Genomic DNA, 57,671 nt, shown 5'->3' with positions numbered 1-57,671 from the left:
GCGCTCTCGGGCCTTGCGCAGACGATGGAACAGCTCATCTGGTTCCGGGCTTTTCAGGGCTTGGGGGCAGGGTCGATCATTACGGTTACCTATACGATTGTCGGAGATATTTACCCCTTTGAACAAAGGGGGAAGGTGCAGGGGTGGATGAGCGGCATCTGGGGCATCTCCGGGATATTGGGCCCCCTGACAGGGGGGCTTTTGGTAGATTATGTTTCCTGGCACTGGATCTTTTACATGAACATTCCCTTTGGCATCGTCTCGATCGTGTTGATCTGGCTGTATCTGCATGAGCATATCGAGAAGGTGAACAAGCATATTGATTACGCGGGCGCCTCGATTTTTACCATTAGTGTTTCCGCGCTCCTGTACGCGCTGTTGAGCGGGGGGCAGGAGCATCCCTGGGGTTCGCCGCTGATTATGGGGCTGCTAGTCTTTTCCGCTCTTGGCATCCTGTTGTTCCTCTACGTGGAAAAGAGGTCGCCCGAGCCGATGGTCCCTCTCGGCCTGTTTTCCATGCGTGCGATGAGCATCGTCAATATCGCCGGTTTTCTGTTGGCGGCGGTGCTGGTGGCGGTTTCCTTTTACCTGCCGCTGTGGATTCAGGGCGTGTACGGCCAAGGGGCGACCGGCTCCGGGCTGACGCTCATCCCGATGTCGGTCGGCTGGCCGATTGGCGCGGCGATCAGCGGCCGTCTCCTGGCACGCATCGGCATCCGGACGACCTCGCTTTTTGGCGTGGCGATTCTGATCGCGGCGACGACCTGGCTGGCGACGATCCAGCCGAGCAGTCCGCACCTCTTGTTATTCGGCATTACATTCTTGGTGGGACTTGGGTTTGGACTTTCATTTACGTCCTTTACCGGAGCCGTGCTGAGCGTTCCCTGGAATCTCCGCGGGGTTGCCGTCTCGACCAACTCGTTTATCCGCACATTGGGGCAGACGTTGGGAATCGCCCTCTTCGGTACGCTCCTGAACGCGTCGGTCAGACAGGCGCAAAGTGTGGAAAATATCGACGTCAACAAAATCCTGAATCCGCATGAAGCGGGACAGCTGCCGCCGGAGCTTTTGCAGACAGTCAGAGAGCTGCTGGCAGGCGGGCTGCATCAGGTCTTTGTCATCTTGGCGGTGCTGGCCGTGATCAGCTTGCTGGTGACGCTGGGATATCCGAAACAGCGGCAGGAGGAAGCCGCCTGACAGTGGGAAGCATCTCTCACATCTCTCGGCAAGACCGGGTGAAAGAGTAAGTGTTCCGGCCTGCGGGCATACTGTGAACACCTGATCGAAGGAGGTTTCACGCCCGTGGACGGATTGCTCGTCAAGCTCATCGCGGGTCCGCTGTTGGTCATCCTGGCTGATGCGCTGTTTCCCGAGGTCAACTACGCCTCTCTCTACCAATCTATCGGTGTGGGGCTTGTGATTGCGATTGCCGGACATCTGCTGGAGCTGCTTCTGCTCCGGCGAGGCACGCTCTGGATGAGCACAGCACTTGATCTGATCGCGGCTTTCCTGATCGTCTGGCTGAGCGGCATCCTGTTTGCGGATGCGCGAGTGACGCCGATCGGGGCCGGCTTTGCCGCGATACTGGTAGGGGTGGCGGAACATCTGCAGCACATCCGGCTGATCAAGAGCGGACGCACGGAAAAAGGATAGGAAGCACTGGCTCGACACAAAAAGAACATGCCCGTCCGGGACATGTTCTTTTTTGCGTGAACCTGCGTGCGCGGGCCGAATCTGCCGTCTTGATCGAGTTCAAACCGGTTTACGGAACGGGGACGTCCAGTGATTTGCTTTCAAAACGAGCTGGAAAAAAGCACTCTGCCTGTTCGGGAAGGAAGAAAGAGGGGGAACTGGACGCGAGATTTATTCTTTTGACAGGGAAAGCTGTTCTGGATATGCTAAATTACAAAATCTTCAGTATATGTGAACTGACAGCGAGAAGAGAGGGGTCGCAGTGAAAGCCATCTTGCTTGGACTGATTGCATCATTTTTTTTTCGCATTTACCTTCGTCCTGAACAGGGCGATGGAATTGGAGGGAGGAAGCTGGATCTGGAGCGCGTCGCTTCGTTTTCTTTTTATGGTTCCTTTCCTGCTGGCGATCGTGGGTCTGCGGCGGAACCTGCCGGAGCTGTGGCAGGAGATGCGGGCGCAGCCCCTGCAGTGGCTGCTTTGGAGCACCGTCGGCTTTGGCCTTTTTTACGGGCCGCTCAGCTTTGCCGCCGCATACGGACCGGGCTGGCTTATCGCCGGGACGTGGCAGGTCACGATTATCGCCGGCTCACTCCTGGTCCCTTTATTCGGGCAAAAAATCCCGCTCAAGGGCTTGGCCATGTCGATGATCATCCTGGCCGGAGTCGCCCTGATGCAACTGCATGAAGCAAAGCAACTGGGCACAACCGAAGTCGTCTACGGGATCCTGCCGGTCGTGATCGCGGCATTTGCCTATCCGCTGGGCAACCGAAAAATGATGGCGCTGACCAGCGGCAGGATCGACGCGTACCAGCGGGTGCTGGGAATGACGCTGGCCAGTTTGCCCTGCTGGCTTTTGCTCGCCTGTTTCGGCGCTGCCACTGCCAGGATGCCGAGCGCGAGCCAGATTACGCAATCCCTGCTGGTCGCCCTGACTTCGGGGATTATCGCTACCGTCGTCTTTTTCCAGGCTACCGATCTGGCCAAGGGCAATCCGGTGCAGCTGGCGGCGGTGGAAGCGACACAGGCAGGAGAAGTGGTCTTCGCCGTCCTGCTGGAGGTGGCGATTCTCTCGGCGGCGCTGCCGTCTCTGGTCTCCAGCGTAGGGATGATGATCGTGATGATCGGGATGGTCCTGCACAGCTACGTATCCCACGCCGACCAAAAGACGTCGCTGGCTCCGGCGACTAAAAGGGCCGCTTCATGAACGAGGCGGCCTCATTTTTTGGATCACGATGCTCTCCAGCCAGCGCCAGGGGAGCCACTGCTTCATCAGGAGGGAGAAGCGCACGCCCCGGCCGACCGGATAGCGGAGCGCCGGACGCGGGGATGTCGCAGCACGGATGATCGTCCTGACCACTTCATCCGGGGCGGGGGCGCTGGACGCGATTTGCTCGACCCTGGCTGTGAGCGCCCTTTGTTGTGCGGCATAGGGAGAAGAGGCAGGCGAAGCCGATTTCTGCAGTCCCTTTTCCCAGATGGCCGTCCGGTACGACCCCGGCTCGATCAAGACGACGTGGATGCCGTACGGAAGCATCTCCAACCGGAGGGATTCGCTGAAGCCTTCTACCGCGTGTTTGGAGGCGGCATAGGGAGCGAGACCGGGAAAGCCGAACCTCCCGCTGATGCTGCTGATGTTGATGATCGTCCCGGACTTTTGGGCGCGCATATGGGGCAGGACGGCCCGCGTGACTGCAATCAGGCCAAAGACGTTCACTTCAAATTGCTCCCGCCATTCATCCAGCTCTACTTCCTCTGCGAATCCGCCGCTGGCGAAGCCCGCGTTGTTGACCAGCAGGTCGATTTTTCCGTAGCGTCCGACGGCCTGGGAGACGGCCGCATTCACTTCATCAGGCTTCGTCACATCCATCTGGATGACTTCCAGCTTGTGAGCGACACCACTCTCGGCGGCATGCTTGTCCAGCCCGCCTCTGCGAGACAGATCCCGCATGGTGGCGATGACATGGTAGCCCACCTGGGCCAGGGCGACCGCTGTCAACAGGCCAAACCCGCTGGAGCAGCCGGTGATGAAGGCGGTTCGTTCTTTGATTCTACCGGGCATCTTTTTCATGCCGTGCACCTCGATTCGGCTCATGACAAGCGAAGGATTGGAATCTTGCGAAAATGTTCATAAATTTGTTAACAGAATTATAACAAAAGGCCTCCGATATCCAGATAAATTTATGTATACTGAAAGGGCTATCTCCTACAAGACAGCAGGTTTCTGCGGCCCTTACTCCTTTTATACATGTGCCTGCGTGCATATGCCAGTGTGCCAAGGTTGCTATTCCTTTACTCTATTGGTTATCATAGGGGATGGAAAGTAGCAACCAGGGCTATTTTTTGGCAGTCGGAGGAGTATGAAATACGCGCTGGTGTCGTCTCTCGGTGGCATGGCGTAATCAACATGAAAGAAAGAGGGGTTCATTGGTATGAAGAGTTGGCAACAATCTTGGCGTCAGCTTTTGCTGTTTGGGTTGCTGGCGTTGGCGCTGACCGGTTGTGGCAAAGAAGAGCTCTCGGCACTTCAGCCGCAAGGGCCAGTAGCCGCCATGCAATTCGACTTGATGAAGCTGACGACCATCATCATGACCGGGGTCTTTGTCGTCGTTATTCTGATCCTTACCTATGTCCTTATCCGTTACCGTAAGCGTCCTGGACAAACCGGCATTCCCAAACAAGTGGAAGGCAGCCATACGCTGGAAGTGATCTGGACCGTCATTCCGTTCCTGCTGCTGATTATCATGGCGGTACCGACTGTTACAGCCGGTTTCTCGCTGGGTAAGGTATACAACAGCGATGAAGCGCTTCAAGTGCGGGTTACGGCTCACCAGTTCTGGTGGGAATTCGAGTATCCGGATCTCGGCGTAGCCACTGCCCAAGACCTCGTGATGCCAGTCGGACAAAAGGTTCAATTCACCCTGACGTCTTCTGACGTTATGCACGCATTCTGGATTCCGGCACTCGGCGGCAAGATCGACACGAACCCGGGCCTGGATAACAAAATGTGGCTGCAAGCGGACAGAACCGGTACTTTCTACGGGAAGTGCGCGGAGCTCTGCGGTGCCTCTCACGCTTTGATGGACTTTAAAGTCGAAGTGATGGAACAAGACGAATTTGCGCGCTGGATTGAAAAAATGAAAGGCGTGCAAGCGGCTGAACCTGCTGCGCCTGCAAGTGCATTGGCTTTGGAAGGGCAACAAATTTTCAACAAGAGCTGCTTGGGCTGTCACGCTGTAGCTGGCAAAGGTGGAAAACTGGGGCCGAACCTGACCAACTTCGCGGATCGTCACCTCATCGCAGGTATCCTCGAGCACAATGAACAAAATCTCGCTGATTGGCTCAAAGATCCGGAGAAAGTGAAGCCGGGCAACCTGATGCCGAACCTGAATCTGGATGACCAGCAGGTAAAAGCTTTGGTCGAGTACATGTCTACTTTGAGTGTGCAGGATAAATAAGAGTTGCCTTCACTCAACTGTTGGTTTCTTTTCTAGTATGTAACCGTCATGAGGCAGTGACGCTTAAAAAGGAGGTAAAACCGTGTCTGCACATGCTTCTCATGCACCTAAGCGGTCAGGAATTCTTGATTGGCTCACTACCGTGGACCATAAAAAAATCGGGATTCTCTATTTGATTGCCGGTGGATTCTTCTTCTTGCTCGGCGGTATTGAAGCCCTTCTGATTCGCTTGCAATTGATGTACCCTGGACTTGATCTCGTCGGTGCAAAGACGTTCAACGAATTGATCACCATGCACGGAACTACAATGATCTTCCTGGCAGCGATGCCGATCATCTTTGCACTAATGAACGCCGTCGTGCCGCTGCAAATTGGGGCCCGCGACGTAGCGTTTCCGTTTGTAAACTCTCTTGGTTTCTGGCTCTTCTTCTTTGGTGGAGTGCTGATTAATACGAGCTGGTTCATGGGCGGTGCGCCTGATGCCGGTTGGACATCCTATGCTACTCTCGCCTTGAACCAATACAGCGCAGGCCACGGCGTCGACTTCTACGTCCTCGGTCTGCAAATCGCCGGTCTCGGTACGCTGATTGGCGGAATCAACTTCCTGGTTACGATCATCAACATGCGTGCGCCAGGAATGACCTTTATGCGCATGCCGCTGTTTACCTGGTCTGCGTTTGTAACATCCGGTCTGATCCTGTTCGCTTTCCCGGCGATCACGGTTGGTCTGGTGCTTCTGATGTTTGACCGTCTGTTCGGAGCGGCGTTCTTTAACCCGGATGCGGGCGGTAACGTCGTGATCTGGCAGCACTTGTTCTGGATCTTCGGTCACCCCGAAGTATACATTCTGATTCTGCCGGCGTTCGGTATCATTTCCGAGGTCGTCAGCACATTCTCTAAAAAGCGCCTGTTCGGTTACAGTTCCATGGTATTTGCGACTGCGCTGATCGGATTCCTCGGATTCATGGTGTGGGCGCACCACATGTTCACAACCGGTATGGGTCCTGTGGCCAATACGCTGTTTGGTTTGGCGACGATGCTGATTGCCGTTCCGACAGGAATTAAGATCTTTAACTGGCTGCTCACGATGTGGGGCGGACAGATCACGTTCCCTACCGCAAACCTGTTCGCAGTAGGATTCATCCCTACGTTCACCATCGGTGGGATGACTGGGGTTATGCTGTCCATTCCGGCGGCAGACTACCAGTACCATGACACGTACTTCGTCGTTGCTCACTTCCACTACGTCATCGTCGGTGGTATGGCATTCGGTCTCTTCGCCGGTCTCTACTACTGGTGGCCGAAAATGTTCGGCAAGATGCTGAACGAAACACTGGGCAAATGGAGCTTCTGGACCTTCTTTATCGGGTTCCACCTGACGTTCTTCCCGCAGCACTTCCTCGGACTGATGGGGATGCCGCGCCGCGTGTTTACGTTCTTGCCTGGCCAAGGCCTGGAGTGGGGTAACTTTATCAGTACGATCGGGGTATTCGGCATGACGATCGGTACACTCCTGTTCCTGATCAACACCTATGTCACCGCGAAAAGCGGCAAACGCGCTCCTGCGGATCCGTGGGATGGCCGCACGCTGGAGTGGTCGATTCCATCTCCGCCGCCTGAGTACAACTTTGCGCAAACTCCGCTCGTGCGCGGACTCGACGCCCTGTGGGTGGAGAAAATGGCAGGAAACAAAGGCATGCTGCCAGCCGAGCCGCTTGGTTCGATTCACATGCCGTCCGGCTCCATTCTCCCGTTCATCATGTCCGGCGGTCTGTTTATCGCAGGGTACGGTTTCATGTACCACAACTACGTTCTGGTCGGTATTGGCATGGCTATCTTCTTCGGTTGCATGATGGTTCGTTCGATTAAAGACGATCCTGGCTACCATATTGATCCGATCGAGCTCGATGAGAAGGGGGTTAAGGCGTAATGGCGACACATCACGTATCTACGGTTCTGCCTGACGAACCGGAAAAAGCCACCCTCGAAGGGAAAAATAAGATCTTAGGCTTCTGGCTCTTCCTCGGGGGAGAGACCGTCCTGTTCGGTTCGCTGTTTGCGACGTTCATCGCTCTCCGCGACCAGGCAAACGGCGGTCCTACTTCGCAGCAGTTGTTTGACATGCCGCTCGTCGCGGCAGCGACCCTGATCCTCTTGACCAGCTCGCTTACCAGCGTGTTTGCCATTCTCGCCCTGCACAAGCATGACCTGAAAAAAATGCAGGCGTGGATGACGGTAACCGTTCTTTTGGGTCTGGGCTTCCTGGCTTTGGAGATTTACGAGTTCGTTCACTACGTCAGCATGGGTCATAAAATGACGTCAGGTGCATTCGGTTCTGCTTTCTACACGCTAGTTGGTTTCCACGGAGCACACGTGTTGTTCGGGATCATCTGGATCCTGACCATCCAGCTTCAGACCGTGAAGAAAGGCTTGACGGTGGTAACCGCTCCGAAGTTCTATGTAGCCAGCTTGTACTGGCACTTTATCGACGTCGTATGGGTATTCATCTTTACCGTGGTATACCTCATGGGTATGATCGGTGGAAAGGTGGGATAAGACGATGGGAGCACATGTTCAAGATGAACCACGCAAGCCGAAGGTGAAGCAGGATGGCGCGAAGAAGCATGTGATTGCCTTTATCGCATCGCTTGTCTTGACTGCACTTGCTTTTGCGGCTGTCGGATTTGAAGTGGTGCCGACCGGCTTTACCGTACCGTTTATTGTAGGCCTTGCCTTTGTCCAGGCGATGTTTCAATTGTTCTTCTGGATGCATATGGATCAAAAGGGCCACGAGTTCGCACGGATCGCGATCTTTGTAGGAACCTCCTTCATTTTAATCGCGATCATCGTATTTGTTTTCTGGGTTTGGTGGTAAAAGTGCAAAGAGGCTAGACGTTTCCCGTCTGGTCTCTTTTTTTCCTTGATTGTCAACAGATTGTTCATTTTTAGAAGAAGAACTTCCCCTGCATTGACGGTATAATAGAGATTGTATAAAGGGCAACCTTTCTAGTAAGAGAAAGGAGGATAAAGGAACCCATGCATCATCATCATCAACATGGCAATCCCATCGAAGCGGGGATTGGTTCATTTTCAGATATGTGGAGTCCGGGCGTCATTTTGTTCACCATCTTGCTGCTCATTCTGTATTTTGCCCTGACTGGACCGATGCGTCACCGATTTGCTGATTCCAGCCCGGTTCCCGGAAAACAGAAAGCGCTTTTTGTTTTGGCCATGCTGGTTTTCTACGCGGGAGCGGGAAGTCCGATCAACTACACGGGTCACCATTATCTGTTCAGCATGCACATGCTGCAGATGTCCTTGTTGTTCTTTGTATTGCCGCCGCTTCTGATGGTCGGCATACCGGGATGGCTGTGGACCGTTATCTTCCGCAAAGAAAGAGTGAGAGCTGTCCTGCGTGTTCTGACCAAGCCTCTGGTGGCCGCGGTCGTCTTTAACTCGCTGCTCTCTTTTTACCATGTGCCGTTCATTCTTGATTTTGCTTCCCTGAACCATGACGCGATGAATGCTTTCCATGGGTTCTTGTTCTTGACGGCGTTTTGCATGTGGTGGCCGATTATTCACCCGCTGCCGGAGGAAAAAATTCAGCTGGCGGGTCTGAAGAAAATGGCGTACCTGTTTGCAAACGGGATCCTGATTACGCCTGCTTGTGCACTTATTATTTTTGCCGGTCATTCGGTCTACGAGCATTACTCCAATGCTCCGCAGCTTTTCGCCAATTACACGCCTTTCATGGACCAGCGCCTGGGCGGCATTTTGATGAAGCTGATTCAAGAAATGACGTACGGTTTTGTTTTGTACCACATCTTTACGAAATGGCGTCAAGAAGAGAAGATGAACGATCTGCCGATGGAGCGGCAATCGGAGAATCAGCTCGATGTCTTGACACCGGCTCCTGACCGAAGCTGAGTGCTTGCCTTGCAGAGAAAGAGAAAGCTGTGATTCGAGGTGTCGATATGCATATTTTACTGCCTACGATCAGTACGACCTTCATCGCCATCAGCGGCATACTCGTCGCCTTCGGCTGGTATTTCATCCGCAGCCGCCAGACGGAGAAACACATCAAGACGATGAAGTGGGCGGCGGTCTGCGCGACCATTTTTTTCATAACGTATGTATCCCGAACCGCATTGGTAGGCAATACGCTGTTTGGAGGTCCGGACAGCGTACGCATTTTCTATCAGATCTTTCTGCTGTTCCATATTGTTTTGGCTACGGTAGGCGGAGTGATGGGGCTTGTCACGCTGTACTACGGGTATAAAAGGAAGTACGACAAGCACAAAAAGATCGGTCCGTGGACGTCGGTTGTCTGGTTTGCTACTTCCATTACGGGCGTTACCGTATACACCCTGCTTTATCTGATCTATCCCGGCGGTGAGACGACCGGGGTGCTGGATGTGATTTTTGGCTGGTAGGCTGGGCACCCTTCCAAGACATTCGACTGTCGCAAGTTGACGTGCTTCGATTGTTTTCATACAATGGGGGTTAGTTTATCAGCTCGTGTGAAAAGGATTTTGTTATGAGACAGGAGGTACAAAACGTGGACCAGCAAGTGACGATGCAGGAATCGATCGAAAGCGATTCCTCTGTAAAGTCCATACCGGCACAAAGGGCCACTTGGAACGATTATGTACAGCTGACCAAACCGGGGATCACCATGTCCAACTTGATGACCACCTTTGCGGCTTTTTGGCTTGCCTCGTTTGGTCATCCCAATTGGCTGCTAGCCCTGTGGACGATGCTTGGGACGGCTTTGGTAATCATGTCCGGTGCGACATTGAATAACTTTTACGACCGCGATCTCGATAAGAAGATGAAACGCACCCAGGACCGTGCGATTGCAGCCGGTCGCATTTCTCCACGGAATGCGCTCTTGTTCGGGATTGTCCTCTTGCTCCTTGGCCTGTTTGTACTCGCCTATTTCGTCAATCCGCTCGCAGCCGTATGGGGACTGATCGGTCATATTTTTTACGTACTGATCTATACGCCGATGAAGCGGGTTACGACTTTGAATACAGTGGTAGGCGGCGTGTCCGGCGCAGTACCGCCGGTGATCGGCTGGGTAGCCGTGACGAACAATATGGATCCGGCAGCGTGGCTTCTGTTCTTGATCCTGTTCCTGTGGCAGCCGCCGCATTTCCTCGCGCTCGCCATGCTGAAGACCGAGGAATATCGCGCTGGCGGCATTCCGATGCTGCCTGTGGTGAAAGGCTTTGAAGAGACCAAGCGGCAAATGTTCATCTGGGGGGCTGTGCTGCTTCCTGCATCCATGCTGCTGTTCTTCTACGGAAAAACAGGGTATCTCTACATGGTGGTCATGTCGATCATGGGCCTGATCTATCTAGCGCTGCTGTTCCAGGGTTTCAAGGTGAAAGACGATCTGTCCTGGGCACGCAAACTGTTCGGGTACTCGATTCTCTATTTGACCGTTTTCTGTGCCGTCATCGTGGTCAGTGCGATGCTCTATTATTTTTGACACGCAACGATCACAAATGGAGTTGGAACATCCCTTGCATGGCAGGGGATGTTTTATTAATGTGAATAAGGGATAGGTGTTCTCTGTACGAAAAATATGGAGATTGTTCGGAAAAGAAAGCGTTTTTTCGAACCGTCTCTTTCGAAGTCAGGTGTAACAAAAATGGACAAATGGCTGAAACGGTTGGCGATCGCATCGACCTTCATTACCTTTTTGGTGATGATCGGCGGTTCTCTGGTAACCAAAACCGATTCCGGTCTGGGCTGCGGCAATGATTGGCCTCTCTGCAACGGTAGATGGGTACCGGAATATACGCTGGAATCAATGATCGAATACATGCACCGCTTCGTCACGGGGATCACGGGCATCGTCGTCGGGATTTTCTCGATCCTCGCCTGGAGGCGGTACCCGCGTAACCGGGAAGTGCGCGGGCTGGTCATGTTTAGCATGTTTTTTCTCATTTTGGAGTCTCTGCTCGGGGCGTCCGCGGTGATTTGGCCGCAATCCTCGGCGGTGATGGCGCTGCACTTTGGCTTCTCCCTGTTGGCTTTCAGCGGGGTGCTTCTGCTGAGCATCTTCGTCCTGCAGCGCGACAAGGTGGAGCGGCTGGTGCAAGGGACGGTGTCGCCGGGCTTTCGCAAAGGCATCTGGGGAGTGGCCGTCTATGCGTACATCGTCGTCTACTTGGGGGCGTATGTCCGCCACACCGGCTCCAATCTGGGCTGCAGCGACTGGCCGCTGTGCCAGGGCAAGCTGATTCCGCAGCTGTCCGGCCAAACCGGGATTCACTTTTTGCACAGGGTGGCGGCACTCTTGCTGTTTGTCGTCCTGACCATCGTCCTGGTGTACGTGATCCGTCATTTTAAAGAGAAGCGGCGAGATTTGTACGTGGCGGGGATTTGGGCCTTTATTCTGATAGCGGTACAGGTCCTGAGCGGTGGATGGGTCGTGCTGTCCAGACTGACGCTGTACTCGACGATTTTCCACTCCGCCGTGATTACCTGTCTGTTTGGAATCATCTGCTATATGTGCCTGCAGTCGCTGAAAGGGCCGGAGCGGAAAAAGTAGAGTGTTGTTTTGGCCGCTTTTATGTGTATCATCCGTTGGGTTATAGGAAGCCGTCTGCCTGGATTGTACAGGTAGGCGGCTTTGTCTGTCTCTCATGTAACGGGGCTGCAGAGAGAAGAAGCATGTTTCCCTGCTTAGCTCCGGGTTCCGCCCCGCGGGGAAGCATGCACTGTCCGCTCCGTGACGATTTGCGGGGGAGGCGCAAAAGAAGCAAAGCTAACGGGGACATCCCACGTTGCGCTCCTTTTCCCCGCAAATCGTCACGGAGCTGGGCAGGGCTTCACAGTCGCACCGCAGGGAAACATGCTTCTTCATGTAGCCGTTGGATAAAAGATGTGTGAGCGAAAGCTGCGTGGAAAAAGAAATAAACGACTTAGTAAGAACGCAAAAGGCCTAGAGAAGAACGCAAACGACTTGAGAAAGGCGCCTCTAAAATACAGCCCGAAAAAAGCAGCCTGTTCCGAAGAAGAAGCATGTTCCCATGCGCAGCGACTTTGCGGAGCTCGGCTGAGCGGAGCAGCGGCCCGCGGGAAATAGGGGCGAAACGTGGGATGACCCCGTGAGCACTGTTCCTTTTGAGCACCCCCGCGGGCTGCTGTGGAGCGGACAGTGAGTCATCCTGCACGGCGGAGAACGGAGCCTAGCAAGGGAACATGCTTCTTCTCACTACAGCCCCGTTGCTCGATATTTAGGAGTATCCATTTCTCGTCCCAGTGGCGATATTTAGTAGCACCCAAAGGCTCGGCCATAGCCGGGTTTTCTATGATACAATACAGGCAAACACATGATCGGGAGAAGGTGGTTTTTTGCGTATCTTACATACGGCCGATTGGCATTTTGGCAGACAACTGGAGGGACGTGACCGGCGCGAGGAGCAGGCCGCGTTTGTGGACGAGCTGTGCCGGATCGCAGAGGAGAAGCAGATCGATCTGGTGTTGATCGCGGGCGACGTCTACGACTCGGTCAATCCCCCGGCGTGGGCTGAAGAACTGTTTTACGATGCGCTGGAGCGGCTGTCCGCAGGAGGACGGCGGGGCGTGGTCGTCATTGCTGGCAATCACGACCAGCCGGAACGTGTCCGGGCGGCGGCGCCCCTCGCCACCAAGCAGGGAATTGTCCTGCTCGGTCTGCCGAAAGAAGCGCCGCTCCTCTCCGGCAAAGAGGCGTCAACCGAGAAGGTCCGCGTGATCGCGGGCGGTCCATCCTGGCTGGAGATGTCTGTTCCCGGCGTGGATCATCATGCGGTGATTCTCGCTTTGCCGTATCCTTCCGAAGCCCGCCTGAAGGAACTGCTGAGCGACACCTTTTCACAGGAACAGCTGCAGCTCGCCTTTTCCGAGCGGATCCAGGCGCTCCTCGCCGAACTGTCGGTCCATTTCCGTGACGATACCGTCAATCTGGTCACCAGCCACCTGTTTGTGATGGGCGGCAGAGAGAGCGATTCGGAGCGGCCGATCCAAATCGGCGGAGCGCTCACCGTATCCCCGTCGGCTTTCCCGGAAAAGGCTCACTATGTGGCGTTGGGCCATCTGCACCGCCTGCAAAAGCTGGGGGAGAAGCCATTGATCCGCTACAGCGGCTCACCGCTGGGGTACTCTTTTTCCGAAGCGGGACAGAGCAAGGCCGTCGTCATCGTCGAAGCGGTTCCCGGCGAGGCGGTCCAGGAAGAGATCGTCTACTTGAGAAGCGGCAGACCCTTGGCTCGCTGGAAGGCTACGGAAGGGATCGCCCAGGTGGAAAAATGGCTGGAAGAAGGCCGGGATGCCGGAGCCTGGATCGATTTGGAGCTGCATGTGTCGGATGTGATCGATCCGGCGGAATTCCAGAGGCTGCGAAAATTGAGCGATGATTTCATCAAAATACAGCGCGTCGTGGTGCGCGAAGAGGAAACCGACCAGGAGCGGGAGCAAAAGCGCCAGGGGTTGGGCGAGCTGTCACCCGATCAGTTGTTTCGCCGCTTTTACGAGCGAAGACGGGGGGCGCAGCCGGATGATCAGCTGGTCACCCTGTTTCAGCGGCTGCTCAGCGAGACGGGAGAAGAGGAGGGGAGAAAATGAAGCCGATTCGTTTGCGACTGGCAGGCTTGCACAGCTATCGGGAGATGCAGGAGATCGATTTCGAAAAACTGTGCGAAGCTGGCCTGTTTGGAATTTTTGGTCCCACGGGCAGCGGCAAGTCAACGATTCTCGATGCCATCACCCTCTCTCTGTACGGACAGGTGGTCAGATCGGGCGGAGGAAGTCACCCCAAGGAAGTGCTGAACCAGCTGGAGCAGCGGGTCACCGTATCGTTTACCTTCGAGCTGGGGGCGGATGAGAAGCGGCAGCGGTACACCGTTGAACGGGAATTTGGCCGCAATAAAAACGGCAACTGGAAACAGCCGGAAGCCCGTCTGATCCGGCATGCGGCCGATCCGGAGGAAGAGGATGCGGTACTGGAGTCAAAGGCGACGTCGGTGACGTCCGCAGTCGAGAGCCTGATCGGCCTCACCTTGCAGGATTTTACCCGCGCCGTGGTGCTTCCGCAGGGACAGTTTTCCCGCTTCCTGACCCTGAAGGGGAGCGACCGCAATGAAATGCTGCAGCGGATGTTCCATTTACATATCTACGGTGAAAAATTGAGCGAGCGGGTGCGCGCTTGCCTCGACGCGGTGCGGGAGCGAATCCATCAGCTGGAGCTGGAGAAGGCCGCACTGGGAGAAGCGGGTCCCGAAGCATTGGAAGCGGCCCGGCAGACGTGGGAAGAAGCGGCGGAAAAGGAAAGGAGCTTTGCCCAGCAGCGGGACAGCATGGAGAAGACCCTGAGGCAGCTGGAACAGCTCTATCGGTGGCAGGGGGAGCTGGAGGAGGTCCGCGTCCGGCTGAGCGAGCAGCTCGCCCGGCAGGAGGAAGCGGCCGGCTGGGAACGGCTCTACGGGCAGTTGGAGGCCAGTGTCCGGCTATGGCCGCAGGTGGAGCAATACGACCGCCTCGATACGGAATGGAGCGGGAAGGCGGCGGAATTGGAAGCATCGCGGCAAAAACAGGAGGAGGTCCGCTCGGCTCACCAACTGGCCGAGGAGGCATACCTTCACAGTCAGTCCGCCCTCCAGCGCGAAGAACCGCTGCTGATCGAGAGAAAGAGCAGATTGATTCAGGCAATCGAGTGGGAGGATGAGCTTCAAACTCTCCGGCAAGAGTGGAACAAGCTGGAGGAAGAGTGGCAGGGAATCGCTCAGGAACTCCCCCTCCTGGAGGTGCAGCTGTCGCGCGACAAAGAACTGCTCGCGCGCTGGGATCAGGAGCGGGCGGAGCTGGACAAAGCGCTGGCGGAAGTGCAGGTAAAGCCCGAGTGGCGGGAGCGGATCCACGCTCTGCGCGACAGCAAACAGCACTGGGAACGGATCGAGACGCAGCGCCGGGAGTTGGCCGGGGAGCGGGAAGCCGTCTTCACCGAGCAGACGAAGTCTGCGGCGGAACGGGAAGCCGCCCGATTGGCTCTCGATGAGAGCAGCGCGGCACTGGCGGAGGTCAGAGCGAAGCTGGCCGAGCTGGATGAGCACCCTCCCATGAGCGACAGCGAATGGCAGGAGCTGCTCGACACGTTGTCTCACATGAAGCAGTGGGGACGGCAGTGGCGCGAGCAGGAGCAGGCGCTGGCGGCATGGGAGGAGGGCTGGCGAGAGCTCGCCGCTCAACGGGAGCTGGCGGCAGCTCGCCTGCTGCATGCTGAGCGGGCGCTGAAGGAGGCGGAAGCGGCACTCGGGGAAAGACAGACTCTCCGGGAGAAGCTGCGAAGCGAGTGGGAGCACTATCAGGAGGCCAATATGGCCAGATTGCTGCGTGACCGCTTGACGGAGGGCGAGGCATGTCCCGTCTGCGGCTCTGCGCACCACCCTTGGCGCGATGAAGCGGATGGAGAGGCGGCCACTGTCTCTGCCGACAGTCAGATCGGCGAACGGTTGCGCCAGCAAATTCGCGAGACCGAGGAAGGGATTCGTCTTGCCGAACAGCAGGTCAGGGCCGCATCGGAAGCCTGGCATCAGGCCAAGGGGGACATCGCGGTGCTGGACCAGCGTGCCAGCGATTTGCAGGAGGAGCGGTCCAGGGTGGATCAGCGCATCCGGGAGATTCGCGCAGAGTGCAAGGCGCGCGGCGAGCTCTGGGCGGCAGCGGATATCGGCGAGCTGTTGCAGGTCTATCAGCGGGAGGAGCGGCGTTTCAAAGAGGAATCGGAGAAGCGGGAAGCCTTCCGGGCGAGCCGGGAGGCCTTGCAGAAAACGGTAGAGGAGTGGCGCGAGAAAGAGGCAGAGCATCGGCATCTGCTGGAGCGCCGCACACTGCTTTGTGAACAGCAGGCGCAAAGAGCCGCGGAACTGTCCCGCAAGATAGAGGAAATCAGTGCGCAGGCGGAGGAAGCCAAGCGGCGCTTGGATCAACTGCGGGGGGAGATCCCCTACGAAGAGATCGACACATTTTGGCAGGCGCTGGGACAACGCGACCGCAAGGCCAGTGAGCTGCAAAAAATCCGGTCGGACAAGGAGGTCCAGCATCAAAAGCTGCAGGGCGCCTATCAGGAGGCGGTCACCCGTCATACCGCGCTGCAGTCCCAAGAGACCATCCTGCGCGAGCGGCTGGACGAGCGCAAGCGATTGTGGCTGCAAAAGCACCAGCAATGGCAGGAGCGCACAGGCGGCCAACCGGCCAGGGAGCAGCTTGCGCTCGTGGAGCGCTCGCTGGAGCAGCTACGCGCCTCCCTCGGGGAAGCGGAAGCCCGGCGCAAACAGGCCGCGGAAGCACGGGAAGAGGTGCAGAATCAGGTCCTCAAGCTGACCGAGAACTATGCTCATCTGACCAGACAACGGGCTGAGGCATGGGAACATCTGAACCGGGCTCTGGCAGAAAGCGGTCTAGGCACAGTCGAGCAGGCTGGCGAACTCTACCGGCAGCGGGAGCAAAGGGAACTGCTCAAGGAGCGGCTCAACCAGTACCAGTCGGAACTGGCCCGCTTGCGCTATGACGAGGAGCGTTTGCTGACTGCGCTGGATGGACGTTCCGTCAGCGAGGAGGAGTGGCAGGCGGCCAAGCTGGCCTGGGAGGAGGCGGAGAGCGGCCACCAGACCGCCAAGGAACAGGTGGCGGTAAGCCGGCAGGCATGGCTGACGGTTGAACAAAACCACGAAAAATGGGTGGCGCTGCAGGCCCGGCTGGACGAGGAAACGGATGAGCAAAGCCGTCTGGAGGAATTGAAAAAACTGCTGGAGGGGAAGGCGTTTGTCCAGTTTATCGCCGAGGAAAAGCTCGTCTCGATCGCCAGAGACGCCTCCTATCACCTGATGCGGATGACCAAAAACCGCTATGCATTGGAGATCGGCGACGGCGGGGAGTTCGTCCTGCGCGACGAGGGAGCGGGAGGCATGAGACGGCCGATCAGCACCCTTTCCGGGGGAGAGACCTTCCTCACCTCCCTCTCGCTTGCGCTTGCGCTCTCCATGGAGATTCAGATGCGGGGCGGCCGCCTGGAGTTTTTCTTTTTGGACGAAGGCTTCGGCACGCTCGATCCGGAGCTGCTGGAAGTCGTCATGGACGCGCTGGAGAGGCTGCGCATGGATGACTTCACCATCGGGGTGATCAGCCATGTGCCGGATATACGTGTACGCATGCCGCGCAGACTGATCATCACGCCAGCGGAACCGATGGGGGAAGGAAGCAAGATCCGGATGGAGACGGAGTAGCCACGGATACATGGCATGATGATAGACACGGGTAGTTTACAGATTGGAGGAGGGTGCCCATGGCCGTACAATTCGTCCTGGGACGGGCCGGAACTGGAAAGACACAGACCATACTGAGGCAGATGGAAGCCCGATTGAAGGAATCGGCGCTGGGATCGCCGATGATCCTGCTCGTGCCGGAGCAGGCCAGCTTTCAGGCGGAGTACGCGCTCGCCACCATCCCCGGGCTCGGCGGCGTGATCGGGACACAGGTGCTCAGCTTTGGCAGGCTGGCGCATCGGCTGCTTCAGGAATGGGGCGATGTGACGCTGGTCCCTGTGGATGATCTCGGCAAACAGATGGTGCTCCGGCTGATACTGGAGCGCTATCGCGAGGATCTGCAGGTGTTTGGGCGGGCGGCGCAGCAGCCGGGCTTCACCTCGCAGCTGGGGCGGCTGATCAGCGAGTGCAAGTCTTACGGCGTCAGCTTTGCCCATACGGAAAATCTCGACTGGGGCAGCGGGACGCTGAATCAAAAAATACATGATCTGCGGCTGGTCATGAACGCCTATGAGGCCCATCTGGCACAGGGCTACTGGGATGCGGATGATATCCTGAACCGCGTCGCGGTGATGATCAAGGATTCCGCCTACATCAGGCAGGCGGAGGTCTTCATCGACGGATTCAGCGGCTTTACCAACCAGGAGCTGCGCGTCATCGAGCAGGTCATGATGCATGCGAAGCAGGTGACGATCGCCCTCTGCATGGATTCGGCAGAGCGGGACGACTCGCCGGATGAGCTGGGGCTGTTTCACCCGACGCTGCGCACCTATCAGACGTTGCAGAGACTGGCCAGGGAGGCAGGCGTGCCTGTCGTAAGTCCGATCCTGCTGACGGAGACGAGACGATTTGCGGAAAGTCCCTGGCTGCGTCAGATAGAGCAGCGGTACTTTGCCTGGGACGACCCGGGGACGCCGCCGGCCCCTGCCCGGGCGGACGAGGTGCACCTCGTGTCGGCGGTCAATCGGCGGGCCGAGGTGGAAGCGGTGGCGCTGCAAATCCTCGAACTGGCCCGCAAGGAGGGCTATCGCTGGAGGGACATGGCGATTCTGCTGCGCGAGCCGGGCACGTATGCGGATGAGATCGCGACGGTATTTGCCGATTACAATATCCCCTTCTTTCTGGACCAGAAGCGCTCGGTGACGCATCATCCCCTGATGGAGCTGATCCGGTCGGCTCTGGAGGTGGTTGTGGGACGCTGGCGATACGATGCAGTGTTTCGCTGCCTGAAGACCGACTTGATCGCACCCGCCGGAGAGGAGGCAGACGATGCGGTGCGCGGCATGCGCCAGGATGTCGATCTCCTGGAAAATTACGTGCTCGCACACGGCGTATACGGCTCGTACTGGGCGAGCGAGGAGCCCTGGCGCTTTGGCGGAGAGACACGGGCCGCCGAGGATCAGGCCGTGGATCGCTTGCGCAGGGCGTACGCCGCTCCCCTGCTCCAATTGGAAGAGGAGCTGAAAGAGGCGCAAAAGGCCAATGTGCGCGAGATGACAACGGCCCTGTACCGCTTTTTGCTGCGCATCGGCGTGCCCGGCAAGCTGGAAGCCTGGCAGCGTCAGGCGGAAGGAGCGGGCGAGCTGGAAGAAGCCCAGATGCACGGACAGGTATGGAACGGCCTGATGAACCTGTTTGATCAGATCGTGGAAGTGATGGGCGAGGAGCAGATGGACCTCGCCACCTTCGCGGGTGTCTTGGACAGCGGTCTGGAGAGTATCGAGCTGGGATTGGTCCCCCCTGCGCTGGATCAGGTGCTGGTCGGATCGATGGAGCGCTCCCGCCAGCCCGATGTGCGCGCCCTGTTTCTCCTGGGCGTCAATGAAGGGGTGATCCCGCTGAAGCCGAAGGAAGACGGCGTGCTGGACGAGGCGGAGCGGGAAAGACTGGCGGAGCTGGGGATGGAACTGGCGCCGTCGGCCAAGCAGCGGCTGATGGCGGAGCCGTTTCTCCTGTATCAGGCGATGACCCGGCCGTCGGAGCGGCTCTACCTGAGCTGCGCCCTCGCCGATGAGGAGGGCAAGGCTCTCTTGCCTTCCTCCGTCTTCGTCCGAGTCCGGGAAGTGCTGCCGGAAGCCGTTCACCGGTTCTTTGCCAATGAACCGAGCGGCCGGGCCGAAGAGGATCTCTTTTTGCTGGGGACGCCTCGCCGGGTGTACCGCCATCTGCTCTCCCTGCTGCGGGGGATGAAAACGAGCGGGAATCTGCCGGTCTTCTGGTGGGAGGTCTACGACTGGTTTCTGAAGCACTCGGAAGAGGTGAGCCGGGAAAAATGGCTGCTCGGCGGGTTGCGCTACAGCAACCGGGTACAGCGGCTGGACGAGGGGACGAGCCGGACATTGTACGGCCGGGAGCTGAAGATGAGCGTCTCCCGGCTGGAGCGCTTCCAGACCTGTCCGTTTTCGCATTTCTCCTCCCACGGGCTGCGCCTGAAGGAGAGGCAGCAGTATAAGCTGGAGCGCTTTGACGTCGGCGAATTATTCCATGCCTCGCTGAAGCGGGCCGTGGAAAAGATGAACGAGGAACAGCTGGAGTGGGGGCGTCTGACCGAGGAAAACAGCATGCAGCTCGCGCAGGAAGTCGTGGACGAGCTGGTTCCCGCCACGCGCAGCAGCATTCTGACCCGGACGGCCCGCTACCGCTTTCTGTCCGGCAAGCTGAAACGAGCCGTCGGGCGGGCGATCTACGTCCTCGGAGAGCATGCCAAGCGAAGCCGTTTTGCCCCAGTGGGTCTGGAGGTGTCGTTTGGTCCGGGTGGAGACTTGCCCGGTCTCGGGCTGCGCCTGCCGAGCGGCGTCGAGGTGCAGCTCGTCGGAAGGATCGATCGGGTGGATCAGTCATTGGACGGGGACGTGCCGTATTTGCGCGTCATCGACTATAAATCCAGCCCCAAGCAGCTCGTGCTCTCCGACGTGTACAACGGATTGAATCTGCAGCTGTTGGTCTATCTGGATGTCGTCGTGACCCATGCAGAGGAGTGGCTCGGACAAAAGGCGGAAATGGCCGGGGTCTTTTACTACCAGGTGGCCGATCCGTTTGTGACGGCGAAGCGTCTGTTGACCAGCGAGGAAGCGGCCAAGGAGAGGGCAAAGCGGCTGCGGATGAAAGGCTTGATGCTGGCCGAACCGGAGCTGGCCAAAATGATGGACGCCCAGGTGGAGCAGGGTGCATCGGAGCTGGTGCCGTTTGAACTGAAAAAGGACGGCACGCTGTCGTCCCGTTCCTCTGTCGCGACGGTGGAACAATTCCAGGCTCTGCAACAGTTCGTGCGCCGCACGGTAGAGGAGCTGAGCACCCGGATGACGGACGGAGACATCGAGATTTCCCCGTATGTCAGCGGAACGCTGATCGCCTGTGAGCATTGTTCCTACAAACCGGTCTGTCACTACGATCCGGAGGGGGATGCCAATCAGCAGCGGCAGCTTCCCAAGTGGAGCAACAAGGAGATTTGGGACAGGCTGCAGCATGGGGCCGGAGAAGGAATGCACGAGGAAGGAGGGGGACTCGATGACGGAAGCGCAAAGCGCGATGGCGAAGCCTGATCATTGGACAGAGGAGCAGTGGCAGGCCATTACCGGGCGGGGGTGCAATCTGCTGGTAGCGGCGGCTGCGGGCTCGGGGAAAACATCGGTGCTGGTCGAGCGGATCATTCGGCGGATCATGGACGAGCAAGAGCCGGTGGGGGTCGATCAGTTGCTGGTCGTGACGTTTACCAATGCGGCGGCGGCGGAAATGCGCCACCGGATCAGCGATGCCCTGCGGAAGGCGCTGAAGGAAAAGCCGAACTCCGCTCATCTGCGGCGGCAGCTCGCTCTCCTGCAGCGCGCCTCGATTACGACCCTTCACTCGTTTTGCCTGGGGCTGCTGCGGCAGTATTACTACCAGGTGGAACTGGACCCGGATTTCCGCATCGCGGACCAGATGGAGGGCGAATTGCTCCGCCAGGACATCCTGGAGGAACTGATGGAGTCGTGGTATGAAGGCGACCCCGACTTTCAACGACTGGCCGACATCATGCTGGACGGACAGGACGATCAAATGCTGGCGGCCCTGTTGCTCCGCCTGTATGAGTTTTCCCGCAGCCATCCCGATCCGCAGGGGTGGCTTGCGGAAGCGGCCGCCATGTTCGAGGCGGCAGAGACGCAAAATATCGACGGCTTGAAATGGACCCGGAGCATTCTCGGCTCGCTCGCGCTGGAGCTGCAGGCGCTCGAGGGGAAAGTGAAGCGGGCTGTTCAGCTGGCTTCCTCGCCGGAAGGTCCGCAAGCCTATTTGCCTCTGTTGGAAGCGGAGCGGACGGGGATTGCACAGGCGGTCAACGCTTGCCGCCAAGGCTGGGAGGCGGTGGAGCAGGCGGTTCGCGGCATTTCCTTTGGCCGTCTGCCAGCCGTGAAGGAAGCCGATCCGTCTCTAAAGGAGCAGGTGCAGTCGCTGCGCAATGAGGTGAAAAAAGCTCTCGCAGAGATGATCGAGCAGCATTTTTCCACGCCGGTTGCGCAGTATCTCGCCGATCTTGGCAATCTGGCTCCTTCCATGAAGACGCTGGCCCGGCTGGTCGGTGAGTTCGACGCGGCCTTCAGCCGGGAAAAGCGGGCCCGCGCCATGGTCGATTTCGGCGATTTGGAGCATTTGGCGCTGCGGATTTTAACCGATGACGGGCTCATGCCGTCTCCTGTCGCCCGGCAGCTGCAGGATCAGTTTGCCGAGGTGCTGGTCGACGAATACCAGGACATCAATCTGGTGCAGGAGACGATCTTGCGCATGGTTTCCCGCGAGGCGGACGTGCACGGTGCGGCCAACCGCTTCATGGTCGGGGACGTCAAGCAGAGCATCTACCGCTTCCGCTTGGCAGAACCGAATCTCTTTTTGGACAAGTACATCAGCTACTCGCTCGGCGAAACGATCCCGGAAACGGCGCCGGGCAGACGAATCGATCTGGCGGCCAACTTCCGCAGCCGGCGGGAAGTGGTGGACGCGGTCAATTTCCTGTTCAGACAGATCATGTCCCCCGGCGTCGGGGAAATCGACTACGACCGTTCGGCGGAGCTGATCTGCCGCGCCTCCTACCCGGATATGGAAGAGGGCCGACGGGATGTGGAGATGCATCTGATCGACCGAAGCACACCGGAGGAGGCCGATGCGAAAGCGCCGGCGTACGGCGAGGGCAACGATGAGGGAGGCGCTCCCGCCGAGGCGGGGCCGGCGGGCGAGGCTGCGTCAGTGGAAGAAGCCAGTGCGGCCCAGATGGAGGCGCGCCTGATCGCAGGCCGCATCCGCCGGTGGATGGAGCCGGGCGCCGGCGAGCCGCCGCTGCTCGTCTTCGATAAAAAAGAAGGCGGCTTGCGTCCGCTCGCCTATCGGGACATCGTCATTCTGCTACGCGCCACCTCCACCTGGGGCCAGGTGATGATGGAAGAGCTGCGGGCAGCGGGCATTCCCGTCTACGCGGAACAGGGCGAAGGCTACTTCAGCGCGACCGAGGTAGAGATCATGCTCTCGCTTCTCAGGGTGATCGACAATCCGCATCAGGATATCCCGCTGGCAGCGGTGCTTCGCTCGCCGATTGTCGGCCTTACGGAGCCGGATCTGGCCCAGATTCGGATCGCTTATCCGTCCCTTCCCTTTTATCAGGCGGTCCATCAGTACGCGGCGGAAAAGGCGGGAGAGGCATCGTGGGAAAAGCGTCTGCGCGGGTTTTTCGGCAGGCTGGAGGAGTGGCGGACGAAGGCGAGAAGAGCATCTCTGGCCGAGCTGATCGCCACTCTCTACCGCGAGACGGGTTACCTCGACTACGTGGCCGCCCTGCCGGGGGGACAGCAGCGGCAGGCCAATCTGCGCATCCTGTACGACCGGGCGCGGCAGTACGAAGCGGGCTCTTACCGGGGACTGTTTCGGTTTCTCCGCTTTGTCGATCGGCTCCGCGAGGCGGGAAATGATTTGGGCGAAGCGCGCACCGTCGGAGAGAACGAAGATGTCGTGCGGATCATGACGATCCACAAGAGCAAGGGACTGGAATTTCCCGTGGTCTTTGTCGCCGGACTGGGCAAACAGTTCAATACGATGGACATGAAAAGTCATTTCCTGCTCCACAAGGATCTCGGTTTCGGTCCGATGGCGGTGGAGCCTCGCTTGCAAGTTCGTTATCCCAGCCTGGCCGCGATGGGCATCAGGCAGCAGCTCCGGCGGGAGATGCTGGCCGAAGAGATGCGGGTGCTGTACGTCGCGCTGACGCGGGCCCGGGAGAAGCTGGTATTGGTCGGGACGGCCAAGGACTTGAGCAAAAGCATCACTGCCTGGGGAAGCCAGGGCGCGGGAGAGAGACTTCTCGACGAGGATCTGATCCAGGCCAAAGGCTATCTCGATTGGGTCGGACGGGCGCTGCTCCGCCATCCGCTCGCCTCCCCTTTGCGGCTCTATCCGTTGGAGCGGGGAAGCGGCGAGCAGGTCACGGTGCAGACGGTCCCGGATGATTCCCGCTGGACGTTTTCGTTCTATCGCGCGGATGAGCTGAGACAAGAGGCCGAAGCACTGTCGGCTGAGCAGGAGGTCTGGGAGCGGCTGACCCGGCGCGAAGCCATTGCGGACAGACCGGCCGATCCGCAGCTGGCGGAAGAGATCGGCCGGCGGCTGGGCTGGCGGTATCCGCAGCCGGCATCCTCGCGGGTCATGACCAAATGGACGGTGAGCGAGCTGAAGCGGCGGGAACAGACCGCCGCCCGCGGCTATCCGCTGCGTTTGCCGACGATCGTGGAGAAGCCGCGCTTTTTAAGCGAGGACGGTCCGGCCACGCTCTCTGCAGCGGAACGGGGTACCGTGGTGCACCTGATCATGCAGAACATCGACCTGGCCAGGCCGTTAGACGAGCAGGATATCCGCGAGCAAATCGCTTCGCTGGTGGCCCGTCGTTTTCTCACCGAGGAGCAGGCGGAAGCGGTCGACAGCATGCAAATCATCCGTTTCTTCGCTTCTCCGCTGGGAGAGAGAATGAAGCGGGCGCGGGTCGTCCACCGGGAATTGCCCTTTACGCTGGCTCTGCCAGCCTCTGCCGTGGAACCGGCGATGGGCGAGGCCGATGCTGAGCAAATCATCGTTCAGGGCGTTATCGATTGTTTGCTGGAGGAGGATAACGGTCGGCTGACGCTGCTCGACTTTAAAACCGACAGAATCGGTTCAGAGCCGTCCGAATGGGTCATCGCCGAGATGATCAAGCGATACGGTGAGCAAATCCGCCTCTATCAGCAGGCAATCGAGAGAATCGTCGGCAAAACGGTGACAGAAAGCTATCTGTACCTCTTAGCCGGAGGTTTTGCGATTCCGATTGAGTCAGATCTGTAAAAGGCAGTGGAATAACCAGGAAATGGGGAAGGTATTCATGGGACGTATCGAAAAGCAAGTGCGAGTGGCTGTTGTGCAAGCAGCTCCGGTCATCATGAATCTGGATCAGACGCTGGAAAAAGTGCGCACATGGACCGCGGAGGCAGCTTCGCAGGGGGCGAGGCTGGTCCTCTTTCCGGAGGCCTATGTCTCCGCGTATCCGCGCGGACTGTCTTTTGGAACAAAGGTAGGGAGCCGCTCTCCAAAGGGGCGGGAGGATTGGTACCGGTACTATGAAAGCTCAATCGAAGTGCCCGGCAGGGAAACGGAGATCCTGGGCGAGATCGCCAAGGAATACGCTCTCTATCTGGTCATCGGCGTGATCGAAAAAGAGCGCTCCGGCACGCTGTACTGCACCGTGCTTCACTTTGGCCCGGACGGCGCTCTCCTCGGAAAACATCGGAAACTGAAACCGACCGCCGCCGAGCGGGTCATCTGGGGGGAGGGCGACGGCAGCACACTGCCGGTCTTTGATACGCCCTACGGAAAAATGGGCAGTCTGATCTGCTGGGAGAATTATATGCCGCTGGCCAGGCTGGCCTTGTATGACCAGGGAGTCGAACTGTACCTGGCTCCGACAGCCGATTCGCGCGACGGCTGGCAGGCGACGATTCGCCACATCGCGCTGGAAGGACGCTGCTTCGTCCTGTCCTGCAACCAGTACGTGACCAAAGCGATGTATCCGACAGACCTGGCTTGCTACGACGAACTGGAAAGCGAGCCGGAGGTCATGTGCCGGGGCGGCAGCGCCATCGTCGGCCCGCTGGGCGAGTATGTCGTGGAGCCGGTCTACGGACGCGAGGACATCCTGCTCGCCGATCTCGACCTGACGCAGATCGTGAAAAGCCGCCTTGATTTTGACGTCATGGGTCACTACGCCCGGCCAGACGTGTTTCAGGTCGAGGTAAACCGGAAAGAGAAGAGAAATATAAATTGGGAGGAAAAGTAGGGGCCAGTGGCCGCTGCTTTTCTTTTTTTATAATATCGGAAAGTATATAATTTTAGGGCGTGAGCCCCTTTATTTGTTTTGGTAAAATTAAGATATGGAGACGAACATTCTTAAACAAATTTTTATGGAACACTGGCAACCTTTTGTAAAAAAGTATGACAAGCGAATTCGACCTTCGGTTCTGAAGGAAGTCGAGAAGTTTTTGAACTGCGGTGACCCGAAGAAAGGGTTTAAGCTGCTAGTTTGTGAGGGTTGCCACAAAACGAAAAGAATTCCTTTCCGTTGCAAAGGACGATTTTGTACAACCTGCTCTTGCGGTGAAACCGAAGAATGGAGCCGAATCATGAGCGAAGAGGTGTTACAAGTAAATCATCGTCATGTCATTTTTACAATTGACGAAGGATTACGGGATATTTTTCGAAGGCATCGTGCGATGCTAAAAGAATTTATGGATGAAGCGGTTCGAGTAGTTCAAAAATGGTTTGAAGAGAAATTGAAAGTTACCCCAGGAATTATTGCTGGATTACATACATTTGGCTCGCGTTTAAACTTTAACCCCCATGTACACATGCTAGTTACCATGGGTGGAATGAAGAAAAATGGGGAATGGAAAACCTACGATTACATTCCTTTTGAGATGTTACGAAAGCAATGGCAAACCGTTGTACTTAAACTCATTCGCAGATCATTGAACGCAAAAGACTTAAAACAAGTTCAGCCATTACTTCAAAAAGCCTATTCCGCAAATGGAGAAGGCTTTTATGTGCATGCCCCAAAACAGAAAGGTAATGTGAAAGTTCAAATTGGTTACATCGGTCGATATTTTCGTCGACCAGCTATTGGTCTAAATCGTATTGAGCAGTACGATGGAAATACCGTAACCTTCCGATACCATGACAAAACAAATGGACAAGAAAAGCGCGAAACAGTAAGTGTTGAGGAATTTATCGGACGTCTTATTAGCCATATACCTGATGGGCAGTTTAAAATGATACGGCATTATGGGATCTACGCAAGAAGAAGTAAAAAAATTGCTAAACAAAAGATATCTATTTGGCAACAAGAGATGCAAAGAAAAATTGTTCAAATTAAACGGTACCTGACGCGTAGGAAGTGGAATCAACGGATAAAGGATCAAACGGGAAAAGACCCACTCGTCTGCTCTCGCTGTCAGTGTTACTATGAATACAAGGGAGAAGTCTGCCTAAAAGATGGAACCCTTGTTATTAAGCATGCTCTTTGTCGTCAATCACGAGCGTGTCTGGAAGGGATGATTGAAGATCTCACAGGTGTCAAAAAAGAAAAAGGCAAAGAAAAATCGCAAAGCACTCCTGGAAAGTTTCCGAAGGAAACAAGAGAGGAACGAGGTCGTCAAATATGTTTGTTTAATGTGTCATGAGACAGAGGAAATTCCATTAAGCGTAGTTCGCGATTTCGATGCGATGGATGATGGCGACCCGACTGTTCCACCTCAATTTGGATGTGAGTATTGCGGAAATCCTATGTACCCTGAGTATTATAAAGGCTTGCATGGATATGAATACAAACTTTCGGATATCCTCTAACGCCAAAAGGCCCGGAGCTTCTCTCCGGGTTTTCTTACTGTATCAGATAGTGTAAGCTCCCAGATCTTCTTCCTGATACAGCAAGAATAACCAACCGCTAAATCGCGCTCGCTCCCCTTGAATCGACCTCGATAGAGGTTTTCTTACGGCAGCCGCGAAGGGCGAAGCGAAGCCAGATGCTGCCAAGTGCCACACCGCCTCATATTTAAAGTGTACGGACGTCTGTCACAGATGAGCAAACGCCTCTCTTCTCAACGTTTGGCTGCGAATTTCTGCAGATACGCCTCCAGCTGATCGGCCGGATTCAGCACGGGCCCGCCGTGGCAGACTTCCAGCCGTTTTGGCTGGATGTCCCGCAAGAGGAGACTGCTTCGAACCGCTTCCTCCATGTCAGCGGTAAACATCGGCATCGGCCTGTGCAGGTTCCCTCTCTTCGAAGTAAACAGATCGCCGGCCAGCAAGACCTGATCCGCTTCATGATAGTAAACGACATGCCCCGGCGAATGACCGGGAGTAAAATAGGGCGTAAGGCTGGCCACCTTTGCCAGCTTTCCGTGTTCGTCTTGCAAAAGCGGCTTCGCGAGACCGGGTGCCACATTTTGCTCCAGCTTTTTCCGGCGGGGATAGAGAGTCTGTCCCTCCATATAGGGAATTTCCGCCTCGTGCGCGTAGACGGGTACGCCGGGGTAGCGCTCCAGAAGCGATGGGAGCGAACCCGTGTGATCGGAGTGTCCGTGTGTGAGCACGATTTGCCGAAGCGGGCCGGCCCCCAGGCTGTCAATCGTTTTGGCCGCCCCCTTTGCCATGAACGGCATGCCGGCATCGACCAGGGTAATCCCCTCCTCGTCGGCCACCAGCCAGATGCGCACGGGAATCAGCATCCACGATTGGATACTCCAGATGTGCTCCGAGATTTTTTCCACTTTCATTTGCTTCCATCTCCCTCTTGTGCTATTTGTTTGCAGCCGGCCAGCGAGACGCGCAAAGCCAACTCAAAGGTAGGACCGACTCTCTCGATCAGCTGTTCATAAGGCTCTTCTGTCTCCGCGTAGGTCCCGATGATGCCATGCAGGGTAAAGAAATAAACGCGTGCAAAGGCCCAGGCCTGCTCCTCCGTCAGGGGGGCGGGGAGGGCAGCGATGACGGCCTCTTTCAACAGGCCAAACATCTCATTGCGCAATTTTTGCAGCTCCATGGCGGGCTCCTTCTCGTCCACGCGGGAGGACTTTGTCATAAAAAAGAGAGCGTACATGCTTCGATTCTTCAGGCAAAAGCGCAGAAATGACCAGCTGGTGGAGAAAAGTTTTTCGTCGACCGGCAGGGATGGATCCTGCAGGCAGGCCTGCATCTCGGCAAACAGGTCTTGCAGAGGGGCCATGGAGAGCTGGTGAAGCAGCGCCTCCTTATCTTTAAAGTAGATGTAGATCGTCGTGTGGGAGCAGCCGGCGGCTTTGGCGATCTCCCGCATCGTGACCGCATCGTAGCCCCGCTCCCGAAAAAGCTGGCCGGCTGCCTGCAAAATGGAATGTTTCGTCTCTTCCGAGCGCTGCTCTTGTTTTCTTGCCATGGCAAGCACCCCTTTCTTTTGCTGAAACAATTTATAACCAATGGTTACTGACCATTGGTTATAAAGTAACCGATGGTTATCTATTTTGTCAAGGGATCATTTTTCGCATGTACCGCAGGATAGCGGCGTATCAGCTTTGGCGGGAAAGTGTCAGCCAGAGGCCGGGCGGGTCGCGCAGCGGTGCGGTAATCTGTTACGATAGAAATAAGTGACCTGGAAAAAGGAAGTTGGATCCATGAAACAATATGAAAATCCAAGCGATGTGCACGAGTTGATCGCTTCCAAGGAGCTTGTGCTCGTTTTTATCAAGACGAGTCAGTGCGGCGTGTGCGATGCCGTTTTGGACAAGACGAAGCAACTGCTGACGCACTACCCCGAAGTGAATGGCTGTCTCGTATCCATGGAGACCTCGCCGGCGATCGCCGCCGAATTTCTCGTCTTTGCCGCACCGACGCTGCTGCTGTTCGCGGATGGCCGGGAAGTCTACCGGCAGTCGCGCTTTATCCAATTCGCCCAGTGGGAGAAGCAGCTCCAAGGGTGGACGGAGTCGCTCCGGTAGAGGGCGAAAGCGGACTGTGCCGCCGGGAACGGAACAGAGCTGTGCCGTAAGGAGCGGAATAGAGCTGAGTCGCCGGGACCGGAACAGAACTGTTCCGTCGGGACCGGAACAGAGTGCGCCGCACCGGGAGCGCAATAGGGCGCGAACGAAACAAGCCGCGCCGCAATGAGAACGCAACAGGCGGTCGATTTTAACAGGAGGCGAAGCACCATGCTTTCACCAGGATTGGCTCTTCATACAGACAAGTATCAAATCAATATGATGTACGCCCATTGGTTGCATGGCACGCACAACCGAAAGGCGGTGTTTGAGGCGTTTTTTCGCAAGCTCCCCTTTGGCAATGGCTACGCGGTGTTTGCCGGGCTGGAGCGAATCGTCAAGTACGTGGAGGATCTCCGTTTTGAGGAAAGCGATCTCGCCTATTTGCGGGAACAGGAGGAAAACTACGATCCCGGCTTTCTGGAGGAGCTGAGACAGTTTCGCTTCTCTGGTTCGCTCTACTCCGTCCGCGAAGGGTCGCTGGTTTTTCCCGGCGAGCCGCTGGTTCGCGTGGAGAGCCGCATCTTTGAGGCGCAGCTGATCGAAACCGCCCTGCTCAATTTTTTGAACTACCAGACCCTCATCGCGACCAAGGCTTCCCGCATCCGGCAGGTGGCCAAAGGCGACGCCCTGATGGAATTCGGCATCCGCCGCGCGCAGGAGGCAGACGCAGCCCTCTGGGGGACGCGTGCCGTCTACCTGGCCGGGTTTGACTCCACGTCCAATATGCTGGCGGGAAAGCTGTTTGGCATCCCGACGGAGGGGACCCATGCCCATTCTTGGGTGCAGTCCCACGAAAGCGAAGAGGAAGCCTTTCGCCGCTATGCGACCGCGCTGCCCGATCAAGTGACCCTGCTCGTAGACACTTATGACACGCTGGGGAGCGGCGTGCCGCATGCGATTCAGATCGGGCTGGCGATGAAGCGGCAGGGAAAAAGCCTGAGAGCCGTCCGGCTGGACAGCGGCGACATCGCCTACCTGTCGATCAAGACGCGCGAAATGCTGGATCAGGCAGGACTGACCGAGGTGAAGATCGTGGCCTCCAATGATCTGGACGAGCATACGATTCTAAGCCTGAAGGTGCAGGGAGCCCGCGTCGATGCCTGGGGGGTGGGGACCCAGCTGATCACGGCGGCCGATCAGCCGACACTCGGCGGCGTGTACAAGCTGGTGGCGAGGGAAGGGGAGGACGGCGCGTATGTGCCGACGATCAAAATCTCCGCCAACCCGGAAAAGGTGACCATCCCCGGGGCCAAGGACATCTACCGCCTGATCGACAAACAGACGGGGAAAGCCATCGCCGACTACCTCTGCTATCCGGATGAGCGGGACATTCAGGAGCGGGCCGCCATCAAGCTGTTTCACCCCAATCATCCCTACATCAGCAAGCAGTTGGACAAGTACGAGGCCGAGCCGCTGCTGGTCCCGGTATTTGCCGAGGGAAAACGGGTCTATGACCTGCCCGATTTGGAGGAGATCCGGCGCTATCACCGCGAGCAGCTTTGCCTGTTTTGGCCGGAGTATCTTCGCATGCATAATCCGGAGCATTACCGGGTCCATCTCAGTGAGCAGGTCTGGAAGACCAGGGCCAGTCTGATGCAGCGGTATCTGGATAAAACATAGGCCAGGTTAGCAGAAAGCATTCATAACAAAAACACATGGGAACGGAGCCGTGCCGAGAAGAAGCATCTCCCCCTCTTCGGCTCCAGGCTCCGCCCCCTGAGAAGTGTGCACGGTCCGCTCCGGGGCGAGCGGCCATGGGGGATACAGGGGCGAGGCCCTTGGGATGACCTCGGAGCAGCGCTGCTTTTGCGCAACCCCGAGGGCTGCTGGGTAGCGGACTGTGCTTCCATTCTCGCGGGGCGGAAACCGGAGCTGAGCCAGGGAAACATGATTCTTCTCCCTACGGCCCGGATCATAGACATTTCTGTTTTTTTTATACAAGAATAGAGACAGAACATTTCGAAACCGGTAAAATAAATGCAGGAATGAAGAGTAGACTTGTCGAATTTGTCGGGTTATTCACTGCGACAACGTTGTAAAGGATGGAAGGGGGAGAAACCATGCCGATTAAACTGCCTGATGAATTGCCGGCAACGGAGATACTGGAGAAGGAAAATATTTTTGTCATGAAGGAGAGCCGGGCGTTTACCCAAGACATCCGCCCGCTTCGCATCGTGATCCTCAATTTGATGCCGGTCAAGCAGACGACCGAGACGCAGCTGCTCCGACTGATCGGGAATACCCCGCTGCAGGTAGAGGCTGTTCTGATGTACCCGTGCAGCCATACTTCCAAAAATACGCCGGAAGAGCATCTGATCACCTTTTACAAGACGTTCGAGGAGATCCGGCACGAGAAGTTTGACGGGATGATCATCACCGGCGCCCCTGTCGAGCAGATCGACTTCGAGGAGGTCAACTACTGGCCGGAGCTGCAGCAGATACTGGATTGGAAGTTGACCAATGTCACGTCGACTCTGCACATCTGCTGGGGGGCGCAAGCGGGGCTGTACCATCACTTTGGCGTGCCCAAGCATCCGCTTCCCGAGAAGCTGTTCGGCGTGTTCAAGCACACGCTGAACAAGCAGAATGTGAAGCTGTTCCGCGGTTTTGACAACGAGTTCGACATCCCGCACTCCCGCCATACGGAGAACCGGCGTGAGGACATCGAAAAGGTGCCGGAGCTGGAGATTCTCTCGGAATCGGAGGAAGCGGGCGTCTACATCGTGGCGACAAAGGATGGGCGGCAGATTTTCGTCACCGGCCACTCCGAATACGACCCCTGCACGCTCAAGGAAGAGTATGAGCGGGACCTCCGCAGAGGGCTGGAGATCCAGGTGCCGAAAAACTACTTCCCGGGAGATGACCCGAGCCAGCCGCCAGTGGTCAGATGGCGGGCGCATTCCAACCTGCTTTTCTCCAACTGGCTGAACTACTACGTCTACCAGGAAACGCCCTATGATTGGAACGCAATCAAATAGACAGAGAAAGAACGCCACCCGATGCGCCGGGTGGCTTTTTTTGGAAAGATCTCACCCCGTCCGGCATAAAAAGAACCGCTTTTGTGGTAAGCTGGAAGAGAATCGCAAGCAAGGAGGAGCCGAAATGAAAAACAAAGTAATTTTGATTGCTTCCGACCAATTTGGAAAAGGAGAGCCGGAACTGGGAGCGGCCGTGTTGGAGAATTTTCTCGTCCAACTGAAGCAGGCCGAGCAAAAGCCCGTGGCCATTTTCTGCATGAATCGGGGCGTCTACACGCTGACCGATCACTCGCTCTCTCATCTCCACTTAAAGGAGCTGGAGGAACAGGGGGTTCCTGTCTTTGGTTGCAAAACCTGTGTGGAGCATTACGGGCTGGTCGATGAACTGAAAGCGGGAAAAATTGCGGGATTGAATCACTTTATGGAGCTGGCCGGTCAGCACGAAGTATTCACCATCTCCTGATCGGAGAGCACTTATGGATATCAGACAGCTTCAATATTTTGCCGAAGTGGCAAAGCAACGCAGTTTTACCCGTGCAGCCGAGGTGCTGCACGTCTCTCAGCCGTCCATCAGCAAGATGATCAAAAGCCTGGAAACGGAACTGGGCGTGGTGCTCCTCGACCGCAGCGAGCGCAAAATCGAATTGACCGATGCCGGCCACCTGGTCTACGAACACGCCCAGCGCATCCTCCAGCTGGTCGGCGATCTAACCAGCTCCGTCGAGGAGTTGCTGCAGGTGGAGCGGGGCTTCATCCGTCTGGGCCTGCTCCCGACAGTGGGGGCCTTTTTGCTGCCGGCTGCCATCGCCCGCTTCAAACAGCGGTACCCGCAGATCGAGCTGGAGATGCGGGAGTACAGTGCCAAACCGCTGGAGGTACAGGTGGAGCAAGGCCATATCGATATCGGCTTGACCGTGCTCCCGGTGAATGAGGAGCGCTTCGAAGCGATCCCGCTTCGCGCCGAGGAGCTGGTCGCCATCGTCTATCCCGGACATGAGCTGTTCGGCCGGGAAAGCGTCAATCTCACGGACCTGAGAGACGAGTCGTTCGTCCTGTTTACAGAAGAGTACGCCATGCATGACGTCGTCCGCCAAGCCTGCCTGCAAGCGGGCTTTGAGCCGAAGGTCGCCTACATGAGTTCGCTGTGGGATTTTGTCGGCGAAATGGTGGCGGCGCGGATGGGCATCTCGCTAGTCCCCCGCTCGGTGGCGGAGCGTCTGCACCGGGGAAAATTGCATATCGTCCCGCTGTCCTGGCCGCCGATTGACTGGACCTACGCGCTGATCTGCCGCAAGGATCGCTACCTCTCCCATGCAGCCCGGGCATTCATCGGCTTTGTGCGGGATCACGTTGTTCCATAGCTTTTTTGCATAGAAATGATGACAGATATGTATTGTACGAATGAGAGGGAGACCGCTTAGAATGGTGCTAACAAAAAGCAGGCACCGGGGGTGGTCTCTTTGAAAAAATGGCTCAGGGCTTTGTCGCAAATCGTGATCCTCTTCGCATTTGCCTGGCTGGGAAAAGGGGCAGCCGCCCTCTTCCAGCTGCATATACCTGGCAGCCTGATCGGTTTGGGACTGTTGTTTACGGCCCTGCAATCCGGCTTGATCCGATTGAGCTGGGTGGAGAGCGGAGCGGCTCTCTTGCTCTCCGAAATGATCCTGTTCTTTATCCCTTCGATCGCGGGAATCGTGCAATACCCGTGGATGCTGGGCATTAAGGGACTGCTGGTACTTGCGGTCGTCATCAGCGGGACAGCGCTCGTCATGATCGCGACCGGTGTCCTGGCGGAGCGGATCTACCGCTGGAGCGGGGTGAGAGAGCCGCGTGATTCTGTGGAAAATCTCTAGTCTCGCGATTACCGTGGCCTTGTATGCGGCAGCCAAGCGCATCCATGCGAAAAAGCCGGGTCTGCTTCGTTCACCGGCGATACTGGCGCCGCTCGGCATCGTGCTGCTCACTCTGGTTTTTCAGATGCCTTTTGATGCATACAAGGCGTCCACCTCATCGCTGACGGGCATGCTGGATGTCGTCACCGTCGCCTTTGCGATTCCGCTCTACCGCAATTGGCCCATTCTGGCGGCCAACTGGCGATTGATCGTGGGGAGCCTGGCCCTCGGCTCGTTGACCGCCGTTCTCGCCGGTGTCGTCGGCACCGTTTTCCTCGGGTTGGGGGCGGAGGCGGCCATCAGTGTGATCCCGCGGTCCATCACGATGCCGGTGGCGGTCAATTTGTCGTCCGCGCTGGGCGGAACTCCCGAGCTGACGGCGGCGTTTGTCATGCTGACCAGCTTTGCGGGCGTTTTCCTGGGGCCTCGCATCATCAAAAGGATGCGGCTTCGCCATCCGCTGGCGATCGGATTGATGTACGGGATGGGCGCCCATGCGCTGGGAATGGTCAAAGCCTTTGAACAGGGCGATCTGGAGGGCGGCAGTGCGACGCTGGCCGTCATCGCCGGTGCGCTGATCACGGTCGTCTGGGCGTATCTGTTTTTTCCGGCTGTCCAATCGTGGCTGATGTAGACGCTCCCTCTCGTCCCCTGGCTGCGCCGATGCGATCGCAGTGCTATTCTCCCCGGGCAGGCATAAAGTGTAAGGATGCTTCGATGAAGGGGAGATGAACAGCATGATCAGGATCGCGGGAATGCCAGCCGACCCGGCGTCATTGGCCCGTGAATGGCAAGTCAACCACGTTCAGCAAGAAATTTTGCAAAGAATGGCCCGCGGACCGGAAGTGTTCGATTATCCGGCGGCCGATTTTTTGCGGTTTGAGCTGAGGCTGCGCGGTCAGATTGTCATCTCTGCGCAGCAGCTTTACCGCAGCGGCCTCGCTTTTGCCACCTTTGAAGAGACGCGATGCCATCTGACCTATTGGGAACGCACCGATTTTGGAGGATGTCAGCTGCGTCCGCAGGTGCCGCCTTCCGTCGCGATCGAAGATATTTTTCGCAATGGGCGCTCCTACGCGCTGGAATGCGCGACCGCGATGGTGATCATCCTCTATCACGCGGTCATGCAGACCATTCGCCGCTCTGATTTCGACCGGATGTTCCAGAATCTGCTGCTCTACGATTGGCGGTATGACCCTGATTTGCAGCTCACGACCGCGCCGACACAGACGTTTTTGCCGGGTGACATTTTATATTTCGACAATCCGGACCATCTGCCGGAGACGCCCGAATGGCAGGGGGAGAATGCGGTCTTTCTCGGAAATGGGCTGTATTACGGGCATGGCGTCGGAATCCATGATGCAGAAGGGATCATTCGCCACTTGAATGACAGGCGCAGGCCGGGTGCACTGAGGACCGCCCACCTGCTCAACCAGGCGACGAGGCCGGGCTTTGGCTACTTGGCCCAGTTCGAAGATCCGTCCGCCCATGCGCGTCTGATCGGCGGAGCGGGGCCGGCGTATGAGGAGTTGATCCGCGCCGAGATCGGGCTCATGGCGTGGGAAGGTTAATAGAAAAAAACAGGCCGGGAGAGAGGCGAGTCTCCCGGCCTGTTTTTGCTGGGCGAAGCGTTTTGCCTGTCGGCGATCTACATCCCTCTATCCCTGAGCCTCTCTCTGCCAGCGGTTGATGGCAAAGGGGGAGAGATTGTGCACAGACGCGCCGTGCAGCAGCAGCTGGCTGGCCGCTTCTCCGACCGCGCTGGCAAATTTAAAGCCATGTCCGGAGAAACCGGCGGCGATGACGATATGGCGGTATGCCGGATGCTGGTCGATGATGAAATCCTCATCCGGCGTAAAGGTGTACAAGCATACCCGTCCTTGGCGAAGCGGACCTGCGGCACGCGGCATGAAGCGCTCTAAAAATGAGCGGGTGTCCGCCTCATCCGCCGGGTCTGTGCCAAAGGTGCGGTCCAGCTCGTCCGGATGCACGGGCAGTCCGCCGTCGTGACGCCCGATTTTTACCCCGGCCCAGGCAATGCTGGGGAAACCGTAATAGGCGGCGTCAGGCAGTTGGAAAATGAAGGCGGGAAAACGCCCCTCCCGGTAAAGCTCCTCGTCGGCATCGTACCAGGAGACCGTCTTGCGCGTAGGCGTGAGCGGCAGGGACAGGCCGAGGGGAGAGAGCAGATCCGGGTTCCATGCGCCTGCACTGACCAACAGCTTGTCGCAGCTGTAGGCTCCCTGCCCGGTTACGACGACGGCTCCGTCCGGCCGCGCCTGAATCTCTTTCACCCGTTCGTATGTGAGCAGCTCCGCGCCGTGCCGGAGGGCTAGCCGGCGATAGGCGCGGATGCATTCCTCGCTGTACAGCACGCCTGAAGTCGGCTCGAAGCAGCCGATAAAATCATCCGGGACCTGGATCCCCGGCCAGCGTCTGCTCAACTCATCGGCAGCAAGCACCTCCATCGGCAGCGAGAAGCGCTCGGCACTCTGGCGAACCTGCTGGATGAAAGGGATAGGCGCCGGGCCAGCATTCAGCACGCCTGTCTGCACGAACAGGGTTTGGCCGCTCTCTTCCTCCAGCTCTCTCCACAATTCCTTGGCCCGGATCGTCAGCGGGACATACCGCTCGCCCTCGCCATAGGCGTGTCTGATAATGCGCGTGTCGCCGTGGTGGCTGCCCAGCTGATGGGGCGGATCGGAAGCGTCGATCAGCAAGGTGGCGATTCCTTGTTTGGCCAAATAGTAGCCGGCCGCCATGCCCATGGAGCCCGCGCCGACGATGATCGCATCGTAATGTTTCACAGTCATTTTCTCCCCTCTCCTCTCTTGGGTGGAAACAGCGATCCTCTTCTTCGGATTGTCTTTGCATATGAGTCTATGGCTATTATCGTACAGACACAGGGAGAGGTCGAGATGACTTTTTTGGCGGAAGGAGAGCGCAGCGTTTAACCGGAGAAAAAAGCGGGAACAGGTTAGGAGAAAGATAGAAAAGTGGGTGGTCATTATGAAAATTTCAATCGGAAAAAAATTGTTGGGTGCCTTTTCCGTCTTACTGATCATCATGGTGCTATCCGGAGCGATGGCAGTGTTAAAAATGTACCAGCTGAATGAGAAGGTCTCCGAATTTACCAGCAGCTGGCTCCCCGGACTGGAAGCCATCATGCAGATAAACACCGAATTGCAAACCATCTACGCCTACGATCAAAGCCTCTATTCGACCGTAGATAAAGCTGAAAAAGAGGGAATAATCAAACAGATCGATGAGCACTTTGCCATGATCGATCAAAAAATAGCAATCTACGAGACTACCATTCAAAGCGAGGAAGAACGGCAAATCTTCCTGAAGCTGAAACGGACGCTGGCCGAATACAAGACGTTTAACACCCTGGCTGTCGAATCTGGGAGAAGAGTGGATGTCTCCACCCCGGCGACACCGGAGATCCTGCTCCAGTTGGAAGAGCTGAAGAAACAGTCGGATGTGCTGTTTGCTGAACGCAAGGAGTACGTCGACCAACTGATCCGGCTCAACAGCGAGGGCAGCCAAGAAGCGACGAGGGTGAGCAACCAGATCTATCAGGAAGGCATCCGCGACAACTTGATCCTCCTGGCGATCTCGCTTGCCGGCGGCATCGCGCTGGCAGTCCTGCTGACCCGAAACATCCGGACGCCGCTGAACAAATTGGTGGAAAATGTGAAAGAGGTAGCCGCCGGAAATCTGCGCGTAGAGCCGCTGCGAATCAAAAACCGCGATGAGCTGGCTGTCCTGACCGACTCTTTCAATGAAATGACCGGCAATCTGCAGATGTTGATACGCCAGGTGAGCACGACATCCGAGCAGGTGGCTTCGTCCGCTGAGGAGCTGACGGCGAGTGCCGACCAGACGAGCAAGGCGACGGAGCAGATTGCGGTCATCGTGCAGGAAGTGGCAGCCGGAACCGATCGCCAGGTCAAAAGCGTGGGTGACGGGGCGACGGCTGTCCGCGAGATGACCTCCAGCATCCAGCACATCGCCGTCAATGCGCAAAGCGCCTCCCAGACCGCCGTGCAGGTAGCCGACATCGCAGGTGAAGGCAATCAGGCCATCCAGGCGGCCGTCCGCCAGATGAATGCGATTCACGAATCGATCCGTGAACTGGCCGGCTCGGTGGAAGGTCTGGGCGCGCACTCGCAGGCGATCGGCCAAATTATCGAAGTGATCACCGGCATCGCCGAGCAGACCAATCTGCTTGCGCTCAATGCGGCGATTGAAGCGGCGCGCGCAGGCGAGCACGGACGGGGCTTTGCCGTCGTGGCGGATGAAGTGCGCAAGCTGGCCGAACAGTCATCAAAGTCCGCTTCCCAGATCGCCCAGCTGATCAAGACGATCCAGGAAGAGACGACGCGGGCTGTCGCGTCGATGGAGGCCGGCAATCGCGAAGTGCAGTCCGGCATCCAGGTGGTTCATCAGGCAGGGGATACCTTTGACCGAATCCAGATGTCGATCCGGAATGTAACCGAACAGATTCAAGATGTCTCCGCCTCCGCTCAGCAAGTGTCGGCCCATACCGACCAGGTCCTGGATGTCATGAATCTGATCTCCGAGGTATCCGGCACAGCGGCCGAAGGGACGCAAAGTGTTTCGGCCGCCACAGAGGAACAGCTGGCCTCCATGGAGGAGATCGCTTCTTCGGCTACGGCTCTGTCCAAGATGGCGGAGGAACTGCAGGTGACCGTCGCCAGGTTCAAGGTGTAGCACCTTCTCGGCACGCATGTGAAAACGTATACGATAAGACTGTGGGGCTGCTTTGCTCCGCAGTCTTTTTGCATGGGCGGGCACTTTCCTCTTTTTTTCAGAAAAACTTGTCAGGAAGGGGGAGAGCGGCATATAATAAGTGTGAGTGATAATGAAAATCATTGACGATGATTGGGCGCACGAAGGAAGGATGAGTGAGGATGGGTTCCGATTGGAATGCAGCGGTTCTGGAGCAGAAATATCGCATCTTGTTTGCAGATCGGACAGAGGCTCCGCTTGTGTTCCCGGCTGAAAATCTGCTGCGCAAAGAGACGAGCATGATCTTTCTGCGTCAGGTCGGCGAAGATATCGGCTCTCCTACCAGCATCGTGACCGCGTCCCTCTTTTTCAAGCGGTTCCTGGCGCTCGTCTGCGGTGCCCTGCACGCCATGTCCTGGGACTCCGTGGGGATCGATATCGCTCTCCCCAATGTCGTCCTGACGGCGGACAAGAGCTGGACGCTGCCCCGGTTTGTTCTCAGGGATGCGGGTGTGAGCAGGCCCCAGGAAGGGGAGCGTGCCCTGTGGAGAGAGCAGTACGTCCGGCAGATTTTTCAGGAAACCGTCAGTCCGCTCATCGCCGCTCTTTCGGCCGCAACCAAAGTTCGTGAGCAGATTCTCTGGTCGCATACGGCCTATCTGCTGCATTTTTACTACACCCGATGGCAGGAGGCGGCCCCGACCCTTCATTTGAAACGGCAGATGGCCGACGATTTCTTCTTTTTGACCAAAGTGGCCGACTCTTCCTTATTGGGAGGGGGAAAAGGCAGGCCGTTTGATACCAGCTATGCAGAAGTCCCTCACCCGTCCGGAAGCGGAGAGACGATCCACATCCGGCGCCAATGCTGTTATCAGTATCAGGTAAAGGGAGGGCGGTGCTGCTATACATGCCCGCTTCTGAGCGATTCCGAGCGTGCGGAAAGCATACGCATGCACGGTAGCTAATATACATAGTGCTGTCCGGGGACGGCGCTATTTTTTTTCCAAAGGCCTCCGTTTTTCTGCGCATGTTTTTTTTCATCCGTGTTATGATGTGGGATATCTGAGTTTCGCCCGGGAGGAATCATCGTGGAACAACTTATCGTGGGCAGCTTACTATCGGCATTGGCTACGGGAGTGGGTGCGCTTCCGATTCTCTTCTTCAAGCAGGTCACGCACAGGTGGCGCGACATTCTGCTCGCCTTTACGGCCGGGATCATGGTGGCCGCCTGCACCTTCAGCCTGATTCCGCAAGCGATGAAAAGCGACAGCCTGCTCGCCGTCTGTCTCGGTGTGCTGACTGGCACGGTGATGTTGACGCTGCTGGAGAGTATCATCCCGCATATCGATCTGGAGCACAGCCGCGCCAATATCTCGATGGATACCCAGTCGATGCTGATCCTCTCCGCGATTACCCTGCACAATATACCGGAGGGGCTTTCCGTTGGCGTCAGCTATTCGTCCGAGCATAGCGGGCTGGGCGGCTTGATCGCCTTTGCCATCGGCTTGCAAAACGCGCCCGAGGGTTTTCTCGTCGCCCTCTTCCTGATTAACCAGCGGGTCAGCCGCTTCAAGGCCTTCTTGCTCGCGACGCTGACCGGCTCTGTGGAGATCGTCGCTTCGCTGACGGGCTACTACCTGACCTCTTTTGTCGAGGGTCTGGTTCCCTACGGCCTGTCTTTCGCCGCAGGGGCGATGCTGTTTATCGTGTACAAGGAGCTGATTCCGGAGAGCCACGGGGACGGCCACGAACGCTCCGCCACCTTTTCCTTTATCATCGGTTTGCTCGCCATGATCTGTCTGATTACCTGGTTCGGCTGAGGTTTTCGCAAAAGTGTCCCGATTTTCCTCAACTTTCCCTCACAACCAAACGCAGAATTACCGAAACCATATATAGAGATATTTTTTGAACATGGTGGTTAGGGAGTGTCACAATGGAAAAATCGACCTTGATCGGGATTGTTTTAGGAATTCTAGCCGTAGTAGTCGGGATGGTGCTGAAGCATGCCAGCCTGACAGCCTTGCTTAACCCCGCAGCCTTCATGATCATTATCGTTGGTACGGTGGCCGCTCTTTTCAACGCCTTTCCGATGGGCGAAATCAAACGGATCCCGGCACTTTTCAAGATTTTGTTTACGGAACAAAAACTGCCGTCCAAAAGAGAACTGATCGACCAGTTTATGAACTGGGCGTCGATTGCGCGCCGCGAAGGTCTTTTGGCGCTGGAGAATACATCCGATGAGATTGAAGACCCGTTCCTGAGAAATGGCATGAAGATGATTATCGACGGCGGCGAGCCGGAGTTTGTCCGGGACGTGCTGAACGAGGAAATCTACGCGATCGAAGAGCGTCACCAGGCGGGAGCGCTCATCTTCAGCCAGGCGGGCAGCTACGCTCCGACGCTCGGGGTGCTCGGCGCGGTAGTCGGCTTGATCGCAGCGCTGGGGAACCTGAGCGACATTGACGCGTTGGGACTCTCCATCGCGGCCGCATTCGTGGCGACCCTGCTCGGTATCTTCACCGGGTACGTCCTGTGGCATCCATTTGCCACCAAGCTGAAGCGGAAGTCCAAGCTGGAAATTGAAATCAAAAAAATCATGGTAGAAGGCTTGCTTTCGATCCAGGCGGGCGTATCGCCGGCAGCGATCGAGCAAAAGCTCCTCGTCTATATCCCTTCGCAGGAACGCGCCGCGGCGAAGGAGGAGAAGAAGGAGGAGGAGGCCGCTGTAAATGGCTAAACGCTCAAAACGTCATGGCAATCACGAAGAGCATATGGATGAATCCTGGCTGATCCCTTACGCGGACCTGCTCACGCTTTTGCTCGCGCTCTTTATTGTGCTGTTTGCCTCGAGCAAGATGGACGCCAAGAAGTTCGACCAGATGGTTCGTTCTTTTGACGTGGCGTTAAACGGAGGGATCGGGGTGTTTAACCAGCCGAGTCCGGTGCCGCTGGACCCCTCCCTGCCGCAGCAGACGCTCCATATGGGCAAAGAAGACGATGATCGGGAATTGACAGAAGAGGAAAAGAAGCTGGAAGAGGCGTTCCGCAAAGAGACGGAAGATCTGAAGAAGCTGCAGGGACGGCTGGAAGAGTATATTGAGGCCAATAATCTGCAGGACAAGCTGCAGACACAGCTGACCGACGAGGGATTGCTGATCACCATCCTGGACAATGCCTTGTTCGACTCCGGCAGGGCGGACCTGAAGCCGGAAGCGCGCAAGCTGGCTGCGGAGATGGCCGCGATGCTGGTGCCCCATCCGAAAAAGGTAACGGTCACCGGCCATACGGACAATGTTCCGATCAACCGGCCCGACTTCCCGTCCAACTGGGATCTGAGCGTAAAGCGCTCGGTCAACTTCCTGAAAGTCCTGCTGGAGAACTCCCAATTGGACCCGGCCAAATTCAGCGCAACCGGGGTAGGCGAGTACCATCCGGTCGCATCTAACGCGACGCCGGAAGGCCGAGCCAAAAACCGCCGGGTGGAAGTCGCGATTCTGCGCGATCTGACAACCCCGCCCAAGGGTGTTTCGGCGGAGACGAAGCCGTAAAAAAAGAGCCGGATTGGTTCGCGGCATACAATCAAAAAAAAACAAGACAGTGCGAGTCTTCGCACTGTCTTTTCTCATTTTGCGGGGGAGACGCTAGTGCAGCTTTTCCTTGATCTCCTCCAACAAGCCCCGGCATCCCGCCTCTACCAGCTCGTACACATAGGCAAAGCGCCCGGTATAGTAGGGATCTTCGACGTTGCGCTCGGGGAGCTGCGGGGCGAAATCCATCAAGCGGTAGACAGGAACGCCGCGCGGCGCCTGCTGTTGCAGAGCCTGCAGGTTTTCCTCATCCATGCAGACGATGTAATCGTAAGCGGAGAAGTCGTCCGGCGTGATTTGCCGGGCGCGCAGGGTGTCATGCGAGATCCCCTTTTCCGTCAGCACGCGGCGCGTCCCGCTGTGCGGCGGTTCTCCGGCATGCCAGCCGCCAATACCGGCCGAATCGACGGAAATCCTGCCGCTCAGTCCCTCCGCCTCCACCAAATGCCGAAAGACCGCCTCCGCCATCGGGGAGCGGCAGATGTTGCCCAGGCAAACGAAGAGGACATTGGTCATGCTGATTCCTCCTTCCTGATCAGAAACTTCTGTATGATAGAATAGCATAAAGAGAGAGAAAAAGAGAGGGACGGGAAGTTTTGTGAGGTCTTACGTATACCGCATCCGTTTCATCCTGTCGGTCATCGCGGTCACCGTGCTCCCGATCATCGTCACCGGCATCGTGCTGCTGAAAGCGGCCGAGCAGGCACTGTTGGAGGAAAAGGAAAAAAAGCTGGTCGCCATCACCAGACAGATGGACCTGGCCCTGTTGAAAGATTTTGACACCATTCTTCGCGAACAGGGACTGCAAAACGCTCCGCGTCTGCAGAAAATCGAAGGGCTGAACGGGAGCCTGGAGCAGTTGACCGATCAGATCGCCCAAGCGCATCCGGGAATCGGGGTGGGGTACTACTCCAAAGAGCTGGATGCGATTCTGACCTATGGACCCAGCCGGGAGATGGCCCAGCATGTGGGCACGCCGATCGCGCCCAACCATCCGGGCAGGCAGGTGATGAGCCAGGCGAAGTCCGATGTCGTGATCGGTCCGCAGGTGCGGGGAGACATCATGAATGCGATGTCTCCGATCGAGAGAAACGGCGAGGTCATCGGCTACGCCTGGGCCAATGAGCTGATGGAGAGCATCGACATCCAACTGGCCGGGATGCGGCAGGGCATCTACTCCATCGTCGGGATCGGCTGCGTGGTGGCCGCCGTAGCCAGCGGCCTGATGGTTCACCGGCTGGAGATCATCCTGATCGAAATCAAAGAGGGGCTGCGGCGCATCAGTCTGGACCTGTCTGCCCGGATGAAGCCGAGAGAGGGCGAGCCGGGCGAAATCGTCGAGGCGATCAACAAGATGGCCAGCGATTTGCAAGCCAGCCGGAGCCATACGGAGACGATCATTCACAGCATGGAGAGCGGCGTGATCGCGCTGGATCACAGCGGCTGCATCACCGCCTGGAACGAAGCAGCGAGCCGCATCACCGGCATCGGGCTGGAGCAGGCCATGGGCCGCGATTATCGGGAGTTGTTCAAAGGCGAAGCCGCTCTTTTGAAAGCGCTCTCGGACGCGCTGACGATGGGAAAAACGACGAAAGACGAGGAGTGGAGTCCGCATTCCCCCAAGGGGCCCAGGCTCTATGTCAAAATCGGCACGTTTATCTGGCGCAGTCCAATGAACGAGGTGCTGGGCGCCATTATCGTAATGGACGACCGCACGGAATGGAAGCGGATGGAGAACAGTTTGGCCCAGGCCAAGCGGCTGGCCGTCATCGGGGAGCTGGCTGCCAGCATCGCCCATGAGGTGCGCAATCCGCTCACTTCCATCAAGGCCTTTGCGCAAATTATCGAGGAGGATTTGCCTGCGGACCATGACAGCCGGGAGTATACTGGCATTATCGTGGGAGAGGTGGAGCGGCTGAACCGGTTTGCCGACGAACTGCTCCTCTTTTCCAGTCCGAACGAAGAGAAGCATGTTTCCGCCCAGATCGGCGAGGTGCTCGATCAGACCCTGCTGTTGGTCGAACGGACGGCTGTCCGCCAAGGAGTCCGGCTGGAAAAGGTGTACCGGGATCATCTCGCGTACGTGCTCGCCTCGCCGAAGCTGCTCAAGCAAGTCTTCCTCAACATCCTGATCAATGCCCTGCAGGCGATGCAGGAGGGAGGCAAGCTGCTCGTCGAAACGAGCGTGGAAGATTCATGTGTCTACATATCCATTACCAATGAAGGGTCCTCCATCGCGGAGGAGCATTTGCTGGCGGTGTTTGAGCCGTTTTTTACCACCAAGCAATCAGGAACCGGACTGGGACTGGCCATCTCGCAGCGCATCGTCCAAGCCTACGGCGGGTACATCACGGCCCGCAACGTAGAGATGGGGGTTCAGTTTACGGTCGTCTTGCCTGCACAGAAGGAGGAAGGAAGAGCATGAAACAGAGAGTGCTGCTGGTCGACGATGAGCTCAATGTCCGGAAAGCACTGACGACAGCGCTGCGCAAGGTAGGATATGAAACAAGGGAAGCGTCCGGCGGGAGCGAAGCGTTGGCGCTTCTGGCAGAATTTCAGCCCGAAGTGATGCTGCTTGACCTCCGTATGCCGGAGCTGGACGGCATGGAGACGCTGCGGCGGCTGCGGGAGATGAATTTGCGGGAAGAGGAGAGGCCCAGCGTCGTGATGATGACGGCCTATGGCTCAGCCAAAGACGTGATGGAGGCGATCAAGCTGGGCGCCTTTGATTACGTGCAAAAGCCGTTTGACCTGGCCCGGGTCAAAGAAGTGGTGGCCCAGGCTTTGAGGCAGCGCGAGAGCGACCGGGCCAATCGCATGCTCCGGGAGCAAGCGGCGGAAGAGACATGGGAGAGTCCGGGTCTCGTGGGACTGAGCCCAGCCATGCAGGAAGTGTACAAGATGGTCGGGCGGGTTAGCATGACCAAGGCCACAGTGCTGATCCAGGGAGAGAGCGGCACGGGCAAGGAGCTGATCGCCAAAGCGATTCACAACAACAGCCCCCGAGCGGCTTCTCCGATGATCACCGTAAACTGCGGGGCCATCCCGGAAAATTTGCTGGAGAGCGAGCTGTTCGGCTACGAGCGGGGGGCTTTCACCGGGGCAGCCGGACGAAAGCCGGGGCTGGTGGAGCTGGCGGACGGCGGGACGCTGTTCCTCGATGAAATCGGCGAGCTCCCGCCCAGCCTGCAGGTCAAGCTGCTCCGCGTCTTGCAGGAGCGCACCTTTGTCCGGGTGGGCGGCGTCGAATCGATCTCGGTGGATGTGCGCATCATCGCGGCGACCAACCGCGATTTGCAGGAGCGCATCCGCCAGGGGCTGTTTCGCGAGGATCTGTACTATCGGCTGAACGTCGTGCCGATCTACATGCCGCCGCTCAGAGAGAGAAGAGAAGATATTCCGCTCTTGGCTGCGCATTTTGTAGCCAAATTCGGACGGGAACTGGGCAAGGAGCCCTGTCATCTGTCTCCGGCGGCGATGGAGGTGTTGCGCTCGTACCACTGGCCGGGCAATGTCCGGCAATTGGAGAACACTATCGAGCGCGCGCTGGTGATCGCCGGCGGCTCGGCGATCCTGCCCGAGCATGTAGAGGCCTATCTCCAGGAGTCGGAGCAGACGGAGGCATCCGGCATCGGCCAGCTGCTGCAGTGGGAGGACCGGACGATGCGCGAGCTCGTTCAGGAGGTAGAGCGGGAAGCGATAGCCAGAGCGCTGCAGAAGGAGAAAGGGAACCGGCTGCAGACGGCCAAGCGGCTAGGCATCTCTCGTCGTGCGCTGCTCTACAAGCTGGAGATGTACGGACTGGCAGGCGACGATGCACAAAACGGTGTCGAAGTGCGCAAAAAGTAGTCACCGAGGCAGCAGCGGGCGTATGAAAGCGCATACAAGAGAGGGGTTCCTGAATCCGGCAATCATTGGCATGTCTTTTGCATTCTCTGAATAAACGGAAGTCATCTTATTTTCGTGAAAGGGGAATGCCTTGTGTTTCAAGCCTTAACCAACGCGTCTGTTCGGTTGGTGCAGCGTTATTTGCCTGACGCCTTTTTATTTGCCGTCATTCTTACCTTTATCGTGTTTGTGGCCGGTATGGTCGTGAACGGAAAAACCCCGCTGGAAATGGTCAATTTCTGGGGGAATGGATTCTGGGGACTGCTCAGCTTCACCATGCAGATGGTGCTGATCCTGGTCACCGGTCATACCCTGGCGGCGACGGAGGTCTGCAAAAAGGGACTGAGAGCTGTCGCTTCGATCGCCCACACGCCTGGACGGGCCATCGTCCTGACTACATTGGTCTCCTGTGTAGCCAACTGGATTAACTGGGGATTTGGACTGGTTATCAGCGCCCTGCTCGCCCGTGAAATTGCCAGACGGGTGGAAAAAGTGGACTATCGCCTGCTGGTTGCCAGCGCGTACGGCGGTTTTGTCGTCTGGCACGGCGGTCTGGCAGGATCGGTTCCGCTCACCATCGCTACCGAAAAACACAGCCTGCAGGACGTCATTGGGATCATTCCGACATCGGAAACCATGTTTTCGCCGATGAACCTGACGATCATCGTCGCCATCATGGTGATCTTGCCGCTGGTGAACCGCATGATGCTGCCGGCTGAGAAAGATCGAATCGTGTATCACGCTGCGGATTACGATCACGAGGAAACAGCGGCAGCAGCGGCTCCAACCGGAGACCCGGACAGTCCGGCTGTGAAAATGGAAAACAGCCGCGTCATCTCTTACCTGATCTCTGCCATCGGTTTTGTCTATCTGATTGCTTATTTTGTGGACAAAGGCTTCAAGCTGAATCTCGACATCGTGAGCCTGGCGTTTTTGTTCCTGGGCATTTTCCTGCATGGTACGCCGCGTAAGTTCCTCGACGCGATGGGAGATGCAATCAAGACGACGACCGGAATCGTGGTGCAGTTTCCGTTCTACGCCGGCATCATCGGCATGATGACGGCATCGGGTCTGGCTGCCAGCATCTCGCAGTGGTTCATCAGCATTTCTACGCCGACCACATTTCCGCTGTTTACGTTCTGGAGCGCGGGACTTCTGAATATCTTCATCCCGTCCGGCGGCGGACAGTGGGCTGTCCAAGGGCCGATCATGCTGCCGGTCGCAACAGAGCTGGGCGTCTCCCATGCCAAGGTGGCTATGGCGATTGCCTGGGGAGATGCGTGGACTAACCTGATTCAGCCGTTCTGGGCGCTGCCTGTGCTGGCACTGGCAGGTCTCGGCGCACGCGATATCATGGGCTACTGTCTGATGATGCTGCTTGTCACGGGAGCCATTATCAGCCTCGGATTCCTGGTGTTTTAATGTTTTAAGGAAAGCTTCTCAAACCTCTGCCGCTCGTTTTGCGGCGGAGGTTTTTTTGCTCACTCGGCAGCGAGAGCTTCGCAAAAATGGCAAGGCTCCAATTTTTTTATTGGATGAAAATGGATGGTCTGTTCATATAGATAGAAAGAAGATGTGCGCTACGGATCAGGACCAGCTCCAGCTTCGCGGAGAAGAGTGGGTCACCGCCCGGGACAACGTCCTGTTCGAACTGGGCCTCGCCATTGGCAAACTGGGACCGAACCGGGCATTTTTTGTCAAGCCGCGCGTTGGTGCAGATCGGGTACGCGCGGGATGTGGACGGCGATCACCGTTTTCGGCTGGATCACAATGACCTCTACCCGCCTAACCAGAGCTGGATGGTCGCCGCCTTTTTATCCAATCAAGCGGTGATAGGCTGCAAAGGGCAACAGGGCGTGTTTGGCGAATATGAATATATCATCGCCATTCCCATCGCCAAGACATATGTGGCCTCGTTTCATATCGTCACGCGGCTGCAGATTGCGGAGGGCGACTACGATCCGCTCCTGGAGCAGTTTACCGTGACGAACAAGGCGCTTCTCGATACCTGAAACGTTTTTCTGGAGAGGGGGGTGGAGATGTATGCTGGCCAACAACCATCCACGCAAAAGAGGTAAGACGGTACGGCTCACGCTCATGAATTCCCACTTGCTGGGCACGGAGCATTCGCCGCTGACCGCGAAGCGGCAAAATACAATTTGTAAAGACCGGCACCGATACGGCTGTGCAACTGGTCATGATGGGAGCGATTTACACGGCACTCTCGATCATCTGGTTCATCGTCTATGTATTTTTTATCAACTACTTGCGTGTCTGGCTCATGTCTCCAAAAGTGCAGGGTATGATGGACAAGGCAACGGGACTTGTGCTGATTGGCTTCGGCTTAAAATTGGCCATGGAAAAGCAAAGCTGAACAAAAAAGCCGACACCTCACCGGGTATCGGCTTTTTCACTTTTTGCCTCTATGTTACACTGCGCTCAATTGCGCTTCTGCCGGCTCGGCCGGTTGGCGGTTCAGCTTTTTGATCGTGATCCGCGTGACGCGGTGGTTATCCATCGCGGCGATGGTGAACAGATGGTCCTCGATCTCCACCGAAGCGCCTACGGCGATCTCCTCTTCCAGCTGACTGTACAGCCAGCCCCCCACCGTATCCACCTCGTCGGAAACCAGTTCAAACGGCAAGTGGTCATTCAGCTCGGTCAGCAGCATTTTCCCGGCCACCGACAAACCGTTCTCCAGCTTCTCCAGCTCAGGCCGCTCATGGGTGTCGAACTCATCCTGAATGTCTCCGACGATCTCTTCCAGGATGTCTTCCATCGTCAAGAGTCCCGCCGTACCGCCGTACTCGTCGATGACGATCGCGATTTGCGAGCGCTTTTTCTGCATCAGCCGCAGCACGTGGCTGATCTCCATCGATTCCGGCACAGTCAGGAGCGGACGGAGGATCTCCTCCAGCTTGGTGTTTTGCTTGTCCAGGGCCGACAGGTAAAAGTCGGTCGCGTGGACGAAGCCGATCAGATTGTCCTTGTCGCCTGTGGCCACGGGAAAACGAGTGTGGCGCTGCGAGCTGACAATCGCCAGATTTTCCTCAAAGCTGTTGGTTGTATATAAACAAATCATGTCGATGCGGGGGATCATAATCTCCCGGGCGACCGTTTCGGAAAAGTCAAAAACATGTTCCACGAGCGAAAGTTCAGTCTGGTCAATATGGCCGCTCTGGTGGCTCTGGTTGACGAGTAAGCGGATCTCTTCTTCCGTATGAGCCGCTTCATGCTCGGACACCGGCTCCAGGCCGAACCATTTGAGCATCCGGTTGGCGCTCCCGTTCAATACGTAGATCGCCGGATACAGCAATTTATAAAAGAACATCAATGGTGCCGCCACCCACAGGGATGTGGTTTCCGCTTTTTGAATGGCGAGCGATTTGGGCGCCAGCTCGCCCAGCACGATATGCAGGAAGGTGATGATCGTAAAGGCGATCCCGAAGGAAATCGTCGACAGCAGGTAATCAGGCAGGTGGAACGAACCCAGCAGCGGCTTCACGATCATCTCGGCGATGACCGGTTCCCCGACCCAACCGAGTCCAAGCGACGCCAGCGTAATCCCGACCTGGCAGGCAGACAGGTACGCGTCCAGTTTCTGCGTCACTTTCTGGGCGAAGGCGGCCCGTTTGTTCCCCTCATTGACCATCTGCGTCAGGCGTGTCTGCCGCACCTTTACGAGCGCGAATTCGGCTGCGACGAAAAAGCCATTCAATACAACGAGAAACAGCACAAAAAGCAGGTTAAGCACTATCGGAATACTGTCCAAGCAAAAAGTCATCCTCTCTCTGGATCAATTTGTATGATACTCCCATCATACCCTTTCTTTATTCGTTGCTCAAAGTCGATTTTGGTTCATTCCGACCTGCTGCGCCCCATTCCACCCGAAAAAACGGACATCTGGTATCCGGCTCACACGTTTTTGCCCGCTGGAGGGGCCACAGAGGGCAAAGCGCTTGAAAACCGAAAAAAAAAGCGCCCGGGAAACCGGACGCAGCACGGACATCTTGATGGGCTAGACAGTCTGGAGGAGGGTTTGCCCATACACGAAAAAGCCGGACAAGACCGGCCAGACCGAGATAGGCGGCCAGGACCTTCCACTTGGTTGAGGCCGCGGCGACGTAGTACGTGTTCATGCGGTGCAGATTCTCGTCGAGCTCCGCCAGGCGGTCGCGGGCTGTTTTCTCCGCTTCCGTCAGCAGACGGGACGGTGCCGGGCGGAAGGGATCGCCGTCGATGAAGACGACCGTCTCCCGCTCCCACTGGTGGAACAGCTCCCAAGTCCGTTCGGCGGTGAATTTATCCAGTCGCACGCGCTCCTTTTCGAGCCGCTTTTCGTCCTGCAAAAAGGGCAGCGCGTATCCCTCCGGAGCTTTGCGGGCTTTGGCGTGGAGCTGCTTTGCGTAGAGCTCCTCCCGCTTGCCCAAGGTACTCTCCAGTTGCGGCCAGCTGTGGACCTCCTGCAGGAAATCCGTCAGCTTCTCCCGTTCGTACTCCAGCACTTGCTTCTGATAGCCTTCGCGAGCGCGATTCCACCAGGTGATGAGACCGATAATGAAGATAAAGACCATAATCGGGCCGGGATTGGCAAAGAGCATGACGCCCAGTACAATCAGTCCGATCAACCAAATTTTGGTAGACAAAACAGAGACGATTCTCCCGCCGTCCAGCGGCGAGATCGGCAGCAGGTTGAACAGGTTGATCAAGGCTCCCAGATAGATGACCAGCGCCCAAAACGGATCGTGGGTCCACCAGTACAAGGGCAGGGCCGGGAGAAAGGAGAGCAAGCCCGCCAGCGGTCCGCCGTAGGCCAGATACGCCTCGGTGCGGGCATCTCGCGGATGGTCCTTCATCGCGATAAAAGCACCGGCAAACGGGATAAAGACGGCCGGTGAAGTGGCAATTCCTTTTTGTTTGGCGGCGATGACATGGCCCATCTCGTGGACAAAGATGAGGTAGACCAGGGCGATTGCGAATTTCCAGCCGTACAGCATGGCGTAAGCTCCCAGGCTGACGACCATGGACAGCAGGGTCGTGCCGAATTTGGAGAACTTCAGCAGGCTGACGAGCCATTTTGCATTAGTCAAGAGAAAAGCGCCGATGGCCAGCAAGGCTGACCTGGTTTTGTTCATGCTGTTTCCTCCTGTACGAAAATCAATTGCAGTCCTACTTTACTTACGGACGGCAGCGGGGAAAGTTTCCTCACTCTCCCAGGAGCCGCGGATTGGCAAAGGAAAAGCCGTATTCCCCGTACCGCTGATCAAAACGGAGTTCGCCTCCATCGAAGTACCAGAAGTCGCTCGGGCGGATGATGAAGCGCATCCCCTCTACTTCAAATACAGCGTCGCCCTCTTCCCGCTCATCCTTCTCAATCGCGTAGAAAAGTCCGCCTGTGCCCGGTCCGCCCGTCCGCACATACAGCCGGAGCGTGTCGCCGGGGCGAAAGTCCGCGTAGCGCTGGTAGGCCCGTGCGAAGGCCGGTTCGATTCGCAGTTGGATACTCATGACTGTCTCCTCTCGTACACTTCCTGATCTCTGTCTCTAGTGTACCACAAGATGTCCTTTCTCGAGGCCCGCTAGAGAAAGCGGCCGCTGCGTCTTTCGCGACTGCCCGCGTCTGCCCGCGTCTGCCCGCGTCTGCGGCCGCGAATCCCCGGAAAGCCCGTGGCCACGCTTTGGAACCGCGGCCGTGAATCTAATCTCTGGACAGCTCACAGCCGCACTCCTGCACCGCCCGACCACATGAAAAACGCCGCTTACGGGAAGCGGCGTCTGGAAATCGGTCTGCTTGGCATCTTCATTAGTCTCTGCCCTTGCTCACGTCGAGGGTCGGGTGCATAAACTGCCCTTTTGGCTGAATATCCTCCAGGAGCTCTTTGTTTTCGGTGCTGTTCCAGCCGATGTCATTGGTCGGGTGCACCCACTCATCCCCGGCCATCTCCGCTGGATCGGTGTCGGTATCCCATTGTTGCAGCGGGGAATTGGCGGAGCTGTAGTAACTGTCTCCAATGACTACGCCATGTTCGTTAATAAACGGCTTTTGAATCTCCCGGGACGAATTTTTATAGTCCGGAGCGCTGATCTGGTGAGGCAGCGTCCCGTCGATCGAGATATCTTTCAGCTCTTTTGACGTCTTCTCATCCATGAAGGCGACCTCCTTGTTGGAGTTACCGGTTTTCTTTTAGGCGCTCTTGTGGTTCACTATTGATGGAGCCGTCAGAACGAACAGCTTCTGACTGGGCTTTCGGCCCGCGAATCTCGGCCGTTTTCCCAAAATCTTTTGCTTTGTTTCGTACCATGGTCAGCCCTCCTCTTTTGTCACATGGACATAGTATGGCCCAATGAGGCCGATTCGATCATAGGTAACAGCGGAAAGGAGCAATCCCTCATGGCAAAAAAACAGCGGAGGCAAAAGCCGCAAGAGTCCCGGCAGGAGCAGGCGGGACTTGCGGAAAAGACAGGCCTCAACCTCAAGGAGATGCTCAGCGAGAATGCGCTGGGCAAACTGAAGCAGTTGGAGCAGACGATGAAAAAAGAGCAGGAACGCGCTCTGCAAGCCGCAGCCGAGCAGAAAAAGCGCGAACAGGAAGAGCGGGAACGAAACAAGAGCTTTGCCGAACTGCTCGAGGATTATGAGAAAAAGGGCGGAGGTAAATACAGCTGATGACAGAGGAGAAAAACCGGGAGAAAGGGCGGCCGGATACGTCGAAAAACGGCATGCTCAAGCGCCGGGAGCTGGACGTCAGGGACGAGGCGATCAAGGAGCGGGGAAAGGGGATCCTCTCCCGGCTGGGCAAGAAGAAAAATTGAGCAGGGATTTTTAGTGCCCTTTTCCCATATACCTAGAAGAAGGGGAAAGGGGGAATCACCGTGGGGACCATCCTGCTCTTTGTCAGCGTCATCTGTGTGGCGGTGGGTACCTGGCGGTTGCTTGGCATCTACAAGGAGGGGAGACCCGGGGGAAAACTGTTGTGGTGGGTGGTAGCCAGCTTCGGAATTACGCTCTTCTTTCTCCTGAAGCTCGTCACGGATACTCCCGCCTTGTCATGAACAGCCGTAAATCGCCCCCCGCTCATGGAGGCTGGATCGTTGCTCGGAGACAGGTTATGCTCGCAAGGGAAAAAGCAGCTGCTCAATCAAGCGATGTGATTGAACAGCTGCTTTTGCTTTTTGAGAAGACGCATTAGGTAGAACCGAAAGCAGGAAAAGTGGGCTTTCCTTGGCCGAACTCTTGCTTCTCTCCATCCGTAAGATGGTAGGAAGTACGCAAGAATTCTCAGGGAGGGAGCCATGAACCAGGCACTTCGATTCGACTACTCCCATGCGTGCGAATTCATTGCGCAGCACGACTGGGATCAGCTTGCTGCTGAAGTGTGCAGGGCACATACACAGCTTCACCTCGGGACGGGGCCGGGGAGTGAGTTTCGCGGATGGCTCGATTTGCCGATTCAGCTCTGTCAGCCCGAACGGGAGCGGATCAGGCAGGCAGCGGACAAGATCCGCGCTGATTCGGATGTGCTGATCGTGATCGGGATCGGAGGATCGTATCTGGGTGCGAAGGCTGCGCTGGAAATGCTCGGTCACCACTTCAACAACCGGCTCCCTGCCGGCAGGAGAAGCGGTCCCGAGATTTATTTTGTCGGAAACAACGTAAGCTCGGTGTACCTGGTTCATCTGCTGGAACTGCTGGAGGGGAAAAATGTCTCGCTGAACGTCGTCTCCAAGTCCGGGACGACCATGGAGCCGGCGATCGCATTTCGGCTGTTTCGGGACTGGATGGTGAAAAAGTACGGGCAAGAGCAGGCGCGCACGCGCATCTATGCGACAACGGACCGGAAAAAGGGGGCGCTCCGGCAGCTTGCCGACCGTGAAGGCTACGCCAGTTTTGTCATACCGGATGACGTTGGCGGCCGTTATTCCATTTTGACGCCGGTCGGTCTTTTGCCCATGGCGGCCGGCGGGATCGACATCGACGAGCTGCTGCAGGGAGCGGCCTGCGCCAGGGAGCGCTTCGCCTCGCCCGACCTGGACCAAAATCCGTGCTATCAGTACGCAGCGGTTCGAAATCTCTTCTATCGCCAGGGGAAGCTGATCGAGATCCTGGTCAGCTACGAGCCCCGGTTCCGCTTCTTTGGAGAGTGGTGGAAGCAGTTGTTTGCGGAGTCCGAAGGCAAGGGGGGCAAGGGACTCTTCCCCGTCGCTGCCGAATACTCGGCGGATCTTCACTCCATCGGCCAATATCTGCAAGACGGCCAGCGTCACCTCTTCGAAACCGTTCTGTCGGTCCAGAAATCGGAAGTGGATGTGACGATTGCCGATGATCCCGACAATCTGGACGGCCTGCAGTACCTCGCCGGGAAAGGCATGGAATACGTCCGCGCCCGTGTCCTGCGGGGAGCGATTTTGGCACATACCGATGGCGGCGTGCCCAATCTTCTAGTGGAAATTCCGCGGATGACAGCGTATCATTTTGGTGAGCTGATCTATTTTTTTGAAAAGGCTTGTGCGATCAGCGGCTACCTCTTGGGCGTCAACCCGTTTGACCAGCCTGGCGTGGAAGCGTACAAGACCAATATGTTCGCCCTGCTCGGGCGGCCTGGCTTTGAAAAACGAAAAGCGGAATTGGAAGCGAGAATCGATGGAAACGACAAAAACCTATCTGACCGTAGCGGAGACAGCTGAATACCTGGATTTGCCAATGCCGTTTCTTCTCGAAAAAATTCGCGAGGGACGGATTCGAGCCGTTCACAACGGAGAAGAGTATCTCATCAACAAGGATCAATTCCAGCATTTTCTGGAGCAGATGAAGAAGCTGCGCGCGTTCGAGGAAGCGGAAAAGCAGGAGCCGATCCCGGAGAGCTATGATGTGAAGGATGAAGACTAGGCGTGATCTCCTTCTTGTCATGCACCGGGAGGGAGGACTATACTGAAACATGAACAGAATAGAACGAAAAGTAACTGGGGGAGTCCATCACGCTGGGCTGAGAGGACGGAAGCTGCGACCGTCGACCCTTTGCACCTGATCCAGATCATGCTGGCGCAGGGAAGTGGCTGCACGCCGGAGCTGCGAGTCCCGGCGATGCGATGGGATGCTTGGTTGTGCCCACCTTTTCCTGCCGGAGAGGGTGGGCTTTTCTGTGGAGAGAAGGAGAGAGAACATGACCGACTTCGTACTGATCGGTGGAGGCATCATTGGACTCAGTCTGGCATATGAGCTGTCGAAGCGAGGCATGGCGGTAACCGTCGTGGAGCAAGGAGAATGGGGAGGACAGGCTTCCTCTGCTGCAGCAGGCATGCTGGCGCCGCTGAAGGAATTCTCTCAGCCGGGGCCGCTGCTTGATCTCGGGATGAAATCTCTGCAGTTGTATCCAGGCTGGGCTAAGGAACTGGAGGAGACGACCGGAATCGAGGTGCAGCTATGCCGCTCGGGCGTTATGACGGTGGCATTGACAGAAGACGAAGAGCGCTCCCTGCGGCAAAAATACGAGTGGCAAAAGGAAGCCGGGTACGATGTCCACTGGATGACCGGTAAAGAGCTGCGGGAGCTGGAGCCGCTGCTCACTGAAGGGGTGACGGCGGGGATCTATTCGCCGGGGGAGGGCCATATCAACAATCGGATGCTCCTCTCGGCTCTCGTCATGGCTTGCCGGCAGCAGGGGGTCCGCCTGCTTTCGGGCTGCGCCGTGGCCGGAATGGCCTCTGAAGGGAGCCGCGTCACCGGCGTGCATACGACACAGGGGATGATTCCCGCCGCCCATACGGTGATTACAGCCGGAGCCTGGGCGGGCATGATCGCAGATTGGCTGGGGGTATCTGTGCTGGTCAGGCCGGTGCGAGGACAGGTGGCCGCCGTCTCTTCCATCGGGGTTCCCCTGCAGACCGTCATTTTTGGATCAGGCGGCTATATCACGCCCAAGCGGGATGGCAAGATTGTCCTCGGCGCCACGGAAGACGAAGCAGGCTTTCAGCGGGAGGTAACCCTGCACGGATTGACGCATGTGCTGCAAGGGGTGATCCCCTATGTGCCCGTGCTGCAATCCGCCGCCTTTTTGCAAGCCTGGGCGGGACTGCGTCCAGCTGCGGCGGACGGTCTCCCGCTGCTCGGGCCTCTTCCAGGGTGGGAGGGGGTCTTTGTGGCAGGGGGCCATTTCCGCAACGGCATACTCCTGTCTCCTGTCACCGCCGTCAGCATGTCCGATTATTTGGTGGATGGACAAGACGGGCCGCTCGCTCCTTTTTCGCCAGCCCGTTTTTTAGCGGCGAGCGATAAGAGATGACCGGGAGGATGTGAAAATAGGCTGGTCCCCTCTCGAATTTAGACACCTCCCCATAGGCTGTCGTATATGGTAATAAGGAAACGTGAGAGGGGAGGAGTTCTTCCGATGGAAGAGTCACGCAAGGAACTGTTTCATGTTGATGAGGAAGCGATCAGCATGATCAAAGATATCCGCCATACCGTGCAAAATGTCTGTCAGGAGCACGCCCGGCAGAGAGTCAGGATTGAAGCAGTGGATGGCCAGGTGTACGAGGGAGAAATCGTCGACTGGGACGACCAGAATGTCTATGTCGAGATTGAAGAAGAAGTGGATGATTGGGAGGATGAGCTCGATCTGGCGCCCGTCGTCTACAATCCGTACGGCGCTGTCAGTCCATACGGCACAGCCACACCCAATATGCAGCCGCCTTATACAGCGGTAAGTCCGTTTGCGACAGGACCGAACGCCCGTCCTAATCCGGGAGTTAGTCCGTTTACGACGGTAAGTCCATTTGCGACAGGGCCCAACGCCCGTCCCTATCCGGGAGGCAGCCCGTTTACGGCGGTTTCTCCGGAAAGCACCGCGCCTCCCTATGGTTATCCGCAGCCCTACGCCTACTGTTTTCCGTGCCAGCCCCTGATTAGCCCGCTCGAGACAGACAGAAGGCCGCCCACTAGGGTAAGTCCGGCTGAAACGGAAAGTCCCGGCTACAGCCCTTATCCACCCTACTATGCGCCTTATCCCCCGATGCCGTACGTGCCCTATCCACCGGTTTCGCCCTATCCACCGGTTTC

General features: G+C 57.1%; 52 protein-coding genes, 1 pseudogene and 1 riboswitch (2 of these 54 cut by a window edge). Of the genes and pseudogenes, 43 read left to right on the top strand and 10 right to left on the bottom strand.

The genetic code is table 11. The annotated features are described in order from the left end of the window. From JD108_RS19020 to JD108_RS19010, 3 genes are all read left to right on the top strand, one after another. Window positions 1-1,197, top strand: the 3' portion of a protein-coding gene (locus JD108_RS19020) for an MDR family MFS transporter (protein WP_198827523.1). 261 nt of this gene lie to the left of the window's left edge; only the last 1,197 of its 1,458 coding nucleotides appear in the window; the start codon falls outside the window, past its left edge; it ends in the stop codon at window positions 1,195-1,197. A gap of 105 nt (window positions 1,198-1,302) precedes the next feature. Beyond that, a complete protein-coding gene (locus tag JD108_RS19015; RefSeq protein ID WP_198827522.1) occupies window positions 1,303-1,653 on the top strand; it encodes a DUF2512 family protein in 351 nt (116 codons plus the stop codon). Between the two features lie 371 nt (window positions 1,654-2,024). Continuing rightward, on the top strand, window positions 2,025-2,897 hold the full coding sequence (locus JD108_RS19010; RefSeq protein WP_198827521.1) for a DMT family transporter: 873 nt from the start codon (window positions 2,025-2,027) through the stop codon (window positions 2,895-2,897). On the opposite strand, the gene JD108_RS19005 is transcribed toward JD108_RS19010, so the two are convergent. Next, window positions 2,892-3,761: an SDR family oxidoreductase gene (locus tag JD108_RS19005; RefSeq protein ID WP_228728208.1), complete on the bottom strand. Its 870-nt coding sequence runs from the start codon at window positions 3,759-3,761 to the stop codon at window positions 2,892-2,894. The two genes, JD108_RS19010 and JD108_RS19005, sit on opposite strands and share 6 nt — an antisense overlap. 361 nt (window positions 3,762-4,122) lie before the next feature. Here JD108_RS19005 and coxB point away from each other — a divergent pair, with 361 nt between their 5' ends. The 14 genes from coxB to JD108_RS18935 all read left to right on the top strand — a co-directional run bounded on the left by coxB (window position 4,123) and on the right by JD108_RS18935 (window position 27,184). Beyond that, entirely contained in the window at window positions 4,123-5,148 is a 1,026-nt protein-coding gene (gene coxB / locus JD108_RS19000; protein ID WP_198827520.1) for a cytochrome c oxidase subunit II, read from the top strand. A gap of 82 nt (window positions 5,149-5,230) precedes the next feature. Then, complete coding sequence (gene ctaD, locus JD108_RS18995; protein WP_198827519.1) at window positions 5,231-7,078, top strand: cytochrome c oxidase subunit I; 1,848 nt, start codon at window positions 5,231-5,233, stop codon at window positions 7,076-7,078. Continuing rightward, window positions 7,078-7,704, top strand: coding sequence for a cytochrome (ubi)quinol oxidase subunit III (locus JD108_RS18990; RefSeq protein ID WP_198827518.1), 627 nt, complete (start codon window positions 7,078-7,080; stop codon window positions 7,702-7,704). The genes ctaD and JD108_RS18990 overlap by 1 nt, the downstream gene beginning before the upstream one ends. 4 nt (window positions 7,705-7,708) lie before the next feature. After that, on the top strand, window positions 7,709-8,023 hold the full coding sequence (locus tag JD108_RS18985; protein ID WP_198827517.1) for a cytochrome C oxidase subunit IV family protein: 315 nt from the start codon (window positions 7,709-7,711) through the stop codon (window positions 8,021-8,023). 161 nt (window positions 8,024-8,184) lie between these two features. After that, window positions 8,185-9,075 (top strand): cytochrome c oxidase assembly protein, encoded by an 891-nt coding sequence (locus JD108_RS18980; RefSeq protein ID WP_198827516.1) that lies wholly within the window; start codon window positions 8,185-8,187, stop codon window positions 9,073-9,075. A 47-nt stretch (window positions 9,076-9,122) separates the two neighbouring features. Beyond that, complete coding sequence (locus JD108_RS18975; RefSeq protein WP_198827515.1) at window positions 9,123-9,581, top strand: DUF420 domain-containing protein; 459 nt, start codon at window positions 9,123-9,125, stop codon at window positions 9,579-9,581. A 125-nt stretch (window positions 9,582-9,706) separates the two neighbouring features. Further along, the gene (cyoE, locus tag JD108_RS18970; RefSeq protein ID WP_198827514.1) at window positions 9,707-10,642 is read left to right on the top strand and encodes a heme o synthase; all 936 of its coding nucleotides are present in this window, start codon (window positions 9,707-9,709) and stop codon (window positions 10,640-10,642) included. A gap of 162 nt (window positions 10,643-10,804) precedes the next feature. Continuing rightward, the gene (locus tag JD108_RS18965) at window positions 10,805-11,710 is read left to right on the top strand and encodes a COX15/CtaA family protein (protein ID WP_198827513.1); all 906 of its coding nucleotides are present in this window, start codon (window positions 10,805-10,807) and stop codon (window positions 11,708-11,710) included. Between the two features lie 806 nt (window positions 11,711-12,516). Beyond that, window positions 12,517-13,767, top strand: coding sequence for an exonuclease SbcCD subunit D (locus tag JD108_RS18960; RefSeq protein ID WP_198827512.1), 1,251 nt, complete (start codon window positions 12,517-12,519; stop codon window positions 13,765-13,767). Continuing rightward, on the top strand, window positions 13,764-17,423 hold the full coding sequence (locus tag JD108_RS18955) for an AAA family ATPase (protein ID WP_198827511.1): 3,660 nt from the start codon (window positions 13,764-13,766) through the stop codon (window positions 17,421-17,423). Before JD108_RS18960 ends, JD108_RS18955 begins: the two co-directional genes overlap by 4 nt. A gap of 59 nt (window positions 17,424-17,482) precedes the next feature. Beyond that, on the top strand, window positions 17,483-21,004 hold the full coding sequence (gene addB / locus JD108_RS18950; RefSeq protein ID WP_198827510.1) for a helicase-exonuclease AddAB subunit AddB: 3,522 nt from the start codon (window positions 17,483-17,485) through the stop codon (window positions 21,002-21,004). Further along, complete coding sequence (gene addA, locus JD108_RS18945; protein WP_198827509.1) at window positions 20,970-24,797, top strand: helicase-exonuclease AddAB subunit AddA; 3,828 nt, start codon at window positions 20,970-20,972, stop codon at window positions 24,795-24,797. Before addB ends, addA begins: the two co-directional genes overlap by 35 nt. A 37-nt stretch (window positions 24,798-24,834) precedes the next feature. Further along, window positions 24,835-25,785 (top strand): carbon-nitrogen hydrolase family protein, encoded by a 951-nt coding sequence (locus JD108_RS18940; protein WP_198827508.1) that lies wholly within the window; start codon window positions 24,835-24,837, stop codon window positions 25,783-25,785. 94 nt (window positions 25,786-25,879) lie between these two features. After that, window positions 25,880-27,184: an IS91 family transposase gene (locus tag JD108_RS18935; RefSeq protein ID WP_198827003.1), complete on the top strand. Its 1,305-nt coding sequence runs from the start codon at window positions 25,880-25,882 to the stop codon at window positions 27,182-27,184. A gap of 417 nt (window positions 27,185-27,601) precedes the next feature. Here the strand turns inward: JD108_RS18935 and JD108_RS18930 are convergent, their stop codons facing one another. Next, window positions 27,602-28,279: an MBL fold metallo-hydrolase gene (locus JD108_RS18930; RefSeq protein WP_198827507.1), complete on the bottom strand. Its 678-nt coding sequence runs from the start codon at window positions 28,277-28,279 to the stop codon at window positions 27,602-27,604. Beyond that, on the bottom strand, window positions 28,276-28,917 hold the full coding sequence (locus JD108_RS18925; protein WP_198827506.1) for a TetR/AcrR family transcriptional regulator: 642 nt from the start codon (window positions 28,915-28,917) through the stop codon (window positions 28,276-28,278). The genes JD108_RS18930 and JD108_RS18925 overlap by 4 nt, the downstream gene beginning before the upstream one ends. A 235-nt stretch (window positions 28,918-29,152) precedes the next feature. Between JD108_RS18925 and JD108_RS18920 the strand changes: the two genes are divergently transcribed. From JD108_RS18920 to JD108_RS18885, 8 genes are all read left to right on the top strand, one after another. Continuing rightward, window positions 29,153-29,476 (top strand): thioredoxin family protein, encoded by a 324-nt coding sequence (locus JD108_RS18920; RefSeq protein ID WP_198827505.1) that lies wholly within the window; start codon window positions 29,153-29,155, stop codon window positions 29,474-29,476. A gap of 210 nt (window positions 29,477-29,686) precedes the next feature. Further along, entirely contained in the window at window positions 29,687-31,138 is a 1,452-nt protein-coding gene (locus JD108_RS18915) for a nicotinate phosphoribosyltransferase (protein ID WP_198827504.1), read from the top strand. A gap of 440 nt (window positions 31,139-31,578) precedes the next feature. Continuing rightward, window positions 31,579-32,496, top strand: a complete 918-nt coding sequence (gene metA, locus JD108_RS18910; protein WP_198827503.1) for a homoserine O-acetyltransferase MetA — start codon at window positions 31,579-31,581, stop codon at window positions 32,494-32,496. A gap of 124 nt (window positions 32,497-32,620) precedes the next feature. Next, window positions 32,621-32,959 carry a DsrE family protein gene (locus tag JD108_RS18905; RefSeq protein ID WP_198827502.1) on the top strand — a complete coding sequence of 113 codons (339 nt, stop codon included), beginning with the start codon at window positions 32,621-32,623 and terminating at the stop codon, window positions 32,957-32,959. A gap of 13 nt (window positions 32,960-32,972) precedes the next feature. Further along, entirely contained in the window at window positions 32,973-33,857 is an 885-nt protein-coding gene (locus JD108_RS18900; protein ID WP_198827501.1) for a LysR family transcriptional regulator, read from the top strand. A 99-nt stretch (window positions 33,858-33,956) separates the two neighbouring features. Beyond that, a complete protein-coding gene (locus tag JD108_RS18895; RefSeq protein WP_198827500.1) occupies window positions 33,957-34,349 on the top strand; it encodes a CidA/LrgA family protein in 393 nt (130 codons plus the stop codon). Further along, window positions 34,327-35,022 (top strand): LrgB family protein, encoded by a 696-nt coding sequence (locus JD108_RS18890; RefSeq protein ID WP_198827499.1) that lies wholly within the window; start codon window positions 34,327-34,329, stop codon window positions 35,020-35,022. Before JD108_RS18895 ends, JD108_RS18890 begins: the two co-directional genes overlap by 23 nt. Window positions 35,023-35,125: 103 nt before the next feature. Continuing rightward, window positions 35,126-35,959: a protein-glutamine gamma-glutamyltransferase gene (locus tag JD108_RS18885; protein ID WP_198827498.1), complete on the top strand. Its 834-nt coding sequence runs from the start codon at window positions 35,126-35,128 to the stop codon at window positions 35,957-35,959. A gap of 87 nt (window positions 35,960-36,046) precedes the next feature. Here JD108_RS18885 and solA read toward each other — a convergent pair whose 3' ends face one another. Further along, entirely contained in the window at window positions 36,047-37,195 is a 1,149-nt protein-coding gene (gene solA / locus JD108_RS18880; protein ID WP_198830183.1) for an N-methyl-L-tryptophan oxidase, read from the bottom strand. 202 nt (window positions 37,196-37,397) lie between these two features. Here solA and JD108_RS18875 point away from each other — a divergent pair, with 202 nt between their 5' ends. The 5 genes from JD108_RS18875 (at window position 37,398) to motB (ending at window position 42,691) form a co-directional block, all read left to right on the top strand. Continuing rightward, window positions 37,398-39,125 (top strand): methyl-accepting chemotaxis protein, encoded by a 1,728-nt coding sequence (locus JD108_RS18875; protein ID WP_198827497.1) that lies wholly within the window; start codon window positions 37,398-37,400, stop codon window positions 39,123-39,125. 200 nt (window positions 39,126-39,325) lie between these two features. Next, entirely contained in the window at window positions 39,326-40,108 is a 783-nt protein-coding gene (locus tag JD108_RS18870) for an IucA/IucC family C-terminal-domain containing protein (protein WP_198827496.1), read from the top strand. A 123-nt stretch (window positions 40,109-40,231) separates the two neighbouring features. Beyond that, window positions 40,232-40,963: a ZIP family metal transporter gene (locus JD108_RS18865; protein WP_198827495.1), complete on the top strand. Its 732-nt coding sequence runs from the start codon at window positions 40,232-40,234 to the stop codon at window positions 40,961-40,963. Between the two features lie 113 nt (window positions 40,964-41,076). Then, window positions 41,077-41,880: a flagellar motor stator protein MotA gene (motA, locus tag JD108_RS18860; protein WP_198827494.1), complete on the top strand. Its 804-nt coding sequence runs from the start codon at window positions 41,077-41,079 to the stop codon at window positions 41,878-41,880. Next, a complete protein-coding gene (gene motB, locus JD108_RS18855; RefSeq protein WP_198827493.1) occupies window positions 41,873-42,691 on the top strand; it encodes a flagellar motor protein MotB in 819 nt (272 codons plus the stop codon). Before motA ends, motB begins: the two co-directional genes overlap by 8 nt. Window positions 42,692-42,784: 93 nt before the next feature. Here the strand turns inward: motB and JD108_RS18850 are convergent, their stop codons facing one another. After that, window positions 42,785-43,246, bottom strand: coding sequence for a low molecular weight protein-tyrosine-phosphatase (locus JD108_RS18850; RefSeq protein WP_198827492.1), 462 nt, complete (start codon window positions 43,244-43,246; stop codon window positions 42,785-42,787). A gap of 82 nt (window positions 43,247-43,328) precedes the next feature. Between JD108_RS18850 and atoS the strand changes: the two genes are divergently transcribed. The 6 genes and pseudogenes from atoS (at window position 43,329) to JD108_RS18820 (ending at window position 48,992) form a co-directional block, all read left to right on the top strand. After that, the gene (gene atoS, locus JD108_RS18845) at window positions 43,329-45,155 is read left to right on the top strand and encodes a two-component system sensor histidine kinase AtoS (RefSeq protein WP_198827491.1); all 1,827 of its coding nucleotides are present in this window, start codon (window positions 43,329-43,331) and stop codon (window positions 45,153-45,155) included. Further along, the gene (locus tag JD108_RS18840) at window positions 45,152-46,579 is read left to right on the top strand and encodes a sigma-54-dependent transcriptional regulator (RefSeq protein ID WP_198827490.1); all 1,428 of its coding nucleotides are present in this window, start codon (window positions 45,152-45,154) and stop codon (window positions 46,577-46,579) included. Before atoS ends, JD108_RS18840 begins: the two co-directional genes overlap by 4 nt. A gap of 132 nt (window positions 46,580-46,711) precedes the next feature. After that, the gene (locus tag JD108_RS18835) at window positions 46,712-48,040 is read left to right on the top strand and encodes a short-chain fatty acid transporter (RefSeq protein ID WP_198827489.1); all 1,329 of its coding nucleotides are present in this window, start codon (window positions 46,712-46,714) and stop codon (window positions 48,038-48,040) included. Window positions 48,041-48,191: 151 nt separating this feature from the next. Beyond that, window positions 48,192-48,263: pseudogene (locus JD108_RS22875) on the top strand (hypothetical protein); the annotation flags it as partial. Between the two features lie 19 nt (window positions 48,264-48,282). Next, on the top strand, window positions 48,283-48,630 hold the full coding sequence (locus JD108_RS18825; RefSeq protein WP_228728207.1) for a hypothetical protein: 348 nt from the start codon (window positions 48,283-48,285) through the stop codon (window positions 48,628-48,630). 140 nt (window positions 48,631-48,770) lie between these two features. Further along, a complete protein-coding gene (locus tag JD108_RS18820) occupies window positions 48,771-48,992 on the top strand; it encodes a LysE family translocator (protein ID WP_228728447.1) in 222 nt (73 codons plus the stop codon). Between the two features lie 54 nt (window positions 48,993-49,046). Here JD108_RS18820 and JD108_RS18815 read toward each other — a convergent pair whose 3' ends face one another. The 5 genes from JD108_RS18815 to sspK form a co-directional block, all read right to left on the bottom strand. Continuing rightward, window positions 49,047-50,390, bottom strand: coding sequence for a hemolysin family protein (locus JD108_RS18815; protein ID WP_198827486.1), 1,344 nt, complete (start codon window positions 50,388-50,390; stop codon window positions 49,047-49,049). Between the two features lie 58 nt (window positions 50,391-50,448). Next, the gene (locus tag JD108_RS18810) at window positions 50,449-51,753 is read right to left on the bottom strand and encodes a site-2 protease family protein (protein ID WP_198827485.1); all 1,305 of its coding nucleotides are present in this window, start codon (window positions 51,751-51,753) and stop codon (window positions 50,449-50,451) included. A gap of 70 nt (window positions 51,754-51,823) precedes the next feature. Then, window positions 51,824-52,126 (bottom strand): iron-sulfur cluster biosynthesis family protein, encoded by a 303-nt coding sequence (locus JD108_RS18805; protein WP_198827484.1) that lies wholly within the window; start codon window positions 52,124-52,126, stop codon window positions 51,824-51,826. A gap of 295 nt (window positions 52,127-52,421) precedes the next feature. Then, window positions 52,422-52,766, bottom strand: a complete 345-nt coding sequence (locus tag JD108_RS18800) for a DUF3905 domain-containing protein (protein WP_198827483.1) — start codon at window positions 52,764-52,766, stop codon at window positions 52,422-52,424. A 22-nt stretch (window positions 52,767-52,788) separates the two neighbouring features. Further along, window positions 52,789-52,920 carry a small acid-soluble spore protein K gene (gene sspK / locus JD108_RS18795; RefSeq protein WP_003391014.1) on the bottom strand — a complete coding sequence of 44 codons (132 nt, stop codon included), beginning with the start codon at window positions 52,918-52,920 and terminating at the stop codon, window positions 52,789-52,791. A gap of 89 nt (window positions 52,921-53,009) precedes the next feature. Between sspK and JD108_RS18790 the strand changes: the two genes are divergently transcribed. From JD108_RS18790 to JD108_RS18760, 7 genes are all read left to right on the top strand, one after another. After that, on the top strand, window positions 53,010-53,285 hold the full coding sequence (locus tag JD108_RS18790) for a YqkE family protein (RefSeq protein ID WP_198827482.1): 276 nt from the start codon (window positions 53,010-53,012) through the stop codon (window positions 53,283-53,285). Beyond that, window positions 53,285-53,431: a hypothetical protein gene (locus JD108_RS18785; protein WP_198827481.1), complete on the top strand. Its 147-nt coding sequence runs from the start codon at window positions 53,285-53,287 to the stop codon at window positions 53,429-53,431. The genes JD108_RS18790 and JD108_RS18785 overlap by 1 nt, the downstream gene beginning before the upstream one ends. 60 nt (window positions 53,432-53,491) lie before the next feature. Further along, window positions 53,492-53,671, top strand: a complete 180-nt coding sequence (locus tag JD108_RS18780; RefSeq protein ID WP_198827480.1) for a hypothetical protein — start codon at window positions 53,492-53,494, stop codon at window positions 53,669-53,671. Between the two features lie 240 nt (window positions 53,672-53,911). Then, the gene (locus tag JD108_RS18775) at window positions 53,912-55,303 is read left to right on the top strand and encodes a glucose-6-phosphate isomerase (protein WP_198827479.1); all 1,392 of its coding nucleotides are present in this window, start codon (window positions 53,912-53,914) and stop codon (window positions 55,301-55,303) included. Continuing rightward, the gene (locus JD108_RS18770; protein ID WP_198827478.1) at window positions 55,260-55,505 is read left to right on the top strand and encodes an excisionase family DNA-binding protein; all 246 of its coding nucleotides are present in this window, start codon (window positions 55,260-55,262) and stop codon (window positions 55,503-55,505) included. The genes JD108_RS18775 and JD108_RS18770 overlap by 44 nt, the downstream gene beginning before the upstream one ends. 66 nt (window positions 55,506-55,571) lie before the next feature. After that, window positions 55,572-55,684: riboswitch (TPP riboswitch) on the top strand. Between the two features lie 95 nt (window positions 55,685-55,779). Next, a complete protein-coding gene (thiO, locus tag JD108_RS18765) occupies window positions 55,780-56,898 on the top strand; it encodes a glycine oxidase ThiO (protein WP_198827477.1) in 1,119 nt (372 codons plus the stop codon). Window positions 56,899-57,003: 105 nt separating this feature from the next. After that, window positions 57,004-57,671: the 5' portion of a hypothetical protein gene (locus JD108_RS18760; RefSeq protein WP_198827476.1), read on the top strand. It continues 232 nt past the right edge of the window; the window shows 668 of its 900 coding nt (coding positions 1-668); the start codon lies at window positions 57,004-57,006; its stop codon lies beyond the right edge, outside the window.

This window comes from Brevibacillus composti, from assembly GCF_016406105.1.
Lineage (GTDB): Bacteria > Bacillota > Bacilli > Brevibacillales > Brevibacillaceae > Brevibacillus > Brevibacillus composti.
This window is presented reverse-complemented; position numbering and strand designations above follow the sequence as displayed.

What these genes read in the sequence shown, in the direction of transcription:
- JD108_RS19010 (WP_198827521.1), top strand. Translation starts at nt 2,025, where the DNA reads ATGGAATTGGAGGGAGGAAGCTGGATCTGGAGCGCGTCGCTTCGTTTT.
- JD108_RS19005 (WP_228728208.1), bottom strand. Translation starts at nt 3,761, where the DNA reads ATGAAAAAGATGCCCGGTAGAATCAAAGAACGAACCGCCTTCATCACC.
- coxB (WP_198827520.1), top strand. Translation starts at nt 4,123, where the DNA reads ATGAAGAGTTGGCAACAATCTTGGCGTCAGCTTTTGCTGTTTGGGTTG.
- JD108_RS18990 (WP_198827518.1), top strand. Translation starts at nt 7,078, where the DNA reads ATGGCGACACATCACGTATCTACGGTTCTGCCTGACGAACCGGAAAAA.
- JD108_RS18985 (WP_198827517.1), top strand. Translation starts at nt 7,709, where the DNA reads ATGGGAGCACATGTTCAAGATGAACCACGCAAGCCGAAGGTGAAGCAG.
- JD108_RS18980 (WP_198827516.1), top strand. Translation starts at nt 8,185, where the DNA reads ATGCATCATCATCATCAACATGGCAATCCCATCGAAGCGGGGATTGGT.
- JD108_RS18975 (WP_198827515.1), top strand. Translation starts at nt 9,123, where the DNA reads ATGCATATTTTACTGCCTACGATCAGTACGACCTTCATCGCCATCAGC.
- JD108_RS18965 (WP_198827513.1), top strand. Translation starts at nt 10,805, where the DNA reads ATGGACAAATGGCTGAAACGGTTGGCGATCGCATCGACCTTCATTACC.
- JD108_RS18955 (WP_198827511.1), top strand. Translation starts at nt 13,764, where the DNA reads ATGAAGCCGATTCGTTTGCGACTGGCAGGCTTGCACAGCTATCGGGAG.
- addB (WP_198827510.1), top strand. Translation starts at nt 17,483, where the DNA reads ATGGCCGTACAATTCGTCCTGGGACGGGCCGGAACTGGAAAGACACAG.
- addA (WP_198827509.1), top strand. Translation starts at nt 20,970, where the DNA reads ATGACGGAAGCGCAAAGCGCGATGGCGAAGCCTGATCATTGGACAGAG.
- JD108_RS18940 (WP_198827508.1), top strand. Translation starts at nt 24,835, where the DNA reads ATGGGACGTATCGAAAAGCAAGTGCGAGTGGCTGTTGTGCAAGCAGCT.
- JD108_RS18935 (WP_198827003.1), top strand. Translation starts at nt 25,880, where the DNA reads ATGGAGACGAACATTCTTAAACAAATTTTTATGGAACACTGGCAACCT.
- JD108_RS18930 (WP_198827507.1), bottom strand. Translation starts at nt 28,279, where the DNA reads ATGAAAGTGGAAAAAATCTCGGAGCACATCTGGAGTATCCAATCGTGG.
- JD108_RS18925 (WP_198827506.1), bottom strand. Translation starts at nt 28,917, where the DNA reads ATGGCAAGAAAACAAGAGCAGCGCTCGGAAGAGACGAAACATTCCATT.
- JD108_RS18920 (WP_198827505.1), top strand. Translation starts at nt 29,153, where the DNA reads ATGAAACAATATGAAAATCCAAGCGATGTGCACGAGTTGATCGCTTCC.
- JD108_RS18915 (WP_198827504.1), top strand. Translation starts at nt 29,687, where the DNA reads ATGCTTTCACCAGGATTGGCTCTTCATACAGACAAGTATCAAATCAAT.
- metA (WP_198827503.1), top strand. Translation starts at nt 31,579, where the DNA reads ATGCCGATTAAACTGCCTGATGAATTGCCGGCAACGGAGATACTGGAG.
- JD108_RS18905 (WP_198827502.1), top strand. Translation starts at nt 32,621, where the DNA reads ATGAAAAACAAAGTAATTTTGATTGCTTCCGACCAATTTGGAAAAGGA.
- JD108_RS18900 (WP_198827501.1), top strand. Translation starts at nt 32,973, where the DNA reads ATGGATATCAGACAGCTTCAATATTTTGCCGAAGTGGCAAAGCAACGC.
- JD108_RS18885 (WP_198827498.1), top strand. Translation starts at nt 35,126, where the DNA reads ATGATCAGGATCGCGGGAATGCCAGCCGACCCGGCGTCATTGGCCCGT.
- JD108_RS18875 (WP_198827497.1), top strand. Translation starts at nt 37,398, where the DNA reads ATGAAAATTTCAATCGGAAAAAAATTGTTGGGTGCCTTTTCCGTCTTA.
- JD108_RS18870 (WP_198827496.1), top strand. Translation starts at nt 39,326, where the DNA reads ATGGGTTCCGATTGGAATGCAGCGGTTCTGGAGCAGAAATATCGCATC.
- motA (WP_198827494.1), top strand. Translation starts at nt 41,077, where the DNA reads ATGGAAAAATCGACCTTGATCGGGATTGTTTTAGGAATTCTAGCCGTA.
- motB (WP_198827493.1), top strand. Translation starts at nt 41,873, where the DNA reads ATGGCTAAACGCTCAAAACGTCATGGCAATCACGAAGAGCATATGGAT.
- JD108_RS18850 (WP_198827492.1), bottom strand. Translation starts at nt 43,246, where the DNA reads ATGACCAATGTCCTCTTCGTTTGCCTGGGCAACATCTGCCGCTCCCCG.
- JD108_RS18840 (WP_198827490.1), top strand. Translation starts at nt 45,152, where the DNA reads ATGAAACAGAGAGTGCTGCTGGTCGACGATGAGCTCAATGTCCGGAAA.
- JD108_RS18810 (WP_198827485.1), bottom strand. Translation starts at nt 51,753, where the DNA reads ATGAACAAAACCAGGTCAGCCTTGCTGGCCATCGGCGCTTTTCTCTTG.
- JD108_RS18805 (WP_198827484.1), bottom strand. Translation starts at nt 52,126, where the DNA reads ATGAGTATCCAACTGCGAATCGAACCGGCCTTCGCACGGGCCTACCAG.
- JD108_RS18800 (WP_198827483.1), bottom strand. Translation starts at nt 52,766, where the DNA reads ATGGATGAGAAGACGTCAAAAGAGCTGAAAGATATCTCGATCGACGGG.
- sspK (WP_003391014.1), bottom strand. Translation starts at nt 52,920, where the DNA reads ATGGTACGAAACAAAGCAAAAGATTTTGGGAAAACGGCCGAGATTCGC.
- JD108_RS18790 (WP_198827482.1), top strand. Translation starts at nt 53,010, where the DNA reads ATGGCAAAAAAACAGCGGAGGCAAAAGCCGCAAGAGTCCCGGCAGGAG.
- JD108_RS18785 (WP_198827481.1), top strand. Translation starts at nt 53,285, where the DNA reads ATGACAGAGGAGAAAAACCGGGAGAAAGGGCGGCCGGATACGTCGAAA.
- JD108_RS18775 (WP_198827479.1), top strand. Translation starts at nt 53,912, where the DNA reads ATGAACCAGGCACTTCGATTCGACTACTCCCATGCGTGCGAATTCATT.
- JD108_RS18770 (WP_198827478.1), top strand. Translation starts at nt 55,260, where the DNA reads ATGGAAACGACAAAAACCTATCTGACCGTAGCGGAGACAGCTGAATAC.
- thiO (WP_198827477.1), top strand. Translation starts at nt 55,780, where the DNA reads ATGACCGACTTCGTACTGATCGGTGGAGGCATCATTGGACTCAGTCTG.